The sequence below is a fragment of the Bacillus sp. AMCV2 genome, assembly GCF_056033925.1.
In genome coordinates this window covers 765,343-823,013 of sequence record NZ_JBVYIB010000002.1, presented here as the reverse complement: position 1 = coordinate 823,013, position 57,671 = coordinate 765,343, and the positions used below count along the sequence as shown (strand labels likewise).

49 protein-coding genes and 3 pseudogenes (1 of these 52 running past the window's edge) are annotated in these 57,671 nt (G+C 47.5%); 15 read left to right on the top strand and 37 right to left on the bottom strand.

The annotated features are described in order from the left end of the window. Positions 1 to 10: 10 nt before the first annotated feature. A complete protein-coding gene (locus tag AC0OMA_RS04295; RefSeq protein WP_003233729.1) occupies positions 11 to 358 on the bottom strand; it encodes a YflT domain-containing protein in 348 nt (115 codons plus the stop codon). Between the two features lie 243 nt (positions 359 to 601). Between AC0OMA_RS04295 and AC0OMA_RS04290 the strand changes: the two genes are divergently transcribed. From AC0OMA_RS04290 to AC0OMA_RS04265, 6 genes are all read left to right on the top strand, one after another. Then, the gene (locus tag AC0OMA_RS04290; protein WP_003233730.1) at positions 602 to 970 is read left to right on the top strand and encodes a YfmB family protein; all 369 of its coding nucleotides are present in this window, start codon (positions 602 to 604) and stop codon (positions 968 to 970) included. Between the two features lie 109 nt (positions 971 to 1,079). Next, entirely contained in the window at positions 1,080 to 2,027 is a 948-nt protein-coding gene (gene yfmC / locus AC0OMA_RS04285; protein ID WP_047182268.1) for a Fe(3+)-citrate ABC transporter substrate-binding protein YfmC, read from the top strand. A gap of 72 nt (positions 2,028 to 2,099) precedes the next feature. After that, a complete protein-coding gene (gene fecD / locus AC0OMA_RS04280) occupies positions 2,100 to 3,101 on the top strand; it encodes a Fe(3+) dicitrate ABC transporter permease FecD (protein ID WP_015482945.1) in 1,002 nt (333 codons plus the stop codon). Next, complete coding sequence (gene yfmE / locus AC0OMA_RS04275) at positions 3,098 to 4,099, top strand: Fe(3+)-citrate ABC transporter permease YfmE (RefSeq protein ID WP_003243506.1); 1,002 nt, start codon at positions 3,098 to 3,100, stop codon at positions 4,097 to 4,099. The genes fecD and yfmE overlap by 4 nt, the downstream gene beginning before the upstream one ends. Positions 4,100 to 4,111: 12 nt before the next feature. Further along, a complete protein-coding gene (gene yfmF / locus AC0OMA_RS04270) occupies positions 4,112 to 4,912 on the top strand; it encodes a Fe(3+)-citrate ABC transporter ATP-binding protein YfmF (protein WP_003233737.1) in 801 nt (266 codons plus the stop codon). 104 nt (positions 4,913 to 5,016) lie between these two features. Beyond that, positions 5,017 to 6,036 carry an NADP-dependent oxidoreductase gene (locus AC0OMA_RS04265; RefSeq protein ID WP_474221941.1) on the top strand — a complete coding sequence of 340 codons (1,020 nt, stop codon included), beginning with the start codon at positions 5,017 to 5,019 and terminating at the stop codon, positions 6,034 to 6,036. Between the two features lie 52 nt (positions 6,037 to 6,088). Here AC0OMA_RS04265 and AC0OMA_RS04260 read toward each other — a convergent pair whose 3' ends face one another. Together AC0OMA_RS04260 and AC0OMA_RS04255 are read right to left on the bottom strand one after the other, a co-directional pair. Next, complete coding sequence (locus AC0OMA_RS04260) at positions 6,089 to 6,535, bottom strand: GNAT family N-acetyltransferase (RefSeq protein ID WP_046160188.1); 447 nt, start codon at positions 6,533 to 6,535, stop codon at positions 6,089 to 6,091. A 68-nt stretch (positions 6,536 to 6,603) separates the two neighbouring features. Next, the gene (locus AC0OMA_RS04255) at positions 6,604 to 7,734 is read right to left on the bottom strand and encodes a DEAD/DEAH box helicase (protein ID WP_181218562.1); all 1,131 of its coding nucleotides are present in this window, start codon (positions 7,732 to 7,734) and stop codon (positions 6,604 to 6,606) included. Positions 7,735 to 7,906: 172 nt separating this feature from the next. Here AC0OMA_RS04255 and AC0OMA_RS04250 point away from each other — a divergent pair, with 172 nt between their 5' ends. Continuing rightward, on the top strand, positions 7,907 to 9,463 hold the full coding sequence (locus tag AC0OMA_RS04250) for an ABC-F family ATP-binding cassette domain-containing protein (RefSeq protein WP_014476110.1): 1,557 nt from the start codon (positions 7,907 to 7,909) through the stop codon (positions 9,461 to 9,463). Between the two features lie 119 nt (positions 9,464 to 9,582). Here the strand turns inward: AC0OMA_RS04250 and AC0OMA_RS04245 are convergent, their stop codons facing one another. Continuing rightward, the gene (locus AC0OMA_RS04245) at positions 9,583 to 9,738 is read right to left on the bottom strand and encodes a hypothetical protein (protein ID WP_086343561.1); all 156 of its coding nucleotides are present in this window, start codon (positions 9,736 to 9,738) and stop codon (positions 9,583 to 9,585) included. 400 nt (positions 9,739 to 10,138) lie between these two features. Between AC0OMA_RS04245 and AC0OMA_RS04240 the strand changes: the two are divergent. Further along, positions 10,139 to 10,336 (top strand): annotated as a pseudogene (locus tag AC0OMA_RS04240) (GNAT family N-acetyltransferase); the annotation flags it as partial. Positions 10,337 to 10,371: 35 nt separating this feature from the next. Here the strand turns inward: AC0OMA_RS04240 and AC0OMA_RS04235 are convergent. The 6 genes from AC0OMA_RS04235 to yfmT form a co-directional block, all read right to left on the bottom strand. Further along, positions 10,372 to 11,562: an MFS transporter gene (locus AC0OMA_RS04235; RefSeq protein WP_474221940.1), complete on the bottom strand. Its 1,191-nt coding sequence runs from the start codon at positions 11,560 to 11,562 to the stop codon at positions 10,372 to 10,374. 64 nt (positions 11,563 to 11,626) lie between these two features. After that, positions 11,627 to 12,049: a MerR family transcriptional regulator gene (locus AC0OMA_RS04230; RefSeq protein ID WP_014476107.1), complete on the bottom strand. Its 423-nt coding sequence runs from the start codon at positions 12,047 to 12,049 to the stop codon at positions 11,627 to 11,629. 124 nt (positions 12,050 to 12,173) lie between these two features. Then, positions 12,174 to 12,620 carry a YfmQ family protein gene (locus AC0OMA_RS04225; protein WP_015482940.1) on the bottom strand — a complete coding sequence of 149 codons (447 nt, stop codon included), beginning with the start codon at positions 12,618 to 12,620 and terminating at the stop codon, positions 12,174 to 12,176. A 122-nt stretch (positions 12,621 to 12,742) separates the two neighbouring features. Beyond that, on the bottom strand, positions 12,743 to 14,632 hold the full coding sequence (locus AC0OMA_RS04220) for an ABC-F family ATP-binding cassette domain-containing protein (RefSeq protein ID WP_181218554.1): 1,890 nt from the start codon (positions 14,630 to 14,632) through the stop codon (positions 12,743 to 12,745). Between the two features lie 133 nt (positions 14,633 to 14,765). Next, positions 14,766 to 15,170: a methyl-accepting chemotaxis protein gene (locus AC0OMA_RS04215; protein WP_369888597.1), complete on the bottom strand. Its 405-nt coding sequence runs from the start codon at positions 15,168 to 15,170 to the stop codon at positions 14,766 to 14,768. A 469-nt stretch (positions 15,171 to 15,639) separates the two neighbouring features. Continuing rightward, positions 15,640 to 17,097: a benzaldehyde dehydrogenase gene (gene yfmT, locus AC0OMA_RS04210; protein WP_015482939.1), complete on the bottom strand. Its 1,458-nt coding sequence runs from the start codon at positions 17,095 to 17,097 to the stop codon at positions 15,640 to 15,642. A 249-nt stretch (positions 17,098 to 17,346) separates the two neighbouring features. Here yfmT and AC0OMA_RS04205 point away from each other — a divergent pair, with 249 nt between their 5' ends. From AC0OMA_RS04205 to AC0OMA_RS04195, 3 genes are all read left to right on the top strand, one after another. Beyond that, complete coding sequence (locus AC0OMA_RS04205) at positions 17,347 to 18,732, top strand: amino acid permease (RefSeq protein ID WP_003233771.1); 1,386 nt, start codon at positions 17,347 to 17,349, stop codon at positions 18,730 to 18,732. Between the two features lie 91 nt (positions 18,733 to 18,823). Beyond that, positions 18,824 to 19,531: a YjjG family noncanonical pyrimidine nucleotidase gene (locus AC0OMA_RS04200; protein ID WP_015482938.1), complete on the top strand. Its 708-nt coding sequence runs from the start codon at positions 18,824 to 18,826 to the stop codon at positions 19,529 to 19,531. Between the two features lie 111 nt (positions 19,532 to 19,642). Beyond that, positions 19,643 to 20,872, top strand: a complete 1,230-nt coding sequence (locus AC0OMA_RS04195; RefSeq protein ID WP_181218551.1) for an MFS transporter — start codon at positions 19,643 to 19,645, stop codon at positions 20,870 to 20,872. Positions 20,873 to 20,901: 29 nt separating this feature from the next. Here AC0OMA_RS04195 and AC0OMA_RS04190 read toward each other — a convergent pair whose 3' ends face one another. The 7 genes and pseudogenes from AC0OMA_RS04190 to cypD all read right to left on the bottom strand — a co-directional run bounded on the left by AC0OMA_RS04190 (position 20,902) and on the right by cypD (position 31,508). Further along, positions 20,902 to 21,837, bottom strand: coding sequence for a hypothetical protein (locus AC0OMA_RS04190; RefSeq protein ID WP_327844156.1), 936 nt, complete (start codon positions 21,835 to 21,837; stop codon positions 20,902 to 20,904). After that, on the bottom strand, positions 21,838 to 23,016 hold the full coding sequence (locus tag AC0OMA_RS04185; RefSeq protein WP_015383062.1) for a glycosyltransferase family 2 protein: 1,179 nt from the start codon (positions 23,014 to 23,016) through the stop codon (positions 21,838 to 21,840). It lies immediately after the preceding gene. 28 nt (positions 23,017 to 23,044) lie between these two features. Further along, positions 23,045 to 23,956 (bottom strand): putative nucleotide-diphospho-sugar transferase, encoded by a 912-nt coding sequence (locus tag AC0OMA_RS04180; protein ID WP_021481234.1) that lies wholly within the window; start codon positions 23,954 to 23,956, stop codon positions 23,045 to 23,047. A 23-nt stretch (positions 23,957 to 23,979) separates the two neighbouring features. Beyond that, positions 23,980 to 24,948, bottom strand: a complete 969-nt coding sequence (locus AC0OMA_RS04175; RefSeq protein WP_322840078.1) for a GDP-mannose 4,6-dehydratase — start codon at positions 24,946 to 24,948, stop codon at positions 23,980 to 23,982. A gap of 6 nt (positions 24,949 to 24,954) precedes the next feature. Further along, positions 24,955 to 25,719, bottom strand: coding sequence for a glucose-1-phosphate cytidylyltransferase (locus AC0OMA_RS04170; RefSeq protein WP_474221939.1), 765 nt, complete (start codon positions 25,717 to 25,719; stop codon positions 24,955 to 24,957). Positions 25,720 to 25,955: 236 nt separating this feature from the next. After that, complete coding sequence (gene ltaS1 / locus AC0OMA_RS04165) at positions 25,956 to 27,875, bottom strand: lipoteichoic acid synthase LtaS1 (protein WP_474222421.1); 1,920 nt, start codon at positions 27,873 to 27,875, stop codon at positions 25,956 to 25,958. A 446-nt stretch (positions 27,876 to 28,321) separates the two neighbouring features. After that, a pseudogene (cypD, locus tag AC0OMA_RS04160) lies at positions 28,322 to 31,508 on the bottom strand (bifunctional P-450/NADPH--P450 reductase). 149 nt (positions 31,509 to 31,657) lie between these two features. Here cypD and AC0OMA_RS04155 point away from each other — a divergent pair. Next, on the top strand, positions 31,658 to 32,728 hold the full coding sequence (locus AC0OMA_RS04155; protein WP_015383057.1) for a DUF3900 domain-containing protein: 1,071 nt from the start codon (positions 31,658 to 31,660) through the stop codon (positions 32,726 to 32,728). A 34-nt stretch (positions 32,729 to 32,762) separates the two neighbouring features. Here AC0OMA_RS04155 and AC0OMA_RS04150 read toward each other — a convergent pair. The 4 genes and pseudogenes from AC0OMA_RS04150 to AC0OMA_RS04135 form a co-directional block, all read right to left on the bottom strand. Continuing rightward, positions 32,763 to 33,101 (bottom strand): annotated as a pseudogene (locus tag AC0OMA_RS04150) (FAD-dependent monooxygenase); the annotation flags it as partial. Positions 33,102 to 33,169: 68 nt separating this feature from the next. Further along, a complete protein-coding gene (locus AC0OMA_RS04145; protein WP_003244397.1) occupies positions 33,170 to 33,814 on the bottom strand; it encodes a Bax inhibitor-1/YccA family protein in 645 nt (214 codons plus the stop codon). A 109-nt stretch (positions 33,815 to 33,923) separates the two neighbouring features. Next, complete coding sequence (locus tag AC0OMA_RS04140) at positions 33,924 to 34,091, bottom strand: YezD family protein (RefSeq protein WP_003244522.1); 168 nt, start codon at positions 34,089 to 34,091, stop codon at positions 33,924 to 33,926. A gap of 154 nt (positions 34,092 to 34,245) precedes the next feature. Then, positions 34,246 to 35,118 (bottom strand): STAS domain-containing protein, encoded by an 873-nt coding sequence (locus tag AC0OMA_RS04135; RefSeq protein WP_015482933.1) that lies wholly within the window; start codon positions 35,116 to 35,118, stop codon positions 34,246 to 34,248. Between the two features lie 197 nt (positions 35,119 to 35,315). Here AC0OMA_RS04135 and AC0OMA_RS04130 point away from each other — a divergent pair, with 197 nt between their 5' ends. The 3 genes from AC0OMA_RS04130 to hmoA all read left to right on the top strand — a co-directional run bounded on the left by AC0OMA_RS04130 (position 35,316) and on the right by hmoA (position 36,685). Continuing rightward, on the top strand, positions 35,316 to 35,801 hold the full coding sequence (locus tag AC0OMA_RS04130) for a hypothetical protein (RefSeq protein WP_047182252.1): 486 nt from the start codon (positions 35,316 to 35,318) through the stop codon (positions 35,799 to 35,801). 91 nt (positions 35,802 to 35,892) lie between these two features. Next, entirely contained in the window at positions 35,893 to 36,255 is a 363-nt protein-coding gene (locus AC0OMA_RS04125; protein ID WP_003233803.1) for a VOC family protein, read from the top strand. A gap of 103 nt (positions 36,256 to 36,358) precedes the next feature. After that, positions 36,359 to 36,685: a heme-degrading oxygenase HmoA gene (gene hmoA, locus AC0OMA_RS04120; RefSeq protein ID WP_003243958.1), complete on the top strand. Its 327-nt coding sequence runs from the start codon at positions 36,359 to 36,361 to the stop codon at positions 36,683 to 36,685. Between the two features lie 36 nt (positions 36,686 to 36,721). On the opposite strand, the gene AC0OMA_RS04115 is transcribed toward hmoA, so the two are convergent. The 16 genes from AC0OMA_RS04115 to AC0OMA_RS04040 all read right to left on the bottom strand — a co-directional run. Then, positions 36,722 to 37,417 (bottom strand): DUF421 domain-containing protein, encoded by a 696-nt coding sequence (locus AC0OMA_RS04115; RefSeq protein ID WP_063335659.1) that lies wholly within the window; start codon positions 37,415 to 37,417, stop codon positions 36,722 to 36,724. A 74-nt stretch (positions 37,418 to 37,491) separates the two neighbouring features. After that, entirely contained in the window at positions 37,492 to 38,832 is a 1,341-nt protein-coding gene (gene lplD, locus AC0OMA_RS04110) for an alpha-galacturonidase LplD (RefSeq protein ID WP_181218543.1), read from the bottom strand. A gap of 8 nt (positions 38,833 to 38,840) precedes the next feature. Further along, a complete protein-coding gene (locus tag AC0OMA_RS04105; protein ID WP_003242715.1) occupies positions 38,841 to 39,728 on the bottom strand; it encodes a carbohydrate ABC transporter permease in 888 nt (295 codons plus the stop codon). Positions 39,729 to 39,742: 14 nt separating this feature from the next. Then, positions 39,743 to 40,699 carry an ABC transporter permease gene (locus AC0OMA_RS04100; protein ID WP_181218541.1) on the bottom strand — a complete coding sequence of 319 codons (957 nt, stop codon included), beginning with the start codon at positions 40,697 to 40,699 and terminating at the stop codon, positions 39,743 to 39,745. A 54-nt stretch (positions 40,700 to 40,753) separates the two neighbouring features. Beyond that, positions 40,754 to 42,262, bottom strand: coding sequence for an extracellular solute-binding protein (locus tag AC0OMA_RS04095; RefSeq protein WP_474221938.1), 1,509 nt, complete (start codon positions 42,260 to 42,262; stop codon positions 40,754 to 40,756). 121 nt (positions 42,263 to 42,383) lie between these two features. Continuing rightward, entirely contained in the window at positions 42,384 to 44,957 is a 2,574-nt protein-coding gene (locus AC0OMA_RS04090; protein ID WP_474221937.1) for an exo-rhamnogalacturonan lyase family protein, read from the bottom strand. A 43-nt stretch (positions 44,958 to 45,000) separates the two neighbouring features. Further along, on the bottom strand, positions 45,001 to 46,992 hold the full coding sequence (yesZ, locus tag AC0OMA_RS04085; RefSeq protein ID WP_474221936.1) for a beta-galactosidase YesZ: 1,992 nt from the start codon (positions 46,990 to 46,992) through the stop codon (positions 45,001 to 45,003). A 7-nt stretch (positions 46,993 to 46,999) separates the two neighbouring features. After that, entirely contained in the window at positions 47,000 to 47,653 is a 654-nt protein-coding gene (locus tag AC0OMA_RS04080) for a rhamnogalacturonan acetylesterase (RefSeq protein WP_003233813.1), read from the bottom strand. Between the two features lie 158 nt (positions 47,654 to 47,811). Further along, positions 47,812 to 49,650, bottom strand: coding sequence for a rhamnogalacturonan exolyase (rhgX, locus tag AC0OMA_RS04075; RefSeq protein WP_474221935.1), 1,839 nt, complete (start codon positions 49,648 to 49,650; stop codon positions 47,812 to 47,814). A gap of 46 nt (positions 49,651 to 49,696) precedes the next feature. Continuing rightward, positions 49,697 to 51,541, bottom strand: a complete 1,845-nt coding sequence (gene rhgW / locus AC0OMA_RS04070; protein ID WP_474221934.1) for a rhamnogalacturonan lyase — start codon at positions 51,539 to 51,541, stop codon at positions 49,697 to 49,699. A 138-nt stretch (positions 51,542 to 51,679) separates the two neighbouring features. Further along, positions 51,680 to 52,306 carry a YesL family protein gene (locus AC0OMA_RS04065; RefSeq protein WP_046340215.1) on the bottom strand — a complete coding sequence of 209 codons (627 nt, stop codon included), beginning with the start codon at positions 52,304 to 52,306 and terminating at the stop codon, positions 51,680 to 51,682. Next, a complete protein-coding gene (locus AC0OMA_RS04060; RefSeq protein WP_063335651.1) occupies positions 52,303 to 52,965 on the bottom strand; it encodes a YesU family protein in 663 nt (220 codons plus the stop codon). Before AC0OMA_RS04060 ends, AC0OMA_RS04065 begins: the two co-directional genes overlap by 4 nt. Continuing rightward, the gene (gene rhgT, locus AC0OMA_RS04055) at positions 52,958 to 53,656 is read right to left on the bottom strand and encodes a rhamnogalacturonan acetylesterase (RefSeq protein ID WP_080467354.1); all 699 of its coding nucleotides are present in this window, start codon (positions 53,654 to 53,656) and stop codon (positions 52,958 to 52,960) included. The genes AC0OMA_RS04060 and rhgT overlap by 8 nt, the downstream gene beginning before the upstream one ends. 13 nt (positions 53,657 to 53,669) lie before the next feature. Then, positions 53,670 to 55,955 (bottom strand): transcriptional regulator YesS, encoded by a 2,286-nt coding sequence (yesS, locus tag AC0OMA_RS04050; RefSeq protein ID WP_063335649.1) that lies wholly within the window; start codon positions 55,953 to 55,955, stop codon positions 53,670 to 53,672. A 22-nt stretch (positions 55,956 to 55,977) separates the two neighbouring features. Further along, entirely contained in the window at positions 55,978 to 57,012 is a 1,035-nt protein-coding gene (gene yesR / locus AC0OMA_RS04045; protein ID WP_047182240.1) for a rhamnogalacturonyl hydrolase YesR, read from the bottom strand. A 15-nt stretch (positions 57,013 to 57,027) separates the two neighbouring features. Continuing rightward, on the bottom strand, positions 57,028 to 57,671 hold the 3' portion of the coding sequence (locus tag AC0OMA_RS04040) for a carbohydrate ABC transporter permease (RefSeq protein WP_047182239.1). The gene runs 247 nt beyond the window's last position; 644 of the gene's 891 nt are visible here — the last part of the coding sequence; its start codon lies off the right edge, out of view; its stop codon occupies positions 57,028 to 57,030.

Genomic DNA, 57,671 nt, shown 5'->3' with positions numbered 1-57,671 from the left:
TTTCTTTGCTTTATGCCCAAGCTTTCACTTTTTCGTTATCTGTCACAAAGAGAAGCACTTTTCCTTCATCTAAGCGTTTTTCAAATTGAGCGGCTTCATCTTCAGAAAAACCGATTTCGTGAATTTTATTGCGGAGCTCGTCTCCTTTTTTATTGAAGATATTTCCCACCGCGTGCTTGAAACCTGTTTCTTTGGCTCCGATCGTATTGGCATTCGTGTTGTCTGCCAGGCGTTCCGTTCTGTCATCGTCGTGAGCTAAGACGTATACATCCTCTTTCGCAACACCCATTTTCTGTAATTCCTCTACATCCTTCATGAGCTGTTCGTCATTTGTATACTCTTTTACAACTGGTTTCATGTCGATATTCCTCCTTCATGTTTTCTATATTTCTTTCATACCCGATCGTCTGTACCTGAAACAGATTCCAGAACATTAAAGAGAAAAACAGGAGGAATGGTAGTAGCTATTTGTTTTCCGTCCATGGTAAAGTGATAGGAACGGGACCTATTTTCAGAAAAATCAAAATTAAAGAGAAGCCGCTGCACGGAGCACACGACCATGAAATGCTGCCTTTATCCGTACGAGCAGGAGGTATGTCTAATGCAATACTTTTCACCAGAACAGCAATACAATGCTTGGATTGTGAGTGATTTAGTCAAACAGATTTTCCATAAGCGTGCCGGATGTTCACCAGGAATTCACGAGCTTGCGGTTTTTGCCGAGGAACATTTTCATATCGATATCGACTTTGTTTTCTCGATTATCATGAATATCGGCGACATTGAATTTGCACTAACAGATGAAATAGAAAAGAAATTGTCCGGTTATCTCAGCACTCTCCTTCCTTATGTCACTGCTGATATGTTCGAAACCTCTAAAGCCAACGCCCATGCGTTTTTGTCTCGAAGACACGGTAACGCTGCATACCACTTATTTGTGTCTGATGATGCTTTCATGAGAAAGCAGTAAAAAACGCAGCTTTCTTTACTAAAAAAATATTGACATGATAAGCCATGCTATTATAGTGTTACATGTGATAATGATTCTCATTACTAAATCTAAAAAAAGGAAGAATGACATGCGCACCTATTCTAACAAGTTGATTGCCATCATGAGTGTTTTATTGCTCGCCTGCCTCATTGTATCCGGCTGTTCATCAAACCAGAATAACAACGGAAGCGGCGAAAGCAAGTCTAAGGATTCCAGAGTGATCCATGACGAAGAAGGAAAAACGACAGTAAGCGGCACACCTAAGCGGGTGGTGGTGCTTGAGCTTTCATTCTTGGATGCCGTTCACAATCTCGGCATTACGCCGGTGGGCATCGCCGATGACAACAAAAAAGATATGATTAAAAAGCTTGTCGGCAGCTCCATTGATTACACATCTGTAGGCACACGCAGCGAACCCAATCTTGAGGTCATCAGTTCCTTGAAGCCTGATTTAATTATCGCTGACGCTGAGCGCCATAAAAACATTTATAAACAGCTGAAACAAATCGCTCCGACAATTGAATTGAAAAGCCGTGAAGCGACATATGACGAAACGATCGACAGCTTTACGACCATTGCTAAAGCATTAAATAAAGAAGATGAAGGAAAAGAAAAGCTTGCCGAGCACAAAAAAGTCATCAACGATCTAAAAGCCGAACTTCCGAAAGATGAAAACCGCAACATCGTTCTCGGCGTTGCAAGAGCGGATTCCTTCCAGCTTCATACATCATCATCCTATGACGGAGAAATCTTTAAAATGCTAGGCTTTACACACGCTGTGAAGTCAGATAACGCCTATCAAGAGGTCAGCCTCGAGCAATTGAGCAAAATCGATCCTGATATTTTGTTCATCTCAGCCAACGAAGGCAAAACCATTGTAGACGAGTGGAAAACGAACCCGCTCTGGAAAAATCTCAAAGCGGTGAAAAATGGACAAGTCTATGATGCGGACCGTGACACTTGGACAAGATTCAGAGGCATCAAGTCTAGTGAAACAAGCGCCAAAGATGTGCTTAAAAAAGTGTATAATAAATAGGACAAATGAGAAGCGAGGGGAAATCCTTGCTTCTTCGTTTTTGCAACCAGACGCAGTAAGGAAGTGAGACTGTTGTATCATTCAGCCAAACGGCGCTCATCATCAAGACTGATGATGTTCATCATTGCACTGATTATTTTTATATTTGGGCTTGGGCTGAATCTTTCAGTAGGAGCCTCAGACATCGGCATCATAGATTCATTGAAATATCTTTTTGTATGGGACGGTTCAAAGGAACAGCTCATCATCTCTACTCTTCGCCTTCCCCGCACATTAATCGGCGTTTTTGTCGGCGCCAGCCTAGCTGTAGCAGGGGCGCTGATGCAGGCTATGACCAGAAATCCTCTGGCTTCACCCCAAATTTTCGGTGTGAATGCGGGTGCATCGCTTTTTGTCGTTGCTTCTCTCGTCATTCTGCCGGCATCGCCCTATTCATCTGTTATATTCGCTTTTGCGGGTGCGGCAGCAGGCGGCGCGATTGTATATATGATTGCCTCATCCGGCGGAATGACACCTGTCAAGCTGGCGCTGTCAGGAATGGCCGTGCACTTGTTCCTTTCCTCTATGACACAGGCCATCATTATTTTAAATGAGTCAGGTGAGGATGTTCTGTACTGGATGACAGGCGCAATCGACGGCAGCAACTGGCAGGACGTCATAACCATCGCTCCGTTTTCTGTCATTGGCATCGGGCTTGCCCTCGTATTTTCCGGTTCTGTTTCTGTTCTCGGTCTCGGAGACGAAACAGCAAAAGGGCTTGGACAAAATATGAACGGCATCCGGATTCTGATCAGTTTGATTATTTTAATCCTTTCCGGCGCTTCCGTAGCCGTCGCCGGGCCGATTGGCTTTGTCGGGCTGCTCGTCCCACATATTGTCCGCAAGCTGATCGGAGAACATTATCAATACGTGCTTCCGTTTTCGGCACTGTTCGGTGCCATTTTGCTGGTGTACGCAGATGTTCTGGCCAGATGGATTGCATTTCCTTATGAATCACCGGTCGGCATTGTCACCGCGATTATCGGAACGCCGTTTTTCTTATATTTGGCAAGGAAAGGGCGACATCTGAAATGAAGAAAACAACCAGAAAACAAAAACGCCCCTTGCTGGCGATACTCATATTGGCCGTGATTTTGATCGTTCTGTCCGTCATCAGCATTGGAATCGGTGCATTATACATTTCACCTGATGCGGTAGTGACGAATCTGCTGGGACTGGATCATTCCTTTGAATTTATCATCCAGCAATATCGTCTGCCCCGCATCATATTAGCGATTTTGGCCGGTGCTGGGCTTGCCGCTGCCGGAGCGATTTTACAGGGTGTGATCCGAAATCCGCTCGCTTCCCCGGACGTTGTCGGCATTTCAAAAGGCTCCGGACTTGCGGCGATGGCTGTGATTCTCATCTTTCCTGAGTCGCCGGTATACGTGCTTCCGTTCTCCGCATTTGCCGGAGCCGCCATTATTGCTGTACTATTATTAATGATAGCCCGAAAAAAGAGCATTCAGCCCTCTTCACTGGCTTTATCAGGCATTGCTTTAGGCGCGGTCTGCCACGCCGGAATGCAATATATGATGGTCAAGTTTCCGGGCGACGTGAATGCTGCACTCATTTGGCTGACAGGAAGCCTCTGGGGAAGAAACTGGGAAGAAGTCAAGCTGCTTGCGCCTTGGCTTTTGATTCTTTTTCCGATCGTATGCATACTCATACCGAAGCTGGATCTTATGTCACTCGGGGATGAGCTTGCGCAGGGTCTCGGAGAAAACGCAAACCGGCTGCGATTCATCCTGATTTTCACCGCGGTGGCGCTGGCGGGAAGCTGTGTAGCCGTCGTCGGCTCAATCGGTTTTATCGGCTTGCTTGCTCCGCATATCGCCAGACGGCTTACCGGAGAAAAAGCTAAATATTTACTGCCTGCATCGGCATTGATTGGTGCTATTATATTATTAATTGCAGATACGTTAGGGCGTGGCATCATGCCTCCGGTTGAAATACCTGCCGGAATACTGACAGCCGTGATCGGCGCGCCTTATTTCTTATATTTATTGAAATTCGAAGCGAGGAAACAGTAGGGAGAGGATACCATGGGAAAACTGGCTGCAGACCAGCTCACTCTTTCATATGACAGTACAGTGATTATTGACGGAGTCGACTTAAAGATAGAAGAAGGAAAAATCACTGCGCTCATCGGCGCTAATGGCTGCGGTAAATCAACAATCCTCAAATCGCTCGCCAGGCTGATGGCTCCGAAAAGCGGTACAGTGCTACTAGAAGGAAAAGACATCCACCGCCAGCCATCAAAAGAAGTCGCAAAAAAACTGGCCATTCTTCCACAATCTCCTCAGGCTCCTGAAGGATTGACGGTAGAGGAATTATGCTATTTTGGCAGACATCCTCACAAAAAGCTGTTATCCAAGCATACCCAAGAGGATCATGACATGGTAGAGTGGGCGCTGGAAGCAACGGGCATGATTGAACTGAAGGATCGGACACTTGATGCCCTCTCAGGCGGCCAAAGACAAAGAGCCTGGATTTCCATGGCACTTGCGCAAGGCACTGATTTGCTTTTGCTTGATGAGCCGACCACGTATTTAGACATCTCACACCAGATTGAAGTACTTGAACTGCTGAAAAAGCTGAACCGCGACCATGGCCGCACCGTTGTCATGGTGCTCCATGATTTAAACCAAGCCGCTCAATATGCTGACTATCTAATCAGTGTGCTGGACGGAAAAATATACAACGCCGGAACACCGGAAGATGTGTTCACCCAGCCATTTTTCCGTGAAGTCTTCGGCTTGGAATGCTGCATCATGAGAAGCCCGATCGACCAGAAGCCAATGTGCCTGCCGACGGGACTGTGTCCGAAATTACGGGCGAAATGAAAAGGAGAGGAGCCCCCTCTCCTTTTTTGTATGCCGGCTTACCTTTTGTATTTCCTCTCCTGTCCATGTTACAGTGGTGTCAACCAAGTGATAGGAGGATGAAAATGACAGCATCTCAGCAGCAAATTCAATTAGCAAGACGTCCACAAGGTATTCCTGTTCATGAAGACTTTCGCTTTGAAACCATTCCGGTTCCTGAACCCAAGCAAGGGGAAGTGCTTGTCAAAACGCTTTATGTTTCGGTTGACCCTTATATGCGCGGCCGTATGCAGGATACGAAGTCATATGTTGAGCCGTTCGCCTTGGATGAAGCGCTTTCTGGCGGGGTTATCAGTGAAGTTGTGTCTGACGGGAATCATCTGAAAAAAGGCGATATCGTCATCGGAAATCTCAGCTGGCAGGAATTTTCCGCTGTGAGCGAGTCTGCCTTGCGAAAAATTGATACAAGCCTTGCTCCCGCTTCGGCCTATCTCGGCATTTTGGGAATGACCGGCTTAACAGCATACTTCGGATTGCTGGACATCGGACGCCCGAAGGAAGGCGAAACCGTGGTTGTCTCCGGAGCTGCGGGAGCCGTCGGTTCAACAGTCGGGCAAATTGCCAAAATCAAAGGCGCGCGAGTTGTCGGTATCGCGGGTTCTGATGAAAAAATCGACTATTTAAAACAGGAGCTTCAGTTTGACGAAGCCATCAATTACAAAACAGCGGATGATATCCAAAAAGCGCTTCAAAACGCTTGTCCTGACGGTGTCGATGTGTATTTTGACAATGTCGGCGGACCGATTTCAGACGCGGTGATGAATCTGCTCAATGAATTTGCCCGCATTCCGGTGTGCGGCGCCATTTCTTCCTATAACGCAGAAAGCGAAGCAGATGACATGGGCCCTCGTGTCCAATCAATACTCATTAAAACGAAGTCGCTGATGCAAGGCTTTATCGTAAGCGACTACTCCGATCGTTTTTCTGAGGGAGCAAAACAGCTGGCCGAATGGCTGAAAGCTGGTAAACTCCATTACGAGGAAACCATCACAGAAGGCTTCGAAAACATTCCTGACGCGTTTCTCGGTTTATTTAAGGGAGAAAATAAAGGGAAACAGCTGATCAAGGTCAGTGATCCGAGCTGAATGAAGATGAAAACGGGAGGGCTTTTTGCCCTCCTTTTATGTTTCGATGAGATCAGCTGCGAAGAATCAGCGTAAGAAAACCATCTTCATCAGGTTCTGTATCTTCCAAAGTGAATCCTGCTGCTTGAAAGCAAGCTAAACTGATTCGATTGTCTTCTTCAATGCATGCCACCCATTCCCGCACGCTAGTAAAATCAGGTTCGGTCATCAGCTTTTGCAATATCCGTTTTCCGTACCCTTGAAGCCGGTACAAAGGATTGACGATCAATCCAATATATGTCCGCTTCTCCCCGAACTCAATAACGACCATCCCTGCCGGCAGCTGTCCATCATACGCCATGATGACAGTATCGTGTTTATCTTTATTTACTCGTGCATACCACTCATCTAATGGCAGCATCCCATCCATTCTCCGTCTGGTATCCTCATTCTCAAACCAGCGTTCAAGAATTTTCAGCTCTGACTCCTTCACTGCTTGAAACCTGTCTATTGAAACCATCTTCCCACCCCCTGCGCGAAACTTTTTCTATTATTTTACAACAAAAAAAGGGCTTTTCGCCCTTCTTTTTATTTCGTCTTCAGTTTTCCGCCTGCATACACAGCTTCACTCAGTTCAACACCAAGCTTCTTCGCCATTTTTTTCAGCTTAGATTCCTCCAATTTTGTCACAAGGCTCAGCACGTTGCCTTCTTTTCCGGCCCGGCCTGTTCGTCCTGATCTGTGGACATAGCCATCTTCATCTGGAATATCAGCATGAATCACGTATGGCAGGTTTTCAATGTCTAAACCGCGTGCGGCAATGTCAGTCGCCAATAAAAGAGGAAACTCTCCGTCTTCGAATGCGGCAATGATTTTTGCCCGCTCCATTTTTTTCGCTTCACTGTGCAAAACGCCGAGTTCAACGTGGTGATATGCCAGTTTTTCCGCATATACACTCAGGTTGCCAATGTCTCTCACAAATACGAGTGCCTGCATGCCTTCAAGCCTTGACAGCTTTTGTAGCAGCTTCACTTTGTCGCGCTGGTCGCAAATCAGGTATTGATGTTTCACTTTCCCTGCCTCCGCCTTGCTTCGCTGCACCTTCAACACCTCAGGCTCTTGCGCCAATTCGCGGAGCACATCCTCTGTTTCCTTTTTAAGCGTGGCAGAGAAACATAGAAGCTGGCGGTCTCTTAATGTCGTTTTAATAATTTGTTTGATCGTCTCGCGATGCTCCGGCAGGATAAGCTGATCCGCTTCATCAAGTACAATCGTTTTCACTTCATGCATTTTGAGTTTCTTTGCTTTAATCAGTTCAAATACCCTGCCTGGCGTGCCGACGATGATATGCGGATGTTTCTTCAGCTTTCCGACCTGCTTCTTCACATTCGCCCCGCCGATTAAGGAAGCCGCGCGCAGCTCTGAGCCCGCTTTCCAATCCTGAATCACCTGAAAAATCTGCATCACCAGCTCACGGGAAGGCGCTAAAATCACCGCCTGCGGATGCTTTTGCTCTGGTTTGATCCGCTCCAAGACCGGCAGCGCATACGCCAGCGTCTTCCCTGTGCCTGTCGGCGATTCTGCAATGACATCCTTTCCATCCATGATCAGCTGGGCTGCCTGCTTCTGAACAGGGGTTGGCGTTTGAAAGCCGGAAGCATTCCAATTCTCTTGTATAAATGATTGTGCATTATGTAAAAATGGCCAAGTTTGCGTCATTTTGTTCTCCTCAATTCCTGAAATCTATTCCATAGTATCTCAAAACCTCGCCCGGAACGCAATTTTTCTTTTTCTTTCCTATACCTTTCAACATTCCGAATCCTCCTTTATAATCAAAAGGGTGAATATTACACGCCGATTGTGCGTGTTTGATAACGATAGAGGTGTAAACATGAGTATTTTATCTGTAAAGGATTTAAGCCACGGCTTCGGGGACCGGGCCATTTTTAATAACGTTTCCTTCCGCCTGTTAAAAGGCGAGCACGTCGGCTTGATCGGCGCAAACGGTGAAGGAAAATCAACCTTCATGAATATTATTACCGGAAAGCTTGAACCTGATGAGGGAAAAGTCGAATGGTCAAAAAATGTCCGTGTCGGCTATCTGGATCAGCATACCGTGCTGGAAAAAGGAAAATCTATTCGCGACGTCCTGAAAGACGCATTCCATTATTTATTTGCGATGGAAGAGGAAATGAACGAGATTTACAACAAAATGGGCGAGGCTGATCCCGACGAGCTCGAGAAGCTGCTTGAAGAAGTCGGCGTCATTCAAGACGCGCTGACAAACAATGATTTTTATGTCATTGATTCCAAGGTGGAGGAAATTGCCCGCGGTCTCGGTTTGAGCGATATCGGATTAGAGCGAGATGTCACCGATTTGAGCGGCGGACAGCGCACAAAGGTCCTTCTCGCTAAGCTGCTCCTTGAAAAGCCGGAAATTCTGCTTCTCGATGAGCCGACCAACTATCTTGATGAACAGCATATTGAATGGCTGAAACGCTACCTGCAGGAATACGAGAACGCGTTCATCCTGATTTCCCACGATATTCCGTTCTTGAATAGTGTCATCAACCTGATTTATCACGTTGAAAATCAAGAGCTGACACGCTATGTTGGCGACTACCATCAGTTTATGGAAGTCTACGAGGTGAAGAAACAGCAGCTTGAAGCGGCCTACAAAAAGCAGCAGCAGGAAGTCGCGGAGCTGAAGGATTTCGTTGCCCGCAACAAAGCGCGTGTCAGCACGAGAAACATGGCGATGTCCCGCCAAAAGAAACTCGATAAGATGGATATGATCGAGCTTGCGGCAGAAAAGCCAAAGCCGGAATTCCACTTTAAGCCGGCGAGAACGTCAGGCAAGCTGATTTTTGAAACGAAGGATCTCGTGATCGGTTACGATTCCCCGCTGTCCCGTCCGCTCAACCTCCGCATGGAACGCGGCCAAAAAATCGCCCTTTACGGCGCAAACGGGATCGGAAAAACGACGTTGCTGAAAAGTTTGCTTGGCGAAATCCAACCGCTCGAAGGCTCTGTAGAACGCGGTGAGCACATCTATACCGGCTATTTCGAGCAGGAGGTCAAGGAAACAAACAACAATACGTGCATCGAAGAAGTATGGAGCGAATTCCCTTCTTATACGCAGTATGAAATCCGTGCCGCTCTGGCAAAATGCGGACTGACGACAAAGCATATCGAAAGCCGCGTCTCCGTATTAAGCGGAGGCGAAAAAGCGAAAGTCAGATTATGCAAGCTGATCAATTCAGAAACAAACCTGCTGGTGCTCGATGAGCCGACAAACCACTTGGATGTCGATGCCAAGGAAGAGCTCAAGCGCGCCCTGAAAGAATATAAAGGCTCCATTCTGCTCATTTCCCACGAGCCAGATTTTTATATGGATATCGCGACAGAAACATGGAACTGCGAGTCTTGGACGACGAAAGTGCTTTAATTTATAAAAAAACCCGCCTGCTAAAGGGCGGGTTTTTTACTGCCATTTTTTCTGAACGATTCTCAAAAGCTCTCTGTCTTTTAAAATGAGCTGCAATGGAGATGTGAATTCATCAAGTGTCAGCTCTCTTTTGGCAGACAGCTCAAAATCCTCCTCATCTGCCCAAGCGGTAAACCACTCGACCGAGAAAAGCTGTTTTTCATGACGCTGTGTATGTATTGATAGAGCGTTTCTAAACATTTATGATCATATTCGTCAGGTTTTGCCTTATCCATGGCAAACGTCCCCTCTACAGCATGAACCATCACTTGAAATGGCAATCGTAAATGAACGGACACATTCTCAGCTTCTGCAAGATAAATCCCAGCCGCATCAATGTCTGACCGAAGCGGATGCCCTTTCCGCGAACGCCGTTCTTGCTGACCGAAAAAACCGGTTTCAAAAGGGAGTTTTCAGCCGAAAAATAGTAAAATTGTGTCATAAAGGTTGTCCTTTCCTGCACCAATTCGATTATGATGCCATTATAACGAATAATACATACTGACCGTAAAGGGGTAATAACATGATCATCGGCAAAAAAAAGAATTCAATGTAAATGAACTTCAATACATTATTTGATCAGCTCGTGCAGAGGATGCATATAAGCTGTCTGCATTAACATTGGAAAATAGATGGATATGCGTGTTAAAAGAATTTTGGGGCTATGGCATCAAGAAACATCTTTTACAGCAGTCTCTCTCTTGGCCGGATACCAACGTCCTTTCACTATATAAAACATACGGATTTGAAGCAGAAGGAATCTTAAAAAAGGAGAAATTGCTTTCTGACGGAAATTACTACAATACGGTAGTAATGGGAAGATTCCACGATTAAAAAAAGACACTGCATATGCGCAGTGTCTTTCGTTATTAATGCCCCGCCTTAATCCCAGCAAGATGTTTACGTCCCATGAGAAGGACAAGCATGCCGACAAGAACGACGATTCCGCCTACTGTATATGGTGTGCTTGCAGTAAAGTGTTCTGACAGCATTCCCGCAATCCACGGAGCGAGCGCGCCGCCGATGAAGCGGACTGAGCTGTAGGCTGAAGACGCGATTGAACGTTCAACCGGCGCAGAACCCATCACAGCGGTTGTCATGATCGTATTCACCATACCGAGGACAGCACCAGCGACAACGATACATGTAATAATCAAAGTCTGATGGTCTGTCCAGATCCCCATAATAACGAGAATGGCCGCAAAGGCGATAAAGAGAACGACGAGCGAACGCACTGTGCCCAGCGCTTTGTGCACGAGCGGCGCCGTAAAGACTGACGTAATCGCCAGCAGAAGGCCCCAGCCGAAGAAGACATATCCAAGACCGTGTTCATCTAAATCCAGAACGAACGGAGAATAAGCAAGCAAAATAAAAAATCCAAAGTTGTATAAGAATGCCGATACCGCCATCGTTAAAAGGCCCTTATATTTGAGCGCCTTCATCGCATCAAACACACCGACGCGTTTCGCCGGTTTCGGCAATTTCGGAAGCATGAAAGAAATCGCGATTAACGCAATAAACATCAGGACAGATACTCCGAAAAACGGCGCGCGCCATGAAATGCTTCCAAGCTCTCCGCCTGCAAGCGGCCCGACGGAAATCCCGAGACCGAGCGCAGCCTCATACAAAATAATCGCTTGGGCGCTTCCTCCGACTGATACGCCGACGATGACTGCAAGCGCTGTTGAAATAAATAAGGCGTTACCTAACCCCCAGCCGCCGCGATAACCGACAAGCTGAGCTATTGAGCTTGAACTTCCGCCAAGCGCTGCAAAGACAATAATAAAAATAAGTCCGAGAATTAACGTCCATTTCGCGCCGATGCGGCTGGAAATGGCTCCTGAGAAAAACATCATAAATCCGGTTACAAGCAAATAACTTGTAAACAAGAGTGATACTTCACTAGGTGAAGCATGTAACTGTGCGGCAATGGCCGGAAGAATTGGATCAACCAGCCCGATTCCCATAAAGGAAATCACACAGGCAAACGCGACAGCCCATACCGCTTTCGGCTGGCTGAGCAAGCCTGTTTTCTGATTCACTTGTGTTGTCTTATCCATTTGACCTGACCTCCATCTTTATTCCATTAAAAGAAACGCTACAAAAATAGCGTTTGGCAAATTTTCATTCGATTGATTGAATGGCACGTTCCGCTTTATTTTTCATGCCCTGCAGGCGTTCTTTAAAGCTTTGGAATGTGCGGATTTTCTCATCAATCAAATCCAGCTGGTGATTCAGGGTTTCCTGAATTTCCTCCAGTTTTTCTTTCCGTTCCTTAGGATCCAGTGACAACAAATACCCCTCTTTGTTTAACTCTAGCTGGCGGCTGGTTTCCATGAAATGCTGAAGCTCCTGAAGGGAAAAACCGAGCACCTCTTTTGTGCTGATGACTTTCTCAAGCTCCTCCATATCATCCTCTGAATAAAGCCTTACACCGCCGTCTGTCCGTTTCGGCGCCGGAATCAAGCCGATTTCTTCATAAAACCGGATGGTCCGCTTTGTCAGTCCGCTTCTTTTGGCCACTTGATCAATCTTCATCCATTCCAAGGTAAATCCCCCTTCGCCGTTTCTGTTACCATTATACACCTTTTGAACCTTAACGTAAACGTCAAGTTTTAAAAAGCAATAAAAAAGACGAGTAGCATAAAGCACCCGTCTTTCACTTTCCTGTTTAAGCTAAACTTCCCGCCACTGACAGAGACTCTTTTTGAAGACTTTCAGAAAGCACTCGATACGCGATCACTTTCTTCTTGTACTGTTTCACGACGTCGATATGGTCGTCGTAGCGGTACACGAACAGCTTCACGTCTTTTTTTCCTTTTTTTGTATCTATCACCAGCGGCGTGCCGCCGTTTTCCGGATGTAAATAACGCTCTTCATCACCTGGATAGATATAATATTTTTCCAGGAAGACAGCTTCGTTAAATTGATCAATCACTTTCTGCTTCTCTGCACCCTCGAGGCGTTTTCCATCTAGAGAGAGACTCGCATTTTCGTCACTCAGCTTGGCGTGCACTTCAAATTTGCCGAGCAGCCATTCTATGACGCCTGTAGGAAGACAGGTTAATACGATTTTCACCAGACTCATGAGAATTAACATCACGATCGCCCATGTCATACTTCATCATCTCCGTTAGTTTTCCATGTGCCGCTGACACACAATTTTATCCTAACATAAGCAGGCCGGTTCGTTTTTGTCCATTATGTGAAAAAAAGCGCGGCCTGCTGCGGCCACGCTTTTTAGCTTTCCAGCTCTTCTATCATGAGGGACAATTCTGTCCAGCGGTCCATCGCAGCCTCAAGCTCTTCCGCAGTTTTCGCCTGCTCGGCCATCAGCTCTTGGATTTTGCCAAAATCACTGCCTGCTGCGGCGATGTCAGCTTCGAGCTGTTCATGCTTTTCTTCCAGCTGGGCAATTTTATCTTCGATGCCGTCCCATTCAAGCTGATCTTTGTAAGAAAGCTTTTTCCGTTTTTTCTTCGGCTCAGCTTCGGCCGGTTTTGCTTCAACAGCCGGTTTTGCAGCTGTTTTTTTCGCTTTTGACTCCTCCATATAGTCGCTGTAGGAGCCTTGAAAGCGGGAAATGACGCCATTTCCTTCAAATACAATCAAACGGTCGACGACGCGGTCAAGGAAATAGCGGTCATGGGATACGGTGATGACGACGCCTAGGAACTGGTCAATATAATCCTCAAGAACGCTTAATGTTTCAGTATCCAAATCGTTCGTCGGTTCATCGAGAAACAGGACATTCGGCTCCTGCATGAGAACCTGAAGCAAGTATAAACGGCGCTTTTCCCCGCCGGACAGCTTGCGGATATACGTCTGCTGCATCGAACGCGGGAAGAGGAAACGCTCGAGCATTTGTTCAGCTGTAATCATATCGCCATCTGCCGTTTTTACGACCTCCGCCGTTTCTTTTATATAGTCAATGACCTTTAACTCACCGTTCATTTCACTATGATCCTGAGTATAGTAGCCGATTCTGACCGTCTGTCCGATCGTAATATCGCCTCCGTCCGGCGTATGACGGCCGGCAAGGGCATTTAACAGCGTTGTTTTCCCGATGCCGTTCGGCCCGATGATCCCGATCCGTTCACCTGGTATGACAAGTTCATTAAAACGGTCGACGAGCATGCGGCCGTCATAAGCGATCATGACGTTCTCCGCTTCAATAACCTGTTTTCCGAGACGGTGCGAGCCAATGGCAAAATCGAGTGAACCTGATGACTGAGGACCTTTTTGCTCTTTAAGCGACTCTACCCGGTCAATTCTCGCCTTTTGTTTTGTGGAGCGGGCTTTCGCTCCTCGTCTGAGCCAGGCCAGCTCGCGGCGCAGCAGGTTTTGCCGCTTCGTTTCCTTTTGCTCAGCCTGCGCTTCCCGTTCCGCGCGTTTTTCTAAAAACACTTCATAGTTGCCTTTGTACGTGTAGAGGCTGCCTCTTTCAAGCTCATAAATGCGGTTGGTGACACGGTTTAAGAAATATCTATCGTGCGTCACCAGCATGACGGCGCCGGGATATTGGCTTAAATACCCTTCAAGCCACTCAATCGTTTCATTATCCAAATGGTTTGTCGGCTCGTCCAAAATGAGCAGATCAGCGGGCTGAATTAAGTTTTTGGCAATGGCTACCCGTTTTTTCTGGCCGCCTGAGAGCTCATTGACCGGTTTTGTTACGTCGTTGACGCCCAGCTTAGACAATACGGTTTTTGCCAAGGTGTTTGCATCCCATGCATTGTTTGCGTCCATTTTCGCTTGTGCTGCCAGCAGGTGTTTCTGGCGCTGTTCATTTTCGGGATCTTTCCCCAGTTCATACAGCGCTTTTTCATATTCACGCAAGGTTTTCATCACAGCCGATTCACCGGAATAGATATGCTCCAGCACTGTTTGCCCCGCAGGCAGCTCCGGGTCTTGATGAAGAAATTCGACCTGCACGCTTCCGGATTTCGTGATTTCTCCTTCTTCGATAGATTCCAAGCCGGCAATCACTTTCAGCAGCGTTGATTTGCCTGTTCCGTTTGGCCCGATTAATCCGATTCTCTCATTCTCTTCAATATGAAAGGAGATATGGTCAAATAATGTTTTATCTCCGTATGTTTTATAAAGATTTTCCGCTTTTAATATGCTCATGTTTCCTATCAATCCTCACGTAAGTTCATGTGTACATTTTAAATCAGCCGCTGGAATAAAACTAGTAAAACGTCAGACAAATTTCATGGAAATGCAGGATAGAAAAAGACCGGGGACATTTGTCCCCGGTCTTTTACTCTTCTTCAAGCGCTTTTTCAGCCATTTTTGCAAGATGCTGCGCGCTTCCTGAAATCTCCTGCATCGTGGCGGAAATTTGTTCAACGGCAGCGGCTTGTCCGTCTGTATGCTGATTAATCGACTCAATGGATTCCTCCAGCCCTTTCAGCAGGCTGTGGATTTTTTTCGTAATCTGGTCAATTTGGCCGACATTTTCTTTTGAATGCGTCGCTAGCTTTCTGATCTCATCTGCGACGACAGAGAATCCTTTTCCGGACTCCCCTGCTCTTGCCGCTTCGATCGCAGCATTCAAGCCGAGCAGATTGCTTTGGTCAGAGATGCCTTTAACAGTTACTGAAATATCGGCGATTTCACCGGCGCTTTCGCTTACTTTTTTCGCCTGAGAGGAAATGCCCGACATTTGAGTTGAAAACCCGTTAATTGATTCAGAAATGTCGGAAATAGCCGCGGCTGTTTGTTCAACGACAGCTGATAAGCTTTCCGCCACATCATGCAGCTTTGACGACTCCTCAAGGCTCGTTCCGAGGCCGACGCCTCCAATGACTCTTCCATTCTCGTCGTGCAGCGGGATGGCACGCGCGATCAATGGGAAGCCGAACAATTCTTTCGGAACCATGCTCGTCTTCTTCTGATTGCTGCGGATGGCATCTGTGATGATATCCCCTTCCTGCAGCGGATCGCCGGCTTTTACGTTCAGCGAAAAGGTTTTGGCCGGTATATTCACGAGCAGTTTTTCCGTATCATAAATGCCGATTGTAATATCATCCTGAACCAGGCTGTTTAAATAAGGGGCTACTTTGATAAATGCGTCCAGAATATCTGCGGTTTCTTTTTCCGTATTTATGGTCAATTCCATTCACTCCTTTTCATTAATAAGGGAAGCTGCGTTTTTCGTGCTGGACCGAGATCCATTTCAGCGTTGTAAATTCTTCGAGGCTCCACTCACCGTTTAAACGGCCGAGGCCTGATTGCTTTTCACCGCCGAAGGCTACATTCGGTTCATCATTGATGGTCGTGTCATTGACGTGAATCATGCCTGTTTCAATGCGTTTCGCAAAAGCCACGCCGCGCTCAAGATTTGACGTATGAACGGCACCGCTCAAGCCAAACGGGGTTTCGTTTGCGATATCCACCGCTTCGTCTTCTGAATCAAACTTCATAAAGGAGACGACTGGTCCGAACAGCTCTTCCTTGGCAATGCTCATGAACGGTTTGACGTCTTTTAAGATCGTCGGTTCCACGATCGTCCCATTAAATCCGCCAAGCTTCACTGGTACAGCGCCTTCTTCAATTGCTTGCTCAACAGTCTTCATCAGCCCGTCCGTCTGTCTGCTGTTGATTAATGGCCCGATAATCGTATCAGGATCCATTGGGTCGCCGACTTTCAGCGATTCCACTTTTGCCTGGTACAGCTCAAGGAACTTGTCATAAATAGAAGAATGAACAAGCACGCGGTTGGCTGACATGCAAATCTGTCCTTGATGTGTAAATCGGCTGAACACCGCCGCATTGACCGCATATTCTATATCTGCATCCTCAAGTACGATGAAGGCGCTGTTCCCGCCAAGCTCAAGAAGCGGCTTTTTAAAATGCTTCATCGCAAGCTGTCCGATGTAGCTGCCGACTTTCGTAGAACCGGTAAATGAGATGATCCGCGGCACTGGATGCTCAACGAAGCTGTCGCCGATTTCAGCAATGTCTGTGACAACAACATTCAGCAGTCCCTCTGGAATTCCCGCGTTCTCAAAAATTTTCGCAATCAGCGTTCCGCCGCAAATCGGCGTTTCCTCATGCGGCTTTAGCACAACGCCATTGCCGGCTCCGAGTGCAGGCGCCACTGATTTCATAGATAAAAAGAATGGGAAGTTAAACGGACTGATGACACCGACAACGCCTGCCGGCACGCGATATAATCTGTTTTCCTTGCCATCTATTGTGGACGGAAGAATTTTCCCCTCCATGCGGATTGGGAACGTTGCCGCTTCTTTCATGATGTTTTTGACAAGTCCGATTTCAAAAGCCGCTTTGAGCCTTGTACCGCCTAGCTCCTCCATAATCAAATAAATAATGGCTTCTTCATTTTCTTCAATATACGTGACGGCTTTTTCTAAAATGGTTCTTTTCTCAAACGGGTTGACCGCATCCCATTTTTTCTTTGCCAGCGCCGCTGCCCGATACGCTTCATCTACATCGTCAGCAGTCGCTTTACGGAATGTTGTGAATGTTTTTTGAGTATAAGGATTTTTGTTTTCCAATACATTTGGGCTGCTGCCCTCCTGCCATTTCCCGCCGATAAACTGTTTATTCAACTCTTCATATTGAAACATGGTCAGCATCTCCTTTATAACCGCAAATCAAAATATGGGCGAATCTATTTTTTCTATCGGTTCATCTTGCATAAAATTGAATATACGATTAGTAAAAATTACTATCCTATGATACGACAACGCTGTTTCGCTTCTATCATTTAAAGCAGAAAAATATTTTATTGACTGCGTCAAATTTCGACAATATAATACAACAAGAACTGTATATAATGATTAGAATATTTTGAATATTTTCAGGAGGAACTTTTGATGAGTTCATTATTTAGAAAAAAACCGCTTGAAACATTGAGTGCGCAGAGCAAGTCAAAAAGCCTTGCCCGTACGTTAAGCGCATTTGATTTAACCTTGCTCGGTATCGGTTGTGTCATCGGTACAGGGATTTTTGTCATTACAGGAACAGTGGCAGCGACCGGTGCAGGTCCCGCCCTCATCATATCGTTTATTTTAGCGGGGCTCGCCTGTGCGCTGGCTGCTTTCTGTTATGCTGAGTTTTCGTCTTCCATTCCGATTTCGGGAAGCGTGTACTCATACTCATACGTGACACTTGGAGAGCTGCTCGCCTTTTTGATCGGATGGGATCTCATGCTTGAATATGTCATTGCACTGTCAGCGGTTGCCACCGGCTGGTCTTCATACTTTCAATCACTGCTTGCCGGCTTCAATCTTCATATTCCGGCTGCACTGACAGGAGCGCCGGGAAGCACGGCGGGCGCCGTATTTAATCTTCCGGCTGCGGTGATCATTCTCCTCATCACTGCGATTGTCAGCAGAGGCGTCAAGGAAAGCACACGCTTTAACAACGTCATCGTACTGATGAAAATCGCGATCATTTTATTGTTCATTATTGTCGGTATCGGCTATGTGAAACCGGACAACTGGTCTCCTTTTATGCCATTCGGGATGAAAGGCGTCATTCTTAGCGCTGCCACTGTATTCTTCGCGTATCTTGGGTTTGACGCGGTTTCTAACGCCTCAGAGGAAGTAAAAAATCCGCAAAAAAACATGCCCGTCGGCATTATTTCAGCTCTAGCCGTCTGTACGGTTCTGTACATCGCGGTATCGCTTGTGCTGACAGGCATGATGCCTTATGCCAAATTGAATGTCGGAGATCCTGTATCCTTTGCGCTGAAATTTGTCGGACAGGACGCTGTTGCCGGAATTATTTCTGTCGGTGCGATTATCGGGATTACGACGGTGATGCTCGCTTTGCTGTACGCTCAGGTTCGTTTGACATTTGCCATGAGCAGAGACGGCCTTCTGCCTGGATTGTTCGCAAAGGTTCATCCGTCATTTAAAACCCCGTTCCGCAACACGTGGCTGACAGGGATCGTTGCAGCGGGAATCGCCGGCTTTATTAACCTCGGAACGCTGGCCCACCTGGTGAACATGGGAACACTTGCCGCGTTTACGGTCATATCTATTGCTGTCATTGTGCTAAGAAAGAAACATCCTGAAATCAAAGCGTCCTTCAGAGTGCCGTTCGTTCCGGTTGTGCCGATTATCAGCGCAGGCATCTGCCTTTGGTTCATGTACAGCCTTCCCGGCGTCACATGGCTTTCATTTGTCATCTGGATCGCTGTCGGAACGCTGGTTTATTTCCTATATTCGAGAAAACACAGCTTATTAAACAAATAATCTCTTTTTAGCCGGCGGTGCCTCACCCGCCGGCTTTTTCCTTTTTTTATGTGCTATACTTTGAGTACGCATGAGAAAGGGAGACACACAGATGAAACAATACCGCACTTTATTATTTGATGTAGATGATACCATCCTTGATTTTCAAGCGGCAGAAGCTTTAGCCCTGCGTTTGCTGTTTGAAGATCAGAACATTCCTTTAACAAATGACATGAAGGCGCAGTATAAAACCATCAATCAAGGTCTCTGGAGAGCCTTTGAAGAAGGTAAGATGACACGGGATGAAGTCGTAAACACACGTTTCTCCGCTTTGCTCAAGGAGTACGGTTACGAGGCGGACGGCGCTTTGCTTGAGCAAAAATACCGCCGCTTTCTTGAAGAAGGACATCAGCTTATTGACGGTGCATTTGATCTCATCTCAAATCTGCAGCAACAGTTTGATTTGTACATCGTGACAAACGGCGTGTCTCACACACAATATAAGCGTCTCCGTGATTCAGGATTATTTCCATTCTTCAAGGACATTTTCGTTTCTGAAGACACAGGCTTCCAAAAGCCGATGAAGGAATATTTCGATTACGTGTTTGAACGGATTCCTCAATTTTCAGCAGAGCACACATTAATCATCGGGGATTCACTAACTGCTGATATCAAAGGCGGACAGCTCGCCGGGCTTGATACTTGCTGGATGAACCCTGACATGAAGCCGAATGTGCCAGAGATCATACCAACCTATGAGATTCGTAAGCTTGAAGAGCTATATCACATTTTGAATATCGAAAATACCGTCAGCTGCTAATCAGGCTGACGGTATTTCTTTTATAAGAGTCTTTTTTCCTCTTGATAAATTCTTCACCTTATGAATAATATGGTGGTATGCTTTGGTTATATATGTAAGGAGGAGACTCAATTGGCTATCGCCGCCCCGGTAAAAGAAAAAACAATTCAAAAACCAGGCACCACGGTGTATCCGATTTTGATTATTATCGGAATTTGCCATATGCTCAACGATTCGCTTCAAGCTGTGATTCCGGCCATGTTCCCTATTTTGGAACGCTCCATGAGCCTGACGTTTACACAGCTTGGCATCATCGCTTTCACATTAAACATGGTGTCATCCGTCATGCAGCCTGTTGTCGGCTGGTATACCGATAAACGGCCGCGGCCGTATGCGCTGCCAGTCGGTTTGACCGCCAGCATGCTTGGCATTTTGGGCCTTGCATTTGCCCCGTCATTCATAACGATCCTATGCTGTGTGTTTTTCATTGGATTAGGCTCGGCCATTTTCCATCCGGAGGGCTCCCGTGTGGCGTATATGGCCGCCGGCACAAAACGCGGGCTCGCCCAGTCGATTTATCAGGTGGGCGGAAACTCAGGCCAGGCGATGGCCCCGCTGATCACCGCGCTGATCCTTGTGCCGCTCGGGCAATTCGGCGCTGTTTGGTTCACGCTTGTCGCCGCGCTTGCTGTTATGTTTCTCATGTATATCGCGAAATGGTACGCCTCACGTCTCGGCAGCCTTGCCCAGAAATCAGGCAAGCAAAAGAAAACGGCTGAAAACACGGCCATCACCAAATCTGTTGTATCTGCTCTTATTATTATTATATTTCTCATTTTTGCTCGTTCTTGGTATACGAGTGCGATCGGTAACTTTTACACGTTTTACGCGATGGATACCTATCACGTAAGCATTCAGCAGGCACAAAGCTATATTTTTGTCTTCTTGCTGTTTGGCGCGATCGGCACGTTTCTCGGCGGCCCGCTTGCAGACCGTTTTGGAAAACGCTTCGTGATCGTCGGTTCGCTGTTATGCTCGGCGCCGCTGGCGATTTTGCTGCCATTTGCCGGCCCGGTTCTCGCCTATGGCGTGCTCGCATTGATTGGCGTGGTTCTGATGTCGAGCTTTTCCGTAACGGTCGTCTATGCACAGGAGCTAGTTCCTGGAAAAATTGGCACAATGTCCGGTTTAACCGTCGGGCTTGCCTTCGGGATGGGCGCAATCGGCGCTGTGGCGCTGGGCGCTCTGATTGATGCAGCGGGACTGACGCCGACGATGATCGCCATTGCCTTTCTCCCTGTCCTCGGCATCCTTGCCTTCCTATTGCCGAGTGACCAGAAGCTGAGAGAATGGCATAGCTGAAAAAACCCCTGCCAGGCGGCAGGGGTTTTTTAATCCAGCTGGATAAAATGAGTGTCAGGCACTGCGTGCTTCGGGATAAAGCCATCCGCAAAGTCCGGAAACGCCGACTGTATTTCATCAATCCATCTTTTCAGATTTAATATATACGGCATATAAATCATCTCAATTGTCGCTTCGTCTTCAATCCGGTAGTACCAGCAAAGATTAAACTCTTTTTCTGTCACCAGCGTAAACCCAGAGAAATGATAGAAAATCAGCGGCGTTTCATCTATATACACGCGGCCGTCCTTTTGCCCGACCTTATAGTTTTCGATATTCCAAAGCGCTGTATTGGCTCCTATTGATTTGACAACATGAACACCTTTAAACTGCGCCGGCCATTTCTCCACATATCTTTGATCACCATATGTCTTTCGTTCCGTATCCATTTCGACCGTGCAAAATTCAATACAGTCCTGTCTCCACTGCCACACCGCTTCATATGCTTCCTTTGTATTACCGGCACCGACAAAGCCTGTATTAAAGCGTCCGGTTCGGTCGTAGTAGGACATGAAGCGCGGCGAATTACGATGATCAGTCAAATACAGAGACGCCGTTGGATTTTCTGCAAAAATACGTGCCGGATCAGAAAAGAAAAATAGATCCGTATCCATATGGGCAAAGTATTCAGCGTCATCCCACTTGCTCATCACATGAAACAAAAAGGCGGGCTTTAACGTCCAGCAATATTCATGAAACGTTCTGTTGCTTTTCGCTTTCAGCAGCTCCGGGTCTTCCATTTCATGCAGCTGCACAAAGGTTACATGCTCCCATGGAACGTGCTGAAGCAATTCATACGCTTTCCGGTCGACACACAGCACATATAAATGAAAATCATCGCAATGCTCATGGAGAGAATGAATCATAGGCATGAGCTTAAAGATATGTGTCCTTGACACTATCGTTGAAAAATGAAATGTACTCACTTATACCACATCCAATGATCTAAGATCCACGTGCAGCAAATCGTTGACAAGCGCATACAGTGCGTTGGCAAAATCGTTCACGCCTAGCTTTTTCTTCGCTTTCGGCAGAAGCTTGCGGACAGTTTGTAAATCAAAGCTTTTCGCCGTCACCCTTGGGGATTTCTTTCTCCAATCCGGATCAATGTTGCGCTCTTTAACAACATGTAGAAGCTCAAGAAACAGATTCAGCAGCATATCATATTTCTGTGATTCCAGCAGCTTTTGAATATCAGCCATGATTCTGTTCGTCATGTCAGGCGGGAACGGCCCATTAAATGCGAGATGAACGTCTAAGGAGCGGATGTTATTGTATTTATCGCACATATAGGCAATGTTTGCCCGAATATCGTCTACAGACTTACAATTGCTTGGATGTTCCTGATGAACACTGACAATATCGCGACGAAGCCTGAAGGTCAATCCGGCCTGATGAAGCCTGATCCCGAGGTCATAATCCTCAAACCCGTACCGTACAATGCCTTCGTCAAATAAACCGAGGTCAACCACATGCTTGCGTTTCACAGAGGAATTATTCGTGATAAAAAAGCGCCATGGCATATGATAGCCTTTCAAGTCATCGCCGTACTCATCTAAAATCTTCTTGAGCACGTCTATAAAGTCGGTATCGAGGTCAAAGCTTTTATCAAGAAAGCTTCCGTTTTTGATGTCCGCTTCCTCCAGCAGCTTTTGTTTGTCTTTCTTCGGCATTTCATCTGTGAGCTTTGCGAGCTGTTCCTTATGTTCTTCTTCAAACCGTTCATAATAAAAACTGTAGATCCGTTTCCAAAACAACCCGCACACGACGAGATTCTCTTCGTTCTCATGGGCTTTAATATGTTTTGCCACAAGGTCCTTTGCCGCAAGCATATCGCTGTCATGGAAAATCAGGATGTCTCCTCTGGCATTGCGAAGCGCCTGATTTCGTCCGTACGCAATGCCCCTGTTTTCTTTAATCCGTGTAAAGATCAGCGGAAAATCCGCTTGAAATGACTCAAGCATCGAGAGCGTCCCGTCCTCAGAGCCATTGTCCGCTACAATGACTTCGAATTCTTCATCGCACTCCTGCTGGTTTAATGACAGAAGGCTGTTGTAAAGGCGCTCCTTTGAATTATATGCAGGAATAATAACGCTTGCTTTCACTTCATTTTCACTTCCTGTATTTACTCATTTATTTGTTGTCATCTTTTGAAGCAAAACCGTTAAATTCAGGGTCTAACGTTTTCATGTGCTGAATGATATGCGGCAGTGTCTCTTGATACAGTTCATGCACAAACGGCAGATCTGTGCGGGTTGTTTCATGAATCTGTTTGATTTCATTGATGCTGACGATTCGGTATCCACTGAAATGATAAAAGATCAGCGGACTGCCATCCTCCAGCACGATCCGGCCATCTTTCCAGGAAAACGTATGCTGCCCATAATTCCAATGGCCGATGTTCACGCCGGGTGTCGTAATGTCACACACATTCGGAAACAGCTCAGACATATAATCCAAATAGCCTTGATCACCGAATTTCCCTTCACCCGGTGCATTTTTGCATTCCTCAAGACAGCGTTCCTTCCACCACTCCAAGCAATCCGTGCCTGCATCATCATGCTTGAAGCTGATAAATCCGGAATTATATCTGCCTAAAAGACGCTGCAGCATGTCAATCTGCTCTTTCTCAAAAGAAGGGATTACAATATCCCCCCGTGAAAGCAGCACCGAGCAGTCCGGCTGGTTTTCAAAAATCGGCGATGGATCTGCATAGAAAAAGAGATCCCCGTCAATATACGTCACACGCTCCAGCCCGGGATTGCTATTCAGCACAGCTTGCAGAAAGATCGGCTTCATCGTCCAGCAATACTCACTTTGATCTCTAGTTTCCTTCAGCTTCAATAGCAATTCATTTTCAAGAGCGGCCACCGGCACAAGGTTCAGCTGCTTCATCTTCAGCTTCTGTAACACGCGGTGCGTATCTTCATCCATGCAAAGTATAAAAATGGGACTGTCTTGATCAACTAGCTCTAACGACTTAAACAAAGCGACTGCCTGATATAATCTTCCTTTTGATAAAACGGTGCAATACGCGCTGGTCACAGTCTTGTTCACCTCGTTTCACATTACTTTTTGAAGAATTCCGTATACCACTCAATCGTTTTTTCAAGTCCCTCATCAATGGTGTAGGCCGGTGTCCAATTCAGCAGCTTTCTTGCTTTTTCCGCGGATAAATATTGATGTTTGATTTCATTGCTTCCCTGATTCAGCACCTTAGGTTTCAGATTACTGTTCATTTTCTTTAATATTTTCTCTACCAGTTCAAGTACGGTCAGCTGGATCTCATTGCTGAAGTTAAAGGCCTCTCCGGCAAGATTGTTTTCTTCCATTTTTTCTGCAAGAAGCAGATAAGCCTGAACGGCGTCTTCAATATAGAAATAGTCCCGTACAAATGTGCCGTCGCTTCGGATTTCCGGCGCTTCCCCGTTCAGCACAAGCTGAATCGTCTGAGGAATGATGCGATTGAAGTTCAAATCTCCGCCGCCGTATAAGTTTCCGCAGCGCGTAATGCAGACCGGAAGCCCGTACGTGTGAAAATAGGTGTGGCTGATCAGATCTGCGCAGCTTTTTGAGACGTCGTACGGGTGCTTGCCTTGCAGCGGCATGTTTTCATCGTATGGAAGGTTTTCTTGATCGCCGTAAGCTTTATCACTTGAAGCGACAATGACCCGCTTAATTAACGGATGCTTGCGGCAGGCTTCGAGAATATTCCATGTGCCGAGGATATTCGCTTCAAAGGTAGAAATCGGGTTGCGGTTTGCTACGCCGACAATCGCTTGTGCAGCGAGATGAAAGACAGTGTCGATCTCATACTCGCCAAGCACTCGTTCAATCACAGCCAAGTCCTCAAGAGAGCCCCGCACGATGTTCATTTTCTTGATATGTTCTCCCTGATAAAGATTGGATTGAGGCACATGATCCCTGACAAGCCCCGTAACATTTGCGCCCTGATCGATCAGCTCTTTCACCAAATAGCTTCCTAAAAGACCTGTGCATCCCGTGACAAATACGTTTTTATTTTTCCAGAAACTCAAATCGATTCACCATACCTTCCATACTTGTTGTCCTTGATTCCACATTTTGTTGACTTCTAAGAGATTTTTATACGTATCGATGGCCGTCCAAAATCCATAATGGCGGTACACAGCAAGCTCCCCGTCTTTGGCAAGGTTCTTCAGCGGTTCATCTTCGAACATCGCGTTCCCGTCCTTCGGCAAATACTCGAAAACCTTTGGACTGAGAACGAAGAATCCGCCGTTGATGATTCCGTCATTTGATGTCTTCTCAGAAAATGTTTTCGCCATGCCGTCCTCAACCGTCAAGGTGCCAAACTGCGAGACTTTGTCAATGCCGGTGACAGTCGCGGCAGCACCTTTTGTCTGATGATAGCTGATGAGATGGAAAAGATTGATATTGGCCAGCCCGTCCCCATAGGTGAGCAGAAATGTTTCATCACCGATATAGTCTTTCGCCTGCAAGATTCTTCCGGCTGTCAGCGTATCTTCCCCAGTCTCCAAAAACGTAATTTTCCACGTTTCAGGCTGCCCCAGGATCTGTACCTCTCCCGTAGAGCTGTCGAGTGTCAGGCTGTTGTGCTTCCATTCATAGTCGAGAAAGTATTCCTTGATTTTTTCGCCTTTATAGCCCAACAGCAGAATAAACTCGTTTACTCCGTAGTACTGATAAATTTTCATAATATGCCATAGAATCGGTTTGCCGCCTATCATGGCGAGCGGTTTAGGAATGTCATTCGTGACTTCACTCATTCTCGTTCCTTTTCCGCCGCAGAGAATGACCGCTTTCATCTCTACCCCTCATCTCTATGAATATTGAGTTCGAAACCTGGTACATCTTCACAATCTATCAAGGCATTTCCCCGATAATTTGTCCGATTTCAATCCGGTTTCAAAATCTACTGTAATGATATGAGAGAAAGACGGCCTTGGTGACCAAATGGAATCTATTTTTTGAAGTTGGTTGTATAACCAAAAAAAAGAGCCTTGAGCGAAGGCAATGCGCCCGCTCAAGGCTCTTTTTCATCTTATTTGATTTCTTTCTCCTTGCCGTAATGATAGTCTGACGGATCAACGGCTTTGAAATCATTTAGTTTATGGAACCTCAGCAAGTCTTTGTACAGGACACTGTCTGAAAGGCTCAGCTGCTGGTTCACTCTTGTTTTCAGATTCTTCGTTTCTTCATTCGCTTTCAGTTTTTCACCAGTCTTCGTATCATAAATGACATTGTCGACTGATGTGTACTTCGGCGTTATGAAGTCTCCGTTTCTGAATGCCACTGTATCGTCGTGGTCTTTAGAGAATAAGTCAGTACCAAAGTTGATGTATTTCTGAGAATCAATTCCTTCTAAGTGCAGAAGTGTCGGCATGACGTCAATTTCGCCGCCATACGTATGGTTCACTCCGCCTTTTTTGCCAGGAACGCGGATCATCAGCGGCACACGCTGGTTCTGTGCGTTTTGATAATCTGTGATCTCTTTTCCAAGAATCTCTTTCATCGCTCGGTTATGGTTTTCAGAAATACCGTTATGGTCACCGTAAATCATGATGACTGAGTTGTCATACAGGCCGGCTTCCTTCAGCTCCTTGAAGAATTGCTCAAGCGCTTCGTCAAGGTAACGCGCTGTTTGGAAGTAGCTGTCAACTGTGTTATCGCCAGTTGTCGCTTTTTTAAGAGACGCGTCTTTTTCATCCAGGTTAAACGGATAATGGTTTGTCAAAGTAATCAAATGCGCGTAAAACGGCTGTTTAAGAGACTCAAGCTTTGGAATCGATTCTGTAAAGAACGGCTTATCCTTAAGTCCCATGTTAATCACATTTTCATCTGACATATCATACGTGCTTGCGTCGAAGAACTTGTCATATCCGATATGTTTGTAAATCTGGTCACGGTTCCAGAACGATTTGTAATCACCATGCAGGACGGCGCTTGTATAGCCTTCCTTCTGGTCTAAAATCGCAGGAAGCGACTGGTAAGTGTTTTCGCCTTTCGTCACAAACGCGGAGCCTTCAGGAAGACCGAAGATCGAGTTATCCATTGTCAGCTCGGCATCAGATGTTTTTCCCTGGCCTGTCTGATGGAAGAAGTTATCAAAATACGTCACATCTTCCCCGCCGTGCGCAAGTTTATTTAAGAAAGGCGTCACCTCTTCACCGTTTAGCTTGTAGTCAATCAGGAATGACTGGAAGCTTTCGAGGTGAATTTTAATGATATTTTTGCCTTTGGCAGAGCCGAAGTACTCGGCGTTCGGTTTCGCATAATGAGACGTCGTGTAATTCTCGACGCTTGTTAAATCATCGCTGCTTGCATAGGCCCGTTGCGTTTCTGTTTGAGCCGTCTGCACACCGTCATAAATGGTGTAGTTGTAAAGACCTAAATACTTCACGATATAATTGCGGTCAAACGTTCTTGTCAGCAGCTGCGGACGGTCTTTTTCCGCATAGTGCAGGTTGATGAAAAACAGTGCGATCCCAGAAAGGATCACTAAAGACGCAAAGCGTTTTTTCATTTTGTATTCTTTTAATTCAGGTCTCCAGATCAATACCGCAATCAAAATGATAATATCTAAGAAATAGAAAATATCATGACCGGCCATGATACTGAAAATCCCGTCTCCCATGTTTCCAACGTTTCCGGACTGTTTAATGTTCGGGAACGTCAAGAAATCGTCAAAGAAACGATAGAATAAAATATTTGCATATAACACAAATGTCATCAAGAAATCGATAATCAGCATAATAATGGCTGATTTACGCCCTTTCGCCAGCAAAGCCAGTCCTAAAAAGAAGACGGCGCTTGAGAATGGGTTAAATATCAGGAGGATCTCCTGAGTTGTGCCTTTTACCCCAAGATTAAACTCAGTCTTGTAGGATAAATACGTTTTTGCCCAAAACAGTATAACAGCCAGCACAAAAAAGCTAAGTTTGTAAGAAAAAAGTTTCTTCATGGCAACCTCTACTTTCTTAAACACTTTAAGTTCTTCATTCATATTTACCTGCTCTTTATATCCTGCCTTCCAATTCCTTCTTTCCAAACAAAATCAAGGCATCACACAACAAGAAATACACCGCGGCAAGCCGGAATATTTATGTTTCGCACCATATCATTTTTATTACAACCATTTGGAAACCAATCACTGGACGAAAGAAACCTTCATTTCGTTTCACATTTTTTTCTCGGAAATAAAAAAAGGATTTCTTTTGTCATGTGTGCCTTTGAAAAAAGAAATAGATACCGAGTATAAGAATAACATAAACTAGTAAAAACGAAAAATAGGTTTTGCAGACAGCCCGCCCTTCCGGCGGACTGAAGTTATTGTATGCATCAATGTTTAGCGCGATCACCATTTTTTCGAAAGGACAAAAAAGACTGGATGTCTCCAGTCTTCTTTATCTATATCCCTGCCCAGACATCTTTGGTGTACATACCGGTATCCTGCAGATGTCTCAGCCAGTTTTGCGCTTCTTGCTCCCCGGTGCCATGGACAGACTGATACGCCTTTTGCAGGGCCGCCTCCACATCCGGGGCCATTTTGCTGCCATCACCGCATACATAAAGCCTGCCTCCGCGGTCAAGGATCGATATTAATGTTTCTGCATGGTCAGCCATTAGATGCTGGACATACGTTTTCGGTATGCCTTCTTTGCGGGAAAAGGCTGTGTGGACAGTGACGATTCCGTCTTTTTCAAACTGCTCAAGCTCATCGCGGTATATAAAATCACGATCGTTCCTGCATCCAAAATAGAGATGAGCTTCACCGAGCGTTTTCCCCTCCCGCTTTAAAACTTCACGGGCTTGAAGGAAACCGCGGAATGGCGCTACTCCTGTGCCTGGTCCGACCATAATGATTGGAGTTTCAGGGTCTTCTGGAAGCTGAAACCGGGATTCCGGTGTGCGGATAAACATCACGACATCATCACCGGCTTTACGCTCAGCTAAATCATTTGAAGCCACGCCCCTGTATTCGCCACGGCCGCTCCACGCAGGGCCGCGCACGACACCGACTGTGATTGATGCTTGCCGTGGATTCACTCTTGGAGAGCTTGAAATCGAATAATATCTCGGTTTTAACGGCCGTAAAAGCTCTAAAAATCGTTCAAACGGCATGTCACACGCTTCATACTTTTCAAGCAGATCCAGCATGGAAATTCGTTTTTTCAATATTTGCTCCTGATAAACACCCTCTGCTGACAGTTCTTCTAATTCACGCCTATGCGGCGGACACACTGTAAATGCCGCCAGTTCACGTATTTGCGCTCTTGTGGCTGCTTCCTGCACCTCGACGCTGTAGCTGAGAAGATCATGCAGGCTGACAGGACGGCCCAATGGCAGATGCCCCGCACTGCGGCCGCTTGCCGACAATGTCACTTGGTCGGTTCCCTTCAGACCGAATCTGTGGAGAATCCGGCTGACATTGGTTTGGCTGTTTTTTGGCAATACGCCAAGATGGTCGCCCTCTTGATATTCAACATCCGGCGGCAATGCAATTTCGATATGGCGAGTGCTTCGATCGCTGTCTGCAGACTGGAGTTCACGATTTTCGGCAATGGATGCGTGAGAGGCTTCGTATGATCTAGCCAGCGGAGACTCGCCCAGCCCTCTGACAAACTGAAGGCTCAGCGTGCTTCGTTCCTTATCAGCGTTTTCATTAAGCTCAAGTCCGAATGCCTTAATGGCGTCCGCCCACATGCTTTTTTTTCCACTCGTCAAGCTGCCCTTCAAAATCACCGCTGACATCACCTTCTCCGCGCGCAGAAAACCGAGTCGCACCTTTTTCCGCAAGCTGCTCATCAATGAATCTCGGCACGTATTGATACGTGTTCGCCCAGTTGTGGTCGCCGCAGCCAAATACCGCGTAATGAACGCCCTCAAGCTCACCCGGTTTGATTTCTTGAAGCCACTGCACGAACTGTCCGGCATTGCTTGGCGGTTTTCCATTATAAGACGAGGTCACAATGACAACCGCTCCCTCTTTCGGCAGCTTTCCAATTCGGTCGTTCAGAGGTGCTGTCTCTGTCCTTACGCCGTGAAGACTGGCAGTATCAGCAAGCTCCCGGGCGACGCCTTCTGCAGTGCCGGTATCAGAGCCGTACAGTAAGAGAAGCGGGCGGTTGTTAAGACCGATGACCGATGCGCCCTTTGCTTCCGTTTTCTCCTTTTGCTCATCAGACGCGGCTTTTTCAGCTGCCTGGACGTCCGCATGAATGGCTTCCTGATTACGGCTTTGAACCCTGATGTGAAAATCGCCCGGCTTAAGTGTTAAGGTTTGTTTGATATCAAGCTCATAATTCTCATGATCAATCAGTGTGAAATATTTTAGAATCATGCCTAACACAAGTGTGGCTTCATGAAGGGCAAACTGCATGCCGATACAGGCCCGTTGTCCATTTCCGAATGGTTTGTACGCATGATGAGGCACTTGGTCCTGATGCTCGAACCGTTCCGGCCGGAATTCTTCGGCGTCCTTTCCCCAAGCGTCCCGATCACGATGAAGCTGCGGAATCAGCACAGAAATTCTGTCATTCGTCGTGATCGGAAATTTTCCTCCAATGACTGTGTCTTCTTTTGGATAAAGGCTGAAAGCCGGAGCTGTCGGCCATAAGCGCAGTGATTCATTTAAAATCATCCGTATGTATTTAAGCTCCAGCACTTGTTTATAGGTCGGCGCTGCATCCGTCAGCACCCGATCGACCTCTTCATACGCCTTTTTCAGTTTGTCAGGATGCTTCAATAAAAAGTAAGTCGCAAAGGAAAGCAGGCCGCTCGTTGTTTCATGGCCGGCAATCAAAAACGTAATGATTTGAAAGCGGATATTTTCGTCGTCGAGCTTTTCACCCGTTTCCGGATCTTCCACATTCAGCATGCGGGCGAGCAAATCTTTTTCATCCTGGTCTCCATTCGCCCTGCGCTCTGCAATAATGCTGTCGACTAACGAAAACATCGTTTGAATATCATGGCGGAATTGCCGCTTTGTTCTGACCATAAGCTTATCTTGAACATCAAGCCGCTGCATTTGATGCATCGCTTCATCAAGCGCCCGCACCATGCTGTTGATAAACGGGTGGGGCGTTTCTCTGTAGTAACTGTTAAAGCGGTAGTTAAACCCGCATAGCCCAATGGTGTCGAGCGTCAGCCGGGTCATATCTCCCGGGACATCGACTGCTTCATTCGGATTGAGCCTTGCCCATTTTTGAATGAGCTGAACAGCGATATCGACCATTTTCTCATGATAGTCCTTCATGGCCCGTTGGCTGAACGTCGGCATCAGAATGTTGTGCGCTTTTCTCCAGTTAGGCTCATGCGTCCAGCTCGTAAACAATCCGTCACCGGAAAATGCGCGAACCTTTTCCAAGGCGCCTTCAATGCTTTTATCAAACCGTTCTTCATCACAAACCTCTTTCACCAATTCGTGGCCGGACACTACAATGGTCGTGCCCGCGGGTGTATGGATTTGAAAAATCGGGCCCTGTTCTTCCGCCAGTTTGATCAGCGAAAGCGTCGGCTTGTCTTTATCGATTAAAGGCAAATTGCCGAGCGGCCCAAACGTCTTCGGCTGAGGAATCGGGCTTGTTTCCTTCATCGAACCATTCCTTTCCGTATGAGATGCCTTCTATTTGACTACATTTCCCTTTCATGGTCATGATTATTCCGTTCTCCCAATTGACGCATGATTGCTGTTTTTTCTATACTTGAGAAGCTGTACAATACGCGAATAAGGTGAGTTTATATATGGATTTTGAAATTCGGTTTTTATCCTTTTATGTCATACAGGTGGAAGGCAAAGATGAGCAGGCGAACAAGCAGTTCAAGCACTTCCAGACCCTTGATACGGGCGAATTTGAAGAAAGCGAGCTAAAGGACTTTCTCGACGGGGAACTGAAAAAAATCGTCAAACGGAAAGCAGACCGCCATCCGCAGTCCGAGCAGGTCCCGACGAAAATCGGCCATTTTATCGTCGAACCCGGCCACGAGCTCGATTCCAACCCAAACTACAACATGTTCAACCGCGCGCGTCTGGCGGAAACAAAAGAAGACTTCAATGAGCTGAGCGAGCAGTTCGTCCGCACGTACCTTGACACAAGCGCGGTTCGCGGCGGCGTGTTTCTCGTCGCTTCGGCCGTGCCGAGAAAATACTTTGACGAGTCATTTGTCTTCATTATGAAATGTGACTTTGAGCCGAAGGTCGCCCGCATCTCTGATGCGTCTTCTCTCATTAAAAAAGTCGAAATGGCGATCACGACAAAAAACATGAAAAGCATCCAATACCCGTACATGCCAGAGGAAGGAATGGTCGAGGAAGGTGAGCTAAAAATCCACCAGGCCTCACACGCCCGCTATTTTGAGGACTTTCTGAAATTCGTCGAGTACGGCGAATCGATGCCGGAAATCATGAAAAATCAGGTCATGAACATGGTACAGGAGCACGTCTACGAGACATTTGAAGACAACAGCGAAGAACTCAAGCAGTTCGAGCACGACATTGAGATTTGGGAAGCAAGCGAAAAACGGGAAATCCAAGAGCGCCTCGACACCCATCAAGTCATCGAAGCCTCCGCCCAAATCATAGAGCACACGCCAGAGGCCCAACTGAAAATGAAAGTCGGAGAAACAGAGATTAGGGGATTGCTAGCGGATTTTGGCGATTCTATTCATCTCGCAAAAGTAAACGGACGCTATGTCGCGCTGATTGAAGCCGAGACAATTTCGTTTGAGAAAGGCAGTTCACCGGTGGAGTTTTATAAGCCTGAGGGATTGCATGAGGTGATTGAGCGGATAAGGAATAAAACAGAGCAAGACTAAAAAGTCCAGAAATCACTTTCTGGACTTTTCCTATTTAATACCCTTCCCTCAACACCGCATAGCACTCCCCAATCAGTTCTTCCGCTCCCGGCTCTCCTTTCAGCCCGCGGCGGACGATTTCCGATGATAGGTTCTGGACTTTGAGCGCTCGTGGGGCTCTTCTTTTGTAGTACGCCTGTAATGCTGTTTCGTGGTCGGCGTGTTTTTGGAGTTCTTCGGCGAGGACGATGGCATCCTCGATCGCCATTGCCGCTCCTTGCGCCAGGGTCGGCGCGCCGGCGTGGGCGGCGTCTCCTCCGATGACAACGCGGCCTTTATGCCATGGCTCCTGCACGGCGACCTGCTCCAGTGTATTTAAAATGATAGGATACTCATAAACACTCCATCTGCCCTTTTTATGTATGGAAAAAAAGCGCCTATCCAATGACAGGCGCTTTTTCATTAATCATCACTGCTCAAAATGCCGAAGAAGCGGAGCAGGTTGATGAATAAGTTGATAAAGTCAAGGTACAGCGATAACGCCATAACCGGAATCAAGTCTTCCGTAATGTGGCGGTGTTTGATTTGATTCAAATCATACAAAATGTAAAGGGAAAAGACGATGGTTCCGATCACGGAATACGCCATCATCGCCGCTGAGTTTAACGGGCTGAAAATGTTGAAAATCCCTACCACTGCGAGTGCGAGCACCGCTACCAGCAGAAATGACCACAGGAAGGATAAATCCTTCTTCATTTTTGCGCCGATTGTACCCAAGACGGCAAAAATGACAAATGTAGAACCAAAGGCTTCAAGCACGACATAGGCGCCGGCGATGGAAGCGTAATGGCTGACGATCGGAAATAAGGTAATGCCGGAAACGAACGCGAATGTATATACAAACGCATACCCGACCGCTTTTCTTCTGCGCATCCAAAAGGCCAGAATAATCATCGCCACTTCAAGAATAGAAAGCGGCAGCATTAAAGCGACAGGAACAAATTGGCCGATAAAAAGGCCGACAGTCGCGATCAGCAAAGTGAAGACAAAGACTGTCAAAATGCGTTGCATGATCGATTGCTTACTCTCGTGAACCGTAGCTTGCATGTCAAAAATCCTCCTAAAAAATGATCTTAAAGGTCTATTATATAAAAATTGGATGAAATATGTATATGTTTTAAGGAGAATTTAATGAAAACAAACGCCCTTTACATTATCATTTTGATTCTTTCCTTTTCAGCGAAAAACGATGCTTTTCTATTTTCTCAATTTGGGTAATCTGAGAATCATGAACCGTAATCTGAACGGTGCCGAAATCGAGTGTTTCCAGCGAGCTGATTATTTTTTCAATCACTTCCGGATCAATCGTTGATTTTGAAACCAAAAGACCTTCCCCCCTGTTGAATATGTTTTAATTCACAGTATTCTTATAAGAATTATAATATTATGTTTTTTTTGATAAATCAATGGTGATTTCTGTTCAAATCAAAAAGGCATATGATCACCCGGTGACGGACAATCATATGCCTGGAAACTTCCTATTTGTTTTCTTCCAATTCCTCAACAATACAGCGGACACCCATATTTTCTAATGCCTGCTTCAGCGTGCCGTACGTTTCATATTCACTAAAATCAAGCCCCAATTGAATCGATGTTTGGGCCACATCCGGGCGAATCCCTGAAAATACGGCTTTGACGCCTAATAAGAAAAGCGTTTTAGACAGGTTGTACAATTGCTGAGCCACCATAGTATCCACAATCGGAACACCCGAAAGATCAACGACGAGGCTTGTGATTTTTCTCTCGACACAGCGGACCGGCACTGTTTCTAAAATGACCTGTGCCCGTTTTGTATCAATGGAGCCGATAAGCGGCAATATCCCGATTCCATCGGCAATGGAAATAACCGGGCAGCCAAGCTCTGAGATCAATTCCTGCTGAGATGTGAGCCTCATCAGCATGAATTTTTGGTACTGCTCGGAGAATTCAATAATCAGCTTATCGAACGACTGATTCACAATGCGGTTCCATCGGTCTGCATCCTCATTTGTCACAATCTCCTGATTCTCTTTTATAAATGTGACGACTGCGTCCCAGAATGAGATTCTTGAATTGGATATGGCTTCTACGACCTCATGAACTTGAACATCCTGCTCTACCCTGTTTTTCGCAACGTTTTCCGCCCATTTTGTCATGTTTTCTTGAAAATCGGTTTGATCCTCCAGAAATGCGCTTGCGATTGTTATATTGGTAAATGTATGCTGCTCGGTTAAAAGCGTTTTCGTTGCTTCACTTAAATGGCTGGCGGAATATAGCTCGCCTTTAAGCTGGCAACGCAAACTGAACCATTTCTCAGTAATATCCGCAGTGTTGTCTATGATATATTGATATAATAATTGATCGATATTCACGGTCTGTCTCCTTTTTCGTAATAGAAGCACTTTCATTATAAAATGATAAAGCGGAATTGTGAATAAGACTAGAGAAAAATCAAATGATTCTGCTCTCTGAGTGCATTCCAGCTTCATATCCTTAGGCGAATGCACCAATAAGAGTCCGCCCGCATAAACTGCAATGTACAGTTTACAATGAGAAAGGACGTAATCACATGTATTATGTTGATCCTTATATGTTTGCGGGGCATTTTTATGAGCCTTGGCCTGCTTTTGAATATGAATACCGATATCCATGGCCTGGCATTGGCAGCGGTGCTGTTCCGGGCTCTGGCGGCGGCCCTGGCATTGGCGGCGGTGCTGTTCCAGGCTTTGGCGGCGGCGGCCCTGGCATTGGCAGCGGTGCCGTCCCAGGCTTCGGCGGTGCGCCGCAGGGACCTCCTCCTTCCCAAATACCAGCGAAACCCCCAAAACCGCAGGGGTCTCAAGGAGCCGTTTTGTTAGTTGAACCAATCACCATTCGTCCTTGCCTTTTCCGATTTACCTATGTTTGGTTAACCAATGGCCGCTCATTTTGGTTCTACCCGATCATCCTTGGCAGAAGGTCCGTCGGCGGCTTTTATTGGGATTCCTCACGGCGCCGCTGGGTTTATTTCGCCTTAGACACAAATCACATCGATGTTGTAAGCTGCTCATTTTAATAATCAGCCGGTTTCCCGGCTGATTTTTTTATGTTACTTCGGCCGTAAACAGGTTATAGTATTATTATCTTTTCAACTTGGAGGTTTCCCTATGATCAAACAAATTGGCACTGTTGCTGTATATGTCGAGGACCAGCAGAAAGCGAAGCAATTTTGGACAGAGAAGGTAGGCTTTGATATTGCAGCGGACCACCCAATGGGACCTGAAGCAAGCTGGCTGGAGGTTGCGCCAAAAGGGGCCGAGACTCGTTTAGTCATTTACCCAAAAGCCATGATGAAAGGCTCAGAGCAAATGAAGGCTTCTATTGTGTTTGAATGCGAAGACATCTTTGGTACATACGAGAAAATGAAGACAAACGGTGTAGAATTTCTCGGTGAGCCCAATCAAATGGAGTGGGGCACCTTCGTTCAATTTAAGGACGAAGACGGAAATGTGTTTTTATTGAAAGAATAAACTGTTGCGCACGGCGGTTCGATTCCGCCCTGCGCTTTCTTTGACATTGAGAATGAATTTCATTTACAATTATTCATATGTGAGAATGATTGGAGTGAGACAAATGTTTGTACAGTTGAGAAAAATGACGGTTAAAGAAGGCTTTGCAGATAAAGTCATAGAACGTTTCAGTGCTGAAGGAATCATTGAAAAACAAGAAGGTTTAATTGATGTGACAGTGCTTGAGAAAAATGTACGCCGCGGTGATGAAGAAGTTGTTGTCATGATTCGCTGGGAATCAGAGGATCACTGGAAGCAATGGGAAAAAAGCGATGCGCATATCGCCGGCCATAAAGCAAACAAAGGCAAACCAAAGCCTGACTATCTGATCAGCACTGAAGTGAGCATGTACCATGTACGTGCTGTCAAACAAGGGACATACAATCAATAAAAAGCTTGCGCCTTGCTGCAAGCTTTTTTCTAAGAGTCATGTTGATCTGCTTTGTTCGTATGTTACGGTATACAGCGGCTTATTTTTATGCCATTCTGCAAATAACACGTCCTCCGTCTTATCAATGTTCTTCTTTTTCAATTCTTGCTTCAGCCACTGTTCATCCACACCCGCTTCCTTCAAATTATCCCGGACAACCTCTCCATCTATGATTAAAGTGATCGGCAGAGAAACGGACTTCGAAGGAATCTGCAAATCCTTATTTGTCGGTTTGTCAAAATCAGATTTGGGGAGCACGCTGACCATCCCGTTTGTTTCCAAAATCGCATATTCTACTTCTTGGATCGAAAAACTCCCCGCTTGCCTCAAAAGGCTTTGCAGCTGGTTAATGTCTATCTTATTTTTCTTCATTACTTTATATTGAAGCTCTCCTTTGCGGATGACGATATTCGGCTCACCCTCCAAGAACTTTCGCGATGATTTCATTTTTTGCGTGATAAATTCAATAATATAAATCAGCACGCCCCACAGCAGCGAAGCAAAAATGATTTCTTTGATTTTGATTTCATGATCGTAGACGGCATTTCCGACTAACTCACCTAGAATTAAAGCAGAAATAAAGTCAAACGGCGTAATTTGAGAAAATTGGGTTTTCCCGAGAAGTTTTAAGATGATAAATAAAATGCCTAAACCGCAGACCAGTTCTGCCGCAACACTTAAATAATTTCCCATATTGATAGCACCTACTTCTTGATAATACTATCAGTATGGTCAATGGTTTCTTTTCTAAACCGGAAAAGCTCCGCTCAACGTTGCATGGTGCATTGGAGCATGTCATTGAAAAGCTGCTCTGCATCACTGCGGTCAATCTTGACAAGCGGGTCATTGAGGAAGGCTTGAAACGCGAGGCCAGTATCCTTTGTTAAACCTGCGTCCGCCACTGCCTCCTGATTGGATATATGCCTAGCCGCCAGCATTTCCACACCTTTCGGAAGCGCTCCGGACAAAATCGGCTGGACACGGTTCCTTGTGATGAATGCGTTTGTTTCGACAATGGCTTGTATAGGAAGGTTTGAGACCTGGCCTTGATTCGGCATATTTACATTTGTGACGAGTTCACCCAATCCGAGAAGAGCCGCTATGATGTTCACGCCTTCTTCTCCCGAAGCTTTCTCAGCAACGCCCCGTTGTTGCACGATCAACCGTTCTGTTTCTTGTCGTTTCTCAGCTCTGTCTTGTTTTCTGAATGATATAGGTGTGAGATGAAATTTCCATACTTCAGGCTGTTTGAGGTATGGGCCGGGAAGAAACTCTGCCAGATGCCTGTCTCCCGCAGCAGGGATGGCGCCATACGTTTCAAATAAATCAAACGCAACACGGTGTGCCGAACAAAAGACGCTGTCCCTCCAGCTTTCCCCCTCCAGCTCATATCCTGATTCCCCATAGTGCGCGCTGAATTCACGGAATATAGGCAGCAGGTCAATATGGCGGTAAGAGGCTTTTGTGATCCATGTAAAATGGTTAATGCCGAGCACATTAACGCGGATATCCTCACGCCGCGGCACCTCAATCCCCAGGCTTTCCGTGACCATTTCCGCCAATAGCTTTTGCGTCCCGAATACCTCGTGGCAGCAGCCAATCGCTTTGATTCCGGGAAACACTTTATACAGCACTCTTGTACAGACAGACATCGGGTTTGTATAATTAATGACCCATGATTCAGGTGCGTAGTCTCTTATTGCCCGGGCAATTTCCGCAAATATCGGCACAGCACGCAAGCCCCTGATGATCCCTCCAGGCCCGACAGTATCACCTACAGACTGATAAATACCGCAGCGCTCAGGCAAGTGGACATCGACTTCCATATCATCCAGTGATCCCGGCAAAATGGAAATAATGACGATATCCGCGGCTGATAACGCCTTTTTCAAAGTAGAAACAGCCTCATATCTCCATCTGCCGTTCCCGCTGTGATTGCCGATCACTTCATTTTTCTGAGCGGCTTCAAAATCAAGATCATAGAGCGCCACCGTGCCTGACATCCGTTCATCAATCGACAAATCACTCATCAGGCTTCTGGCCCAGCCTTGGGACCCCCCGCCGATATAGGCAATCTTAATCTGATCTAATGTACTGATATGAAACACTCCCTTTCTCAGCCTTTCACCGAACCGATCAGCATTCCCTTTGCAAAGTGTTTTTGTAAAAATGGATAGACAGCCAAAATCGGCAGCGTCGCAATGACAATGACAGCGAGTTTAATTCCCTGCTCCGGCGGAACGGCATTTTGCATCGTATCGCCATTGGTCGCCGTTAAATCCGATAAAATCGTGACTTGGCGAAGCACCATTTGCAGCGGCCATTTTGCACTGTCATTGATATATAAGAGAGCGTGGAAGAAATCATTCCAAATCCCGACCGCATAAAACAGCGCAAAGGTCGCAATAACCGGCTTTGACAGTGGCAGGGCGATCCGCCAAAAGACGCCGATTTCGGAACAGCCGTCAATTTTTGCTGATTCCTCCAGCTCGCGCGGCAGCTGCTGAAAGAAGTTTTTGATAATAATAAGGTTGAACGGATTAATCGCCATCGGCAGAATCAATGCCCAATACGTATCCAAAAGGCCAAGTGATTTTACGACAAGGTACGTCGGAATCATGCCGCCTGAAAACAGCATGGAGAAAATCACCAGATTCAACAGCAGATTCCGTCCCTTCACATGCCGCTTCGCCAGCGGATACGCCATCGTGAAGGTGAAAAACAGCTGTACAGCCGTCCCGACCACGGTGATGAAGATGGACACACCCATGCTTCGAAGGAACGTCGGTGTCGAAAACACATACTTGTAAGCATCAAGTGTAAAGGTTTTCGGGAAAATAAAGAAGCTCCGCTGGGCGAGTTCCGCTTCTGTCGCAAAGGAACCAGCGATAATATACAAAAACGGCAAAATGGTAATCGCGCCGACACCCCCGAGAAACAGAATGTTGCAGACGTCAAACACCCGTCCGGCTTTGGTGTTGTGCATCGTGTGAATTTCAGCCATACCTCTCCCCTCCTCTAAAACAATCCTTCCTGATCAAACTTTTTCGCAATGTAATTGGCGCCAAAAATCAAGATAATCCCGACAACTGATTTAAATAAACCGACCGCCGTGCTGTAGCTATACGCCCCTTGGGTAATCCCCATCATGTACACATACGTGTCGAAGATGTCAGCCACACTGCGGTTGAGCGAGTTCGTCATCAAATACACCTGTTCAAAGCCCAGATTCAAAAAGCTGCCGATTCTTAAAATCAACAAAACGATAATGGTGCTTCTAATCGCCGGCATCGTAATATGCCACATTCTCCTGAACCGCCCCGCTCCGTCCATGATGGCCGCTTCATACTGCTCTTGATCAACCGTAGCAAGCGCTGCCAAAAATAGAATCGTTCCCCAGCCTGTCTCCTTCCAAATGCTTTGCATCACAATCATCGGCCGGAACCAGTCTGCATCCGACAAGAAAGAAATCTGCTCACCTGTCAGATTCATAATCAATTTGTTGATCACACCTGTATCGACAGTAAAGAAAACGAAGGTGATGCTGACCACAATTGTCCATGATACAAAATGGGGTACGTAAATAAAGGTTTGGATACATCTTTTATACACGGCCTTTCTTACCTCATTCAAAAGCAGGGCCAAAATGAGAGGCGCGGGAAAGGCAAACAAAAGATCCAGGCTCGCCAGCATGAGGGTGTTGCGCAGCAGCCGGAAAAAATCCGGATTCATAAAAAAGTCTTTGAAATAATCAAAGCCGACCCATTCGCTTTTCCAGAAGCCGAGATATGGCGAGTAGTCTTTAAAAGCGATCAGCACACCCCACATCGGCAAGTATTTGAAAATCAAGAAATAAAGCAGACCGGGAATAAGAAGAAGATAAAGCCATTTGTCCCGTTTGAGCGCAGCCATCCAGCTGATGCCTTTTCCAGCGGTGAGAACAGGTGAATCTCCCTTCTTCGGCACTGTTTCCATATCTGTTCTCCTTTCGTGGTACCGGGACGCCCGCCGAAAGGCAGGCGCATCGGTTTATTTTGACGATTGATACAATTTGTTCAAGTCCTTCATCAGGTCATTGCCGCCGCTTTTTTTCCAAAGCTCCACTGCATCATCGAACCCTTTTTCATCAATTTCTCCAATGATAAATTGTGTTCTCGCGTCGAGGATGATGTTGTCAAGCTGGGCTCCTTTTTGGGTATAGACATCAGATACAAGCGACTCAGCCGGGTTAAAGACTGCTATTTTTTCTCCTTCGGTTATGATGTCCTTGCGATGCTGGAAGAGCTTGGTTTTCTGGTCTTCGATGTAATACTCGCTTTTCGGAATCGACATGCTGAACTGTGCCAAGCCTTCATGCTCATACAGGAGAGATTTGTTGTTTTTTTCAAGTGAGGTGAATACGCCGTCCTTGAGCTCGTAATTGCGGCCCTCCACTCCGTTGTTCGTGAGAATCTGCGCTTCCTTATCATTCATCTTATCGAGGAAGGACAGCACCTTTTTCAGCTCTTTTTCGGTTTTGACGCTTGATTTTGGTATCGCGATCATGCCTGAATATCCAGATGTCGGGAAGGTGCGCTTGCCATTCGGTCCCTCAAGCGAGCCGACGATATCAATGATATCCTTGTTCGACTCATCCGCCTCCTCCATCGCGCTTTGGATTTGAGACGCTCTTGAGCCTGTATCAACGATGACACCCGCTTTTCCTTTTACAACCGGATCATTCCACTTCGCAGAATCCATGACAGCAAAGTCCTTATTGATCAAGCCCTCATCATAGAGCTTTTTAAAAAACGTGAGCGCATCCATGTATTCCTTCGTTGTAAAATCCGGAATCAGCTTTCCGTTTTCAACACCGTAGCGGTTCGGAGCGCCGAACCAGATTTGCAGAACATCCCATGGGCTTCCGTTGCCGAGTCCCATCCATTTCGGCACGACCATGCCGTACGTATCATCCTTGCCGTTTCCGTCAGGATCTTTTTCCTTAAAGGCTTTCAGCACTTCATAGAAATCCTCAAGCGTTTCCGGCATATCCAGACCGACATTTTTCAGCCAGTCGGTTCTGATAATCATACACGCCCTGATCAGGTCCCTCGTTCTGTAGATTCCGTACACCTCGCCGTTCACCGAGCTGTTCTTCAAAATCTTTTCATCTGCCTGGCTTACATTCTTGTAGTCTTTTAAATAAGGAGACAGTTCCCAAAACGCCCCTGCTTTGACAGACTTGATAAAGCCGGCTGACTTATCTTTAATAACAATCGCGTGAGGCATCTCTCCTGAAGCCATGACGATGTTGAATTTGTCGTTGTAGGATGAATCAGGCACCCATGTGACCTTAATCTCTTTGCCTGTGTATTTTTCGAGCGCTTTTAATGAAGGGCTCTTATCACTCGGGCTTTCCGGCGATAAAAGCGGCGCCATAATTTTGATCGTATCTTTCGAACCGCTTGCTGAATTGGAAGTTTCCGAATGGCTGCATCCGGCGATCATCATGGCAGCAAGCGGCAAGGCCATCCATTTTTTTCGCATTCTTATTTTCATGATGCGTAAGTCCCCCTTTTTTCAATTTGCATTTCCCCTTTGCCCCTCTCAATATAAAGCGCTTACATAAATTCTTGCAATCTTCATTTTTTGCACCATTTCTTCTATGAAATTCCGGCTGTTATCCTTTTTTGCCCGATGTTTCTTTTTTTGCCGGAAGGGAATCTCCGATCAGTTCCAGTGCCGCTATGACATTTAAACACCATTGAGAGACAGTGTTCGTTGTCACCCATGGAAGCTCATCTATCTGCGTCCATGTCTCGATGCGCTCCGGTTTGATCGGAAGCGGCGTATGGCTGAGCTTATCATCGAGCAAAAGATTCCACGCTTTGGCGGCGAGATGAGGATCTTGCTTTTTTCTCGCGGCGTAGGCTGTCATACCGGCGGCGAACATCGGCCAGTGAAAATGCCCGTCATGAAGAGCGCCTCCGCTTTTTTTCCGTTTTTCCTCATCACTTAATGTGTAAAATTCGCCGAATTCACTCAGCATATCCTCCCATTCCCAGTCATCAAGAAGCTCAGCCAGCTCCATCCACACTTGCGGCGCGCCGAAGGCAATGATCATATGATATCCGCCCGCAATGCCGTCTCCCATGTGATGAAGCATCGAGGTCGCCGGGTCATATTCAAATGTCGGGCCGGATAATAAGCGGAGCGGCAGCCGCTTCAGACAGTTGATTCCCGTTTCGATTTTTCTGAGATATTCCGGATTTTCGGTCCGCTCCCATTCCGCCAGCCAGTTCGAGCAAAACGCCGCCCAGTCCGGTCCCGTTCTGGCGTGAGTCGGGTGCTTGCCTTTCTCGTAAAAAGCGCGCATCGGATCGGTTTTGACGAGGGCATAATCGGCATCCTTCACTTCTGTCAAAAGATCTCCCGTCCGCTCATCACCCGTCAGATAATAATAGAATTTATAAAGCCCGGCCATGCTGATTCTCGCTTCCTTGCAGCCGCATCCCCAGTGCACAACGTTATGCCGTGAACCAAGCCCGGCGTATTCACCGAGGTGAAAGCTGTCCGTTTCGCTCGTATGGCGGGTCATGGCTTCTGCCATGCGAAAGATATCCTCTCTGCCTGAGCGGAAAAACGCCTGCCACAGCCATAGGGTCGGAACGAGCTCATTGTTTTGCCATGCGTATCCGCCGAGATCGTACCGCCACATATGCCGGATCGGGTCATACGTATGCATGACATCGCCATAATGCCAAAAACCGTACCATCTGCGTTGCTCTACTTCCTTTTTATAAAACAGAAAGGCCGCATCGAGCTGTTCTTCCAGCTCTTTTTTGAGCGGATGGGATGTGTCAATGATGCTCCAAACCCCGAGTGCTTTTGATTCGTAATAGACGTCCGGCTCGAATACAATGAGCGGCGGCGCCTGCCATTTGTCAGCGAGCGCATTGAGGACTTCGTCAGACGGCATGTGCGAAAAGCACGCCAGGCTGATTTCATTTGTGTTCGCAATGCCTGTCGGATCAGAAAGCATTTCATCAAAGCCTTCATACGCGCTGGCCACGTGGGTGTTTCCTGTATAATGCCGCAAATCCATCGCTTCGCCGTCTGGGGGCCAAAGCCAGATAGTCATTTTGGGGCGGCTGCCGGCAAGACCTGTGATTTCCAGTGCTGAAGGATATTTCTCAAAGAAATACCTCAGGCCGAGAGCCACACCGCCATTTTTTCCGCCCGCATAGCAGAGCCCCTTCGCCCGGCTGCCATGCAGTATTCCAACCCACGCATAATCTTTTCCGGTCCGTTTTGACAGGCTGTAATGATCGCTGGAATCCTGAACAAGCTTCACATCGTCCCAAACCGCATTCTGTGTGCCATGTGCAAACCATTCCTTATGCTCTTCATCTGGAGACAGCATTTCGCCATTGATTTGTTTTTCATAAAGCGGATATCGTTCATTGAATTTACGTGTGCCAAACAGCTGGACGGGTTCTTTATACATCCCTTTCTCTCCCGCAAACCGGAAATGGCGGTTGTACGGCTCCCCCTCCAAAAAAAGGGCAAATTCGATGCCAAGGCCCTTAATGAATTCTTGTTTACCGTTCCTGTCAATCAGCTGCGTGTGCACAAGGCCGATCTCAGACAGCCCGGCATAAAACGCCAATCGGATGACAAACGGCAGCCATTCTTCATTCGTTTTATGGAGCACATGCACTCCCTCGATTTTGACTACTGCTTTGACAGGACCACTCTGCTCAATCGCCGCCCGTTTGATAAAGCTGACAGACCTTTCATGCAAAAGAACCGTTTCCGCCGCCGACTCGTTTCTCGTTTCTCTTATGGCAACGAGCCTCCCGCCTGCGGCGATCGGCTTTCCGTTGATCTGCAATGATTGAATGAAATCGGATCCTGTTTTATGAATGGTACAAACGAGTGCTCCTGTATCCACTTGGATATCATGCTCTGTCTCATGAATGCTGAGCGATTCAGTTGGCTGCGGGACTTCTCTTTTTTGCACGATAAAGCTTTGGTTTTCCTTACCGCCAAACACCGCCGCGTGCTTCGTCCACTTGATGCTCCCGTCCGGCCAATAGGCCGACGGTTCGCTTTGCACATATCGCGTTTCCTCCTTTTCATTCATAAGCGCCAGACGGTCACCCTTTTTTAATTCTCCTTTTTTCCATGGCACGCCCCACGTCACGCCGCTTGTCACCTTTGGCTGTCCTGATAACCATTTGATCTTTTTCATCGGTCTCTCCCTCCATAGAAAAAAGCTGATTCGATGCAAAGAATCAGCTGTGATTGTCAAATTGAATCACACGGTATTCATGCGGTCCGACCGCCAGCCTCCCCGCCTTTTCCAAGCGGTGCGTCAACAGATCTGTTCCCGCTTCCGGCAGTGTCACACTTCCTCCTTTTCCATCCATATTCACGATGATCCACACAAGGCCGCTATCGCCTTTGCGCGGGGCAACGATCGTGCCGGGCGTAACATCCGACCGGCTGGAAATAACAGCTTCCTCCGCGTAATGCCTGACGAGCGCTTCCAGCATCGCATCCCCTTCTTTCCCGGATGGAAGCGAGCCCAGCATGACAATTTTCCCCTCGCCGTAATTCCGTTCCGTCAGAAAAGCATGGCCCGCCCCCGGTCCTGATTCAACCGTGCCAAGGGTGTTTCCGCTCTCTGTGTCAAACACCGCGCTCCACAGCCCAAGCGGCGCCGTGATGCCAAACGCTTTTCCTGTATTCACGTTCTCATTCATCGGAAAGGTAAACAGTGTTTTGATCCCTGACGTTTTCTCAAGTTCGCCAAGTCCGCAAGCGGTATGAATGGTATGCTCACATGTGCGCCCTCCTGTCAGCGGACCGGCGATCCAGATGCCGCCCGCTTCAGCGAATGCCGAAGCTTTTTTGATAAATTCAGAAGACAAATACGGCACAAATGGCGTAAACAGCAAGCGGTAGCCGTCCAGTGGAGCGCCTTCCGGAATAAGGTCACGGTGAATCCCCGTGTTGAGAATACGTTCATAAAAATGCATCACAAGCGAACGATGCCGGAGCCCCCGGTGAGGCTCAGTTTTAATAAATGCTTTTGCTCTGTCAGAGTAAGTCATCGCCGCCTCGGCTTGAACGGGTTCAGTTGATAGAATAACAGGCTCGATTTCCTTTCTTGCCCGCTCAACCGCCAGCACATTTTGGTAGCCGATGGTGGGTTCGCCCCATGCACTGAGAACCGAACCGTGGGAAATCTCGCTGCCTGAACGCTGCTGTCGCCATAGCCAGTAGCAAAACCCCTGGCTTCCTAAGGCGTAGGACGATACGGCTTCAGCCTGCAAATACCCGTCTGCGTGCGGGTAAGCGGAGCTTTCAAGCGAGGCGGCATACGACGGACTCGTTTCCAAAATCCAAAACGGGCGCCCCTGTTTCAGATTTCTCCATAAATCACAGTTCAATAAAAAGGCAGAGGCGTTTTCCTGCGAAGCGTACGTGTCATAGGAGGCAAAATCGAGATTCTGAAACATTCGCTCATTGTCCACGCTGAACATGACTGATCCGTTATGCGTGATCGGCGCATCTGAATAGCAGCGGATGATTTTGGCCTGTTCATCCGCAAACGAAGCGATCATCTCCATCGAAAACAGCTGATACATAGTGCGTAAAGAGGCATGATGCAGAAACGGGGCCGGTCCCGGCTGCGGGACTTGCTCAAACGTCTGATAGGTTTCGCTCCACACATCGGTACCCCAAGCTTCATTCAAGCGTTCAATCACTCCGTAGCGATTTTTGAGCCAGTCATGCCATAAGCGCATGCATGTCTCACACATGCATGCTGCAACATGGCATTTAAACTCATTGTCTAGCTGCCATCCGATCAGCCCCGGGAGCCGGCCAAGCTCCTTGGCGATGGCTGTGGTGATGACGGCGGCTTTTTTTCGAAAATACGGGTTGTTCGTACAGGCATGCTGACGGGAGCCATGCCCCATGATCTCTCTTTTTTCATTGACATGCATGCGTTCGGGCCGGCCGTGTGAGAACCAAATCGGCGGGGTAGGCGTCGGCGTGCACATAATCGTTTCGATCCCGCTATCATACAGCCGGGCGATGATTTCTTTGAAAAAACCGACGTCAATTTTTCCTTCTTCAGGTTCCATGACAGACCAGGCAAATTCGCCGATCCGCACAACATTTACGCCAACTTCACGCATGATGTCAATGTCCTGCTGAATCGTCTCTTCATCCCATAATTCCGGATAATAGCAAGCGCCATGATAGAGTTTTCTCATCACATTTTCACCTTTCTTTGATGATCGATTCTGTCAATGGCAGGCCGAGCTCCTTTATGCCTTTTGCCACAAGTTTCGCCATTTCATTTGCGCCTTTTTTTGTAAAATGCGTGTAATCGTTAATCCCTTCTGAAATCATAAAATAGGTGTATACTTTTTCCTCGCCCTTCTCAGTAAAGAAAGCAAGGCTTTTCTCCATCAGATCAATGAGCTGGACATTCTCCTCTTCAGCCGTCTGCTTCATGGCAATGCAGTAATCAGGAAAATCGTTCAAAAACACGCCGTTTTCGTAATGAAAGCGGGCTACGGGGGTAATGAGAAGCGGATGGGCGCCTTTTTCCCGCGCGCCAGCGATATACTGCTTTAAATATTGTTTATAAGTAGTGTAGGGCTCGGTGTAGCGCTCCGGCTTATTTTTCGACGCGTCATTATGGCCCATCTGCACGAACAGCCAATCATCCGGCTCGATCACATCGAGGATTGCCTGAAGCCTGCCCTCTTCCACAAATGTTTTCGAGCTTCTTCCCCCGATCGCTCTGTTGATCACTTGAATATGCTCCGGCAGATGTGAGCCGAGAAACTGCCCCCAGCCCCCTTGATTTGTGCTGTCTCCATACGTTTGAACAGTCGAATCGCCGGCAAGATAAATATGATTTGCCATTTTTCATTCCCCCTCGTTTTTTATACAGCTTCCATCACGGATAGCTCTTCCCTTGAAAAAGACCGGTGCGTACAGGCGCTTGAGCATTGGTTTGTCCTGCCCGTTCGTTAATCATCTTGTCGTAGCGTTCAGCCTTTGCGTCTTATCCCTTAGTCCTCCTACAGCGGCGCCTCCGCTTTGCTTCCCGCTATGTACAGGGCGGGCTTCGGCGGTTTTTTCATTCCCGTTCCGAGGTAAAAGCTCGTGTGCGGCGGCTGGTTGTAGGCGGTATTCTGCCAGGCGATGCCGAGCCTGTAAACCGGATCATGCATCAGCGTGTAAAAGCGGTGGCGGGTGAGATGTGTCGTTGTATAGATACGGAGCGCGCTGCTGTCTTCCGTTCTCCATATCACTTCTTCCCGCCAGTCTCCGAACAGGTTGGCCTGAAGAACCGGGTTTCCTTTCGTGCCGTTGTTGGACAACACGCCGGCCGGCTGAAATATCGTCTTCAGACAGCGCTTTTCAGCATCCCATTTTTCAATCTTTGGCCTGCCAATCGTTCCGTCCCAGTCATGATCAAGCAGTTCTCTGACCAGATCGCCGTCCCACCAGATGGCGAAATTGGCTGAAGCGGGCGCTTTGTCACTGATTTTTTCGCCTTTGCTCGTGAAAAGCCCATACGACATGCCATCATTGCCCGGCGGATCAATTCCCCAGACGAGCGCCCCTTTGTAGCTTGGATCAATATGAGCCGCCATGCCCCGGCCAACGTCAGTTCCAGCATGGACGCCCCATAATATCTCACCGGTTCCGGCATCTCGCAGTGACAGTCCGTACGGCTTTGTGGCGTCCTCATGCACCTGGAACACTTCAAGCCCTTTTCGTGACGGGTCCAGATCCCCTACATGCATCGCGTCTCCGTGCCCGAGCCCCGTTGTATACAGGCCGGTTCCGTCATGATCGACCGCCATTGCGCCGTATATGATTTCATCTTTTCCGTCTCCATCTACGTCCGCCACGCTCAAGCTGTGGTTCCCCTGTCCTGCGTACGCTTCATGTCCCGGCTGGTTGGAGTCAAATACCCATCGTTTTTTGAGCCTTCCGTTTCTGAAATCGTATGCCACGAGCACGCTTCTCGTATAGTAGCCGCGCGCCATAACAAGGCTCGGCCGCTCCCCATCCAAATAAGCGATCCCAGCGAGAAAACGGTCCATCCGGTTTCCATAGCCGTCTCCCCAATCCTCCAGCTTGCCGCGGGGCGGTTCATATTCCACGGTCGTGAGTGCCTCACCGGTTTCTCCTTTAAACACGGTCAAATATTCCGGACCGGACAAAATTCTGCCCTGTTCGTTTCTAAAATCGGCCTGCTCATCACCGATGATATGTCCTTTCCCGTCTGTTGTGCCGTCAGCTGTTTTCATGGCGATTTCTGCTTTTCCGTCACCATCCAGGTCATACACCATAAATTGCGTGTAATGAGCGCCCGCCCTGATGTTTCTGCCGAGGTTGATGCGCCACAAAAAGGTGCCGTCCAGTTTATAGGCATCTATGAGCACCTCCCCGGTATATCCGTCATGGGCGTTGTCTTTGGAATTAGACGGGTCCCACTTCAGGATGATTTCATATTCTCCATCCCCGTCTACATCCCCGACACTGGCATCATTGGCGCTGTAAGTGTACGGCTTTCCGTCCGGCGTCACACCGCCTTCCGGTTTGGCAAGCGGAACCTCCAGAACATTTTCCTGCCAGACACGAGCTTCCTTGGAAAGCTTTTCCTCCCGTCCTTTATTGACAGCCGCCACTTGATAAACAGAGTCAGCCGTTCCGTTTTGATCGAGAAAATTAGTGCTTTCAGCGATTGGATCGCGGGTGATCCGCTTTCCATCCCGATAAAGGTGAAAAGCCGTCGTCTCATGATCTGTTCCGAGAAAACGCCAGCTGACAAACACGCCCTGATCTGTCTTTACCGCAATCAAACCTCTGGTCAAGTATTCCATTTGCCTCTTTTTTGGTTTCATTTGATGGGAACGGGCTGCGCGCAGCCCGTTCCTTCCCCCCTTTCAGTTAAGGCGTATACATATTTGGTTTTGGCTGTTCCGCCATGCCGTCTCCTAAAAAGAAGCTTGTGTGCGGCGGCTGGTTATAGGCGACATTTTGCCAGGCGATGCCAAGCCGGTACACCGGATCGTGCATCAGCGTATACAGCCTGTGCTCAGTCGGAATGGTCGTCGTGTAAATGCGCAGAGCACTGCTGTCCTCCGTTCTCCACACGACTTCCTCGCGCCAGTCACCGAGCAGATCAGCCTGAAGCGTCGGTGTTGCTTTTGTGCCGTTGTTAGATGCTGCGCCTGATGCAGTCAGCACATTTTTCGATACGCCGTTTTGATAATCCCACTTATCAATTCTGTTGCTGTCCAGCTGTTCCCGCAGCAGATCGCCGTCCCACCAGATGCCGAAGTTGGTAGAGGACGGAGCCCCGCTTCCAATTTTGGCCCCTTTCGCTGAGTAGAGAGAACCGTTTGCCCACACCTCCTGTCCCGGATAACGCGGGTCAATATCAGCAGCCATTCCCCGGCCTACATCCTTGCCGGCATAAACGCCCCAAAGGATTTTTCCGGTTGCAGCATCCTGGAAAGATAAGCCGTATTTTGCATTTTTGTCCTCATGAACTTGAAACACCTCAAGCCCCGGCCGGCCCGGATCAAGATCTCCTGTATGGAGGGCATCCCCATGGCCTAAGCCGGTCGAGTACATGCCTTTCCCGTCATGATCAACAGCCATTGAGCCGAAAATAATCTCATCTTTTCCATCCCCGTCAACGTCCGCGATGCTCAGGTTGTGATTCCCCTGTCCGGCAAACGCTTCATTTCCTGACTTTGAGGAGTCTAGCGTCCAAAGCTTTGACAGCTTTCCATCCCTGAAGTTATAGGCAACTAGCATGGTTTTAGCGTAATACCCTCTGGTCATGATCAGGCTCGGCCGCTGTCCATCAAGGTAGGCAATGCCGGCGAGAAAACGGTCAACACGGTTGCCGTAGCTGTCTCCCCAATCCGACACATTGCCGCGCGCCGGTTCAAAATTTGCGGTGACAAGCTCTTTCCCGGTTGAACCTTGAAACACAGTGAGATATTCAGGGCCTGAAAGCACACGCCCCTGTTCATTTCTGTAATCAGCATTGGCATTTCCAATTACTTTGCCCGTGCCGTCTTTTGTCCCGTCTGCCGTTTTCATTGCCACTTCCGCTTTTCCGTCACCATCAAGGTCATACACCATAAACTGGGTGTAGTGCGCGCCCGCTCTGATGTTTTTGCCGAGATTGATCCGCCATAACTTTGTGCCGTCCAGTTTATATGCGTCAATCAGCACGTCACCCGTATAGCCATCCTGTGAATTGTCTTTTGAGTTAGAAGGGTCCCATTTCAGGATCAGCTCGTATTGCCCGTCACCATCCACATCGCCAACACTTGCGTCATTAGCGCTGTACGTGTAAGCTTCACCCTTTGGCGTCGTGCCGCCAGCCGGTTTATCCAGCGGGACGGAATGATACGGCTGCACCCATACGGAGGCTTTTTCAGAAGCCGGCTGTTCGGTACCGTTTACAACAGCTCGAACCGTATACGTTGAGCCCGTCGATCCGTTTTTATCCACATAGTTCGTGGTTTTGACAGGCGCAGCATTCAGTTTTTGCCCGGCTCTGTACACATTGAACAAAACAGATGCGTTTTCGGTTCCAAGAAACCGCCAGCTGACAAAAATGCCCCCGTCCGTCTTGACCGCTACAAGCCCCCGGTTCAGCGCTTCCATCTGCCGCGCTGCCCCTTCAGCTTTCACAGGACATACAGAGGCTCCCATCACCAACAAGACCAGCAACGTAACAGCAGTAAACATGCGTTTCCTTCGTGTAATCATCAGACAGCTCCTTCTCATTTATCTGTAAGCGCTTACTTAAATTGGATTTTATGCGCTGTGTGAGCTGTCTTCAATTTCACTTTTTTGCATCTGCCTATTTCGGACACTGCACTTTTTTGCGTATTTGTCATTTTTTTGTTACCCGGCTTGATGATGCTGGGCCTCCGTCTTTTGAAATCCCCTAAGAGCAAAAAACATCAACACAAGCCCAAATAAACATGGGCCGTAAAACGGAATCAGGCCAGGAAGCGTATACAGCAAATAAAGGACAAATCCGCACCCGATCAGCATACAGCCGGTCGTCAGCGGTCTCATGGCGCCAAAAAGCAGTGCCTGCGGAATATATTTGCGAAGCGGGAGCTGGTAATGCACATAAAGGGGAAACACATACATCAGCGCGATGATATACAAAAGCCCTGCAAGCAGCGTGCAGCTTGTTACGGCAAAGGACAGCCAATCCGTACTGGCAGAAAAATAATGATAGTTCGCGGACAATATGAGCAAAAGAGCCGAAAACGCCAATCCGATCGCATTAACCTTGAAAAACTCTTTTTTATAGGTATCGAGAAATAAAGGAAATACCGGGACATCCTTTTGCCCCATCAGCCATTTCCTTATAACGGCACACATCGCGGCTGTGCTCGGCGCCCATCCGAAAAGAACGCCGCCCAAAAGTGTAAACAACAGCCACAGACCGTTGAGCCATGCTATTTTCACCACCGCTTCGCAGCCTGCATAAAGCGCATCCGTTACAGTCGTCTTCATCTTCTCACCGCTTGATGTACGGCAAAATCCCTGTAAGCGGCTTTCATGGGGGCCATCTGCCGGAACCCGATTTTTCCTTTTGTTAACACAGGCCCATATGTGCTGCCGTCGTCCATCCACTCAAGAATGGGCAGACCATTGATTGAAAAATGCACATAGCCTTTGTCTTTGATCAGCTTCATACGATACGGAGAATCAGCGTCGTCTGGAGAAGGCAGCGGATCGGCCCCCATTGCGGCGAGGTGGAAACCGCGGCTTTTTCTTAAATTGCAGGTGCGGAATGCTCTTTCCTCCGGGTATTTTCTGCGGAAATATGACAGGTGGAGGGCATTGATATCTCCTGAATGATACTCAGGGTATGTTCCTGTTCTTTTCCTGAGACTTGGGTCAAACAAATCCTCGCCGCTTATACCCGCAGCGGCAAAAAACAGCATACACAGTCCAGGCTGCTCGATCGGAGAGAAGTCCCATGTCACAATGATGCCGTCTGGAAAGGTTTCCGGACACCAAAAGACAAAGTGCGCTTCGTCCTGGACATGTGACAGGTGCAAGCTGTGATCGTCAAATGAGATCTGTCCGCCTCCCTCCATCCGCCAGTCCTTCACATCGCTTTTAGACCGGAGCGGATTGCGATACAGGCAAGCGCCTTCCTTATACATGTTCTTTCCCCTCCCGGCTCACAAGATGGTCCTTAAGCGGAAGTCCGAGCTCTTCAATGCCTTCTGCCACAAGCTTCGCAACCTCCATTGCACCTTCTTCCGAAAAATGCGTATTGTCCTCAATGCCGTCCGGGTAATTCGGATGTTCATTCGGCTGAAACCAAACGAACAATCGCTTCGACTCCTCCGGCCCGTATGCTTCATACAGCACCTTTGTTTTCGCAAGCAGATCAACCACAGGTACATCGAGCTCCTTCGCCAGTGCTTTCATCGCATCGGGATACTCACCGAGCGTATGCTCGATCCGTCCGTTTTCATCAAAGCGGCGGCGCTGCACCGATGTGACGAAAACAGGATGCGCGCCCTTTTCGCGTGCCGTATCTGCAAACAAGGTAAGAAACTGCTGAAATGTGGAGTACGGCTTCGTCCCCCGCGGTTTTTGATCATTGTGGCCGAATTGAATCAACAAATAATCGCCTTGTGTGATGCGTTCGGCAATTGCTTGAAGCCTTCCTTCCTCCACAAAAGAATTGGTGCTCGCTCCACCTTTAGCATGATTGTGCACCACTACCTCTTCTGAAAACAATTGCCCGAATACCTGCCCCCACCCCGCCATCGGCGCTTCATGAGGCGGGCAGTCACTCACAGTGGAATCCCCCGCTAAAAATACTTGAATCGGTTTCTTCATCACATGTTCTCTCCTTTCACGGCGTTTCCTGATACATTTGCCTGAAGACACCCGGCGGCATGCCGACCTGTTTTTTAAAAATCCGGTTAAAGTAATTGTGGCGGTAGCCGACTTCTTCTGACACGTCATGAATTTTTTTATTCGTATTGACCAGCAGTTCTTTCGCCTTTTCGATTCTGATCTGGGTCACATAATCGATAAAATTAATGCCGGTCACTTGCTTAAATGCCTTGCTTAACGTATATGAATTCATGCCAAGCGCATCGGCACAGCTTTCCAATGAAATGTCCGCCATATACTGTTCATGAATCATCGCAATCACACGTTCTGCCAGATGCTTTTGCTGTCTGTTTTTTCTGCCCTCAAGCTTGGAAAGGTAAGGCGTCACCACTACATCCATCAGCCAGGCCGCCGCTTCATTGGGTTCGCGCAATTCTGAAATATCAAGAAACGGATTCCGATGCTGAAACAGTTCGCTGGGATTGAGCCCGGAATGCAAAATATCCTCCTGAATGCGGGAAAACAGCTGAATCAGGGCGGAATGCACATGCCTGTCTATGGCCGCTTTTTCCGACAGTTCCTTCATACATCCATCTATCAGTTCCTTGGCTTCCTGTTTTCTTTCCAGCCGGATGGCCTGAACAATTTGTTTTTCCAGCTCAAAAGGGTAATAAGGAGCGAACTGCTCCTCCTGAGGGAAGTCGGCCTGCAAATCAATGACCTGATCCCGGTTAGAAAACTTCCTGCGGGATTTGCCGCTTTTCACATTCTGAAATAAAGAAGGGATTTCCGTGACACGCTCCGTCTTGCTGCTCGATGTCGAGGTCAGGCATAGTCCGGTTACATCTCCAAATTGGCGTGCCAGCTCCGTTATATACGCCTTCAGATCAGAGCTGTTTGTTTTCATCACAAGAACGGTGACAGAAAGCCGGCCGATATCAAGTATGGAGAGCTGAAAAACGCGTTTATCCGCCAATTCCTCAGCCAGATTGGTCAGGGTAAACACGGCAAGCTGTTCATCACCTTCACGGAAGATGCTTTTTTCACAACGGAGCCCTGTCACCTGTAGATCAAGCACATGAAACGCGTTTCCGCCGATGTTCCAGCCAGCCTCCTCCATCCGCAATCTGAGGCTTTCCTCGTTGTCATAGTAAAAATCGCCCTGCAAGAGATGCTGCAAAAAACTCTTTTTCATATGGGGCGTCTGCCGCAGGAGCTGCTCTTGGAGCTTCCGGCTTTCAAGGGATAGATCCTGCCATCTCTTTTCAATCCACTTGAATTCATCCTGCCCGGACGCCTGCCATGTTTTCTTCTCTCCTCCGGTAAACAAGCCAAGCAAATGCTGAATGGGACGATAGATTTTTTTTGATGCATACCATGTCATGCATACCGCCAAACCGATGCAAATGACCAGCATCACGATGATCACTTTTGATAAAAACACCATCGGCGCTGTAATAGCTGAAAGAGGCGCCGCTGACACAAAGGTCCATTGCTGATGCATCCGGTTCATTTCTCCAAAGGAGACAGAATACACCTTGCCTTCCCATTCCATCTGAAAATGGCCGTTCTCAGCAGGCTGTTTTTTTATCTCATGAAGTAAAGTCTTTTCAAAATCTTTTTCCCCCTCATGAAACAGCACCTCTCGATTTTGATCTAAAAGCAGCGCACTGCCATCAGGATAGGGGGACAAGCTTTGCAGGATTGATTCCATTTCTTTCGGATCAACCGCCAGCATGATCGCGCCGAACGGTTTCTCCGCCGCGCCCGGAATGAGCTGGATCAGCATCGCTTGGTTTCCCGACCGTTTCCAATAAATGCTGTAGTCTGAGGAAAGCAGCGAGCGATACTTGCGAAGCGCCTCCTGTTCTGTCAAAGCGCTGTATTCAGGGCTCAGCACAAGTGGCCGGGGGCTGTTCAGAAAGATGGAAGCCTGCTCGATCAGCGGCTGCTGGTCCCGCAAAAGAAACAGCTTTTTCGTTAATTGATAGGAGAACGTAAAGTCTTTCTCCAAATCCCTCTCGGCCAATCCGTTCATCAGTGAAGAATCGTAGGCCATCTGGGTGAGTGCCAGTTCAAGCACTCCCAGCTTCTCATCCATTCGGCTGACCTCACGCGCCACCTGTGTTTCATGCGATCTCTGCAGCTCTTTCTCCACCTTGTCGATTGAAAGAAAGTAGATTGCGCCGCCAGTCAGCAATCCGGGAATACAGGCAATCAGCAAAATGAAGACAAAGTTTCTTTTGAAATACGTTCCCTTCCAGCGAGAAACCCGTTCCTTCTGTTGAGGCTGTTTTTTCATCCCTTTCCCCCCGCCGCTGTCTTTACTGATACACGCGTTTTTTCGTTTTCAAAACATCAGCAAGAAACGTCAGCGCAAGTCCCTGCCCCCATCCTTGTATTCGTTTGTAAGGCACCTGTTTGTATCCTTCGGCATTTTTCATGACGGCTGTCCCGGCCGATACCTTGCTGACCCGTCCGTCCTCTTCCACCGCATCCAAAATGGCGGCAAGCGATTTCTGCACATATTTTGTATACAACTTTCCGCTCGACATCAGAGCAGAAGCAATTCCCGCTGATGCCGAAACCTCCAGATAAGAATCCGGATCATCCAAAATCGTATGCCACAGCCCTGATTCATCCTGAAGCCGGACAAGCGCGCTCAGCTGGTCTCTGAGCGATCCGTCGATGATCATAAAGGAAGGATGTGTCACCTCAATGAGCGGGAGCGCCTTTGCCATCGTGAGTGCCGCCCAGCCGTTCGCCCTGCCCCAATAAATCCCCGACAGATGATTTTTCGCTTTGTTGTCCCAGGCGTGGTAGTACAAATTCGTGACAGGGTCCTGAAGCACATCCTCATGTCCGTGAAACTGGCGCAGGCCGTCTTCAAAATAATCCTCACGCTCCATGACCCGCCCGATTCTCAGCATAAACAGCCCAGCCATCATCAGCGTATCCGCCCATGCCTGTTCAGGGAATACGTATTCTGCCGCATTCACCGTATGCTGAAGGATACCCTCGCCAAAGCGCGGCGCCTTATGCAGCACATATTCCGCCATCTCGGCCGCTGTTTCCAAATACGCGTCATCGCCCGTCACCTTGTGAAGGAACAAAAGCGTATGCCCGATGGAAACACCGTTGATCGAAAGCGGCGGCAGCCCATCCTCCAGCTGTTCATCCACCCACGTTTTTAACAGATTGATATATTCCTCGTTTTCTGTCGCTTCATAGGCCTCCGCTACGCCGTAAAACGCGACGCCGCCCGGCCAATCCCACGCAAAATCCATCTGAAATGTCCGTTTCACGATCCGGTCAATAACCGACGTCACCTTTTCTTCATCAAAAATAAGCTGTGCCATCTGCAACACTCCTTTTTATTTTAATCCGGTCGTACTGATGCCCTGAACAATATATTTCTGAAACAAAAAGAATACAAGAATCACAGGCAATAACGAGACGGCCGACATGGCAAACATCGCGCCCCAGTTCGAAGCCGACTCTGTATCGAGAAAAAGCTTCAGCGCAAGTGAAACAGGGTAAAGCTCCGGCTTATTCAAATACAAGAGCGGCTGAATCAGCTCCTCCCACTTCCAATAGAAGGAGAAAATCGCAGACGTCGCAAGCGCGGGGGCAATCAGCGGGAGAATGATCCGCCAAAAGCAGGCAAAGCGCCCACATCCGTCGATTCGCGCGGCTTCATCCAGCTCCTCGGGAATCGTCCTGATAAACTGGATCATCAGAAATATAAAAAACGCATGCCCGAAAAATTGCGGAACGACAATTGGTTTAAAGGAATTCAGCCAGTCTAATTTCGCAAACATAATATACTGCGGAATCATCAATACTTCATGAGGCAGCATTAACGTCCCCATCATGCACGCAAACCAAAACTTTTTTCCCTTAAATGGAATACGCGCAAATCCGTACGCAATGACAGCCGATGACAGGACGGCACCGATTGTTGACAGTCCGACAATGATCGCCGAGTTTTTAATAAACGTCAGAAACGGCTGTCCCG

Excerpts from the sequence above, each read along its gene's own strand:
- AC0OMA_RS04295 (WP_003233729.1), bottom strand. The coding sequence starts at position 358 with ATGAAACCAGTTGTAAAAGAGTATACAAATGACGAACAGCTCATGAAG.
- AC0OMA_RS04290 (WP_003233730.1), top strand. The coding sequence starts at position 602 with ATGCAATACTTTTCACCAGAACAGCAATACAATGCTTGGATTGTGAGT.
- yfmC (WP_047182268.1), top strand. The coding sequence starts at position 1,080 with ATGCGCACCTATTCTAACAAGTTGATTGCCATCATGAGTGTTTTATTG.
- yfmE (WP_003243506.1), top strand. The coding sequence starts at position 3,098 with ATGAAGAAAACAACCAGAAAACAAAAACGCCCCTTGCTGGCGATACTC.
- yfmF (WP_003233737.1), top strand. The coding sequence starts at position 4,112 with ATGGGAAAACTGGCTGCAGACCAGCTCACTCTTTCATATGACAGTACA.
- AC0OMA_RS04265 (WP_474221941.1), top strand. The coding sequence starts at position 5,017 with ATGACAGCATCTCAGCAGCAAATTCAATTAGCAAGACGTCCACAAGGT.
- AC0OMA_RS04260 (WP_046160188.1), bottom strand. The coding sequence starts at position 6,535 with ATGGTTTCAATAGACAGGTTTCAAGCAGTGAAGGAGTCAGAGCTGAAA.
- AC0OMA_RS04255 (WP_181218562.1), bottom strand. The coding sequence starts at position 7,734 with ATGACGCAAACTTGGCCATTTTTACATAATGCACAATCATTTATACAA.
- AC0OMA_RS04250 (WP_014476110.1), top strand. The coding sequence starts at position 7,907 with ATGAGTATTTTATCTGTAAAGGATTTAAGCCACGGCTTCGGGGACCGG.
- AC0OMA_RS04245 (WP_086343561.1), bottom strand. The coding sequence starts at position 9,738 with ATGGATAAGGCAAAACCTGACGAATATGATCATAAATGTTTAGAAACG.
- AC0OMA_RS04235 (WP_474221940.1), bottom strand. The coding sequence starts at position 11,562 with ATGGATAAGACAACACAAGTGAATCAGAAAACAGGCTTGCTCAGCCAG.
- AC0OMA_RS04225 (WP_015482940.1), bottom strand. The coding sequence starts at position 12,620 with ATGACATGGGCGATCGTGATGTTAATTCTCATGAGTCTGGTGAAAATC.
- AC0OMA_RS04220 (WP_181218554.1), bottom strand. The coding sequence starts at position 14,632 with ATGAGCATATTAAAAGCGGAAAATCTTTATAAAACATACGGAGATAAA.
- AC0OMA_RS04215 (WP_369888597.1), bottom strand. The coding sequence starts at position 15,170 with ATGTCGGGCATTTCCTCTCAGGCGAAAAAAGTAAGCGAAAGCGCCGGT.
- yfmT (WP_015482939.1), bottom strand. The coding sequence starts at position 17,097 with ATGTTTCAATATGAAGAGTTGAATAAACAGTTTATCGGCGGGAAATGG.
- AC0OMA_RS04205 (WP_003233771.1), top strand. The coding sequence starts at position 17,347 with ATGAGTTCATTATTTAGAAAAAAACCGCTTGAAACATTGAGTGCGCAG.
- AC0OMA_RS04200 (WP_015482938.1), top strand. The coding sequence starts at position 18,824 with ATGAAACAATACCGCACTTTATTATTTGATGTAGATGATACCATCCTT.
- AC0OMA_RS04170 (WP_474221939.1), bottom strand. The coding sequence starts at position 25,719 with ATGAAAGCGGTCATTCTCTGCGGCGGAAAAGGAACGAGAATGAGTGAA.
- ltaS1 (WP_474222421.1), bottom strand. The coding sequence starts at position 27,875 with ATGAAGAAACTTTTTTCTTACAAACTTAGCTTTTTTGTGCTGGCTGTT.
- AC0OMA_RS04155 (WP_015383057.1), top strand. The coding sequence starts at position 31,658 with ATGGATTTTGAAATTCGGTTTTTATCCTTTTATGTCATACAGGTGGAA.
- AC0OMA_RS04145 (WP_003244397.1), bottom strand. The coding sequence starts at position 33,814 with ATGCAAGCTACGGTTCACGAGAGTAAGCAATCGATCATGCAACGCATT.
- AC0OMA_RS04130 (WP_047182252.1), top strand. The coding sequence starts at position 35,316 with ATGTATTATGTTGATCCTTATATGTTTGCGGGGCATTTTTATGAGCCT.
- AC0OMA_RS04125 (WP_003233803.1), top strand. The coding sequence starts at position 35,893 with ATGATCAAACAAATTGGCACTGTTGCTGTATATGTCGAGGACCAGCAG.
- hmoA (WP_003243958.1), top strand. The coding sequence starts at position 36,359 with ATGTTTGTACAGTTGAGAAAAATGACGGTTAAAGAAGGCTTTGCAGAT.
- AC0OMA_RS04115 (WP_063335659.1), bottom strand. The coding sequence starts at position 37,417 with ATGGGAAATTATTTAAGTGTTGCGGCAGAACTGGTCTGCGGTTTAGGC.
- AC0OMA_RS04105 (WP_003242715.1), bottom strand. The coding sequence starts at position 39,728 with ATGGCTGAAATTCACACGATGCACAACACCAAAGCCGGACGGGTGTTT.
- AC0OMA_RS04100 (WP_181218541.1), bottom strand. The coding sequence starts at position 40,699 with ATGGAAACAGTGCCGAAGAAGGGAGATTCACCTGTTCTCACCGCTGGA.
- AC0OMA_RS04095 (WP_474221938.1), bottom strand. The coding sequence starts at position 42,262 with ATGAAAATAAGAATGCGAAAAAAATGGATGGCCTTGCCGCTTGCTGCC.
- AC0OMA_RS04090 (WP_474221937.1), bottom strand. The coding sequence starts at position 44,957 with ATGAAAAAGATCAAATGGTTATCAGGACAGCCAAAGGTGACAAGCGGC.
- yesZ (WP_474221936.1), bottom strand. The coding sequence starts at position 46,992 with ATGAGAAAACTCTATCATGGCGCTTGCTATTATCCGGAATTATGGGAT.
- AC0OMA_RS04080 (WP_003233813.1), bottom strand. The coding sequence starts at position 47,653 with ATGGCAAATCATATTTATCTTGCCGGCGATTCGACTGTTCAAACGTAT.
- rhgX (WP_474221935.1), bottom strand. The coding sequence starts at position 49,650 with ATGAAACCAAAAAAGAGGCAAATGGAATACTTGACCAGAGGTTTGATT.
- rhgW (WP_474221934.1), bottom strand. The coding sequence starts at position 51,541 with ATGATTACACGAAGGAAACGCATGTTTACTGCTGTTACGTTGCTGGTC.
- AC0OMA_RS04065 (WP_046340215.1), bottom strand. The coding sequence starts at position 52,306 with ATGAAGACGACTGTAACGGATGCGCTTTATGCAGGCTGCGAAGCGGTG.
- AC0OMA_RS04060 (WP_063335651.1), bottom strand. The coding sequence starts at position 52,965 with ATGTATAAGGAAGGCGCTTGCCTGTATCGCAATCCGCTCCGGTCTAAA.
- yesS (WP_063335649.1), bottom strand. The coding sequence starts at position 55,955 with ATGAAAAAACAGCCTCAACAGAAGGAACGGGTTTCTCGCTGGAAGGGA.
- yesR (WP_047182240.1), bottom strand. The coding sequence starts at position 57,012 with ATGGCACAGCTTATTTTTGATGAAGAAAAGGTGACGTCGGTTATTGAC.